Annotated in this window: 55 protein-coding genes (1 of these 55 only partly in view); 26 read left to right on the top strand and 29 right to left on the bottom strand. The window is 48.6% G+C overall.

Features of this window, described 5'->3' with window-relative positions; genetic code table 11:
• The first annotated feature begins 324 nt into the window (after positions 1 to 324).
• Genes ACN0UN_RS09495 through ACN0UN_RS09505 form a run of 3 tightly spaced genes read left to right on the top strand, consistent with a single transcriptional unit; the run spans position 325 to position 1,858 of the window.
• Positions 325 to 636: a hypothetical protein gene (locus tag ACN0UN_RS09495; RefSeq protein ID WP_417659762.1), complete on the top strand. Its 312-nt coding sequence runs from the start codon at positions 325 to 327 to the stop codon at positions 634 to 636.
• Between the two features lie 31 nt (positions 637 to 667).
• On the top strand, positions 668 to 1,093 hold the full coding sequence (locus tag ACN0UN_RS09500; RefSeq protein WP_417659763.1) for a copper chaperone PCu(A)C: 426 nt from the start codon (positions 668 to 670) through the stop codon (positions 1,091 to 1,093).
• A 15-nt stretch (positions 1,094 to 1,108) separates the two neighbouring features.
• A complete protein-coding gene (locus tag ACN0UN_RS09505; RefSeq protein WP_417659764.1) occupies positions 1,109 to 1,858 on the top strand; it encodes a TIGR04219 family outer membrane beta-barrel protein in 750 nt (249 codons plus the stop codon).
• A 15-nt stretch (positions 1,859 to 1,873) separates the two neighbouring features.
• Here the strand turns inward: ACN0UN_RS09505 and ACN0UN_RS09510 are convergent, their stop codons facing one another.
• The 5 genes from ACN0UN_RS09510 to ACN0UN_RS09530 are packed head-to-tail and all read right to left on the bottom strand — an operon-like array spanning position 1,874 to position 5,876.
• Positions 1,874 to 2,359, bottom strand: coding sequence for a DUF3299 domain-containing protein (locus ACN0UN_RS09510; protein WP_417659765.1), 486 nt, complete (start codon positions 2,357 to 2,359; stop codon positions 1,874 to 1,876).
• Positions 2,356 to 3,603, bottom strand: coding sequence for an ABC transporter permease (locus ACN0UN_RS09515; RefSeq protein WP_417659766.1), 1,248 nt, complete (start codon positions 3,601 to 3,603; stop codon positions 2,356 to 2,358). The genes ACN0UN_RS09510 and ACN0UN_RS09515 overlap by 4 nt, the downstream gene beginning before the upstream one ends.
• On the bottom strand, positions 3,600 to 4,307 hold the full coding sequence (locus tag ACN0UN_RS09520) for an ABC transporter ATP-binding protein (protein WP_417659767.1): 708 nt from the start codon (positions 4,305 to 4,307) through the stop codon (positions 3,600 to 3,602). The genes ACN0UN_RS09515 and ACN0UN_RS09520 overlap by 4 nt, the downstream gene beginning before the upstream one ends.
• 5 nt (positions 4,308 to 4,312) lie before the next feature.
• Positions 4,313 to 4,843 (bottom strand): inorganic diphosphatase, encoded by a 531-nt coding sequence (gene ppa, locus ACN0UN_RS09525; RefSeq protein ID WP_417659768.1) that lies wholly within the window; start codon positions 4,841 to 4,843, stop codon positions 4,313 to 4,315.
• 40 nt (positions 4,844 to 4,883) lie between these two features.
• A complete protein-coding gene (locus tag ACN0UN_RS09530) occupies positions 4,884 to 5,876 on the bottom strand; it encodes a class 1 fructose-bisphosphatase (protein ID WP_417659769.1) in 993 nt (330 codons plus the stop codon).
• A gap of 150 nt (positions 5,877 to 6,026) precedes the next feature.
• On the opposite strand from ACN0UN_RS09530, the gene mpl reads away from it, so the two are divergent.
• The 6 genes from mpl to panP are packed head-to-tail and all read left to right on the top strand — an operon-like array spanning position 6,027 to position 12,157.
• On the top strand, positions 6,027 to 7,376 hold the full coding sequence (mpl, locus tag ACN0UN_RS09535) for a UDP-N-acetylmuramate:L-alanyl-gamma-D-glutamyl-meso-diaminopimelate ligase (protein ID WP_417659770.1): 1,350 nt from the start codon (positions 6,027 to 6,029) through the stop codon (positions 7,374 to 7,376).
• A 32-nt stretch (positions 7,377 to 7,408) separates the two neighbouring features.
• The gene (locus tag ACN0UN_RS09540; protein ID WP_417659771.1) at positions 7,409 to 8,029 is read left to right on the top strand and encodes a flavin prenyltransferase UbiX; all 621 of its coding nucleotides are present in this window, start codon (positions 7,409 to 7,411) and stop codon (positions 8,027 to 8,029) included.
• A 3-nt stretch (positions 8,030 to 8,032) separates the two neighbouring features.
• Entirely contained in the window at positions 8,033 to 8,980 is a 948-nt protein-coding gene (locus tag ACN0UN_RS09545; RefSeq protein ID WP_417659772.1) for an ABC transporter ATP-binding protein, read from the top strand.
• A gap of 1 nt (position 8,981) precedes the next feature.
• Positions 8,982 to 9,758, top strand: coding sequence for an ABC transporter permease (locus tag ACN0UN_RS09550; RefSeq protein ID WP_417659773.1), 777 nt, complete (start codon positions 8,982 to 8,984; stop codon positions 9,756 to 9,758).
• Positions 9,755 to 10,459: a tRNA (guanine(46)-N(7))-methyltransferase TrmB gene (gene trmB, locus ACN0UN_RS09555; protein ID WP_417659774.1), complete on the top strand. Its 705-nt coding sequence runs from the start codon at positions 9,755 to 9,757 to the stop codon at positions 10,457 to 10,459. The genes ACN0UN_RS09550 and trmB overlap by 4 nt, the downstream gene beginning before the upstream one ends.
• A 36-nt stretch (positions 10,460 to 10,495) precedes the next feature.
• On the top strand, positions 10,496 to 12,157 hold the full coding sequence (gene panP, locus ACN0UN_RS09560) for a pyridoxal-dependent aspartate 1-decarboxylase PanP (protein WP_417659775.1): 1,662 nt from the start codon (positions 10,496 to 10,498) through the stop codon (positions 12,155 to 12,157).
• On the opposite strand, the gene panC is transcribed toward panP, so the two are convergent.
• The 7 genes from panC to sfsA form a co-directional block, all read right to left on the bottom strand.
• Entirely contained in the window at positions 12,154 to 12,990 is an 837-nt protein-coding gene (gene panC / locus ACN0UN_RS09565) for a pantoate--beta-alanine ligase (RefSeq protein ID WP_417659776.1), read from the bottom strand. The two genes, panP and panC, sit on opposite strands and share 4 nt — an antisense overlap.
• A 6-nt stretch (positions 12,991 to 12,996) precedes the next feature.
• A complete protein-coding gene (gene panB, locus ACN0UN_RS09570) occupies positions 12,997 to 13,791 on the bottom strand; it encodes a 3-methyl-2-oxobutanoate hydroxymethyltransferase (protein ID WP_417659777.1) in 795 nt (264 codons plus the stop codon).
• A 39-nt stretch (positions 13,792 to 13,830) separates the two neighbouring features.
• Positions 13,831 to 14,310: a 2-amino-4-hydroxy-6-hydroxymethyldihydropteridine diphosphokinase gene (gene folK / locus ACN0UN_RS09575; protein ID WP_417659778.1), complete on the bottom strand. Its 480-nt coding sequence runs from the start codon at positions 14,308 to 14,310 to the stop codon at positions 13,831 to 13,833.
• Positions 14,310 to 15,704 (bottom strand): polynucleotide adenylyltransferase PcnB, encoded by a 1,395-nt coding sequence (gene pcnB, locus ACN0UN_RS09580; protein ID WP_417659779.1) that lies wholly within the window; start codon positions 15,702 to 15,704, stop codon positions 14,310 to 14,312. Before pcnB ends, folK begins: the two co-directional genes overlap by 1 nt.
• Positions 15,705 to 15,770: 66 nt before the next feature.
• On the bottom strand, positions 15,771 to 16,628 hold the full coding sequence (gene gluQRS, locus ACN0UN_RS09585; RefSeq protein WP_417659780.1) for a tRNA glutamyl-Q(34) synthetase GluQRS: 858 nt from the start codon (positions 16,626 to 16,628) through the stop codon (positions 15,771 to 15,773).
• A gap of 1 nt (position 16,629) precedes the next feature.
• Positions 16,630 to 17,082 carry an RNA polymerase-binding protein DksA gene (gene dksA, locus ACN0UN_RS09590; RefSeq protein ID WP_339879542.1) on the bottom strand — a complete coding sequence of 151 codons (453 nt, stop codon included), beginning with the start codon at positions 17,080 to 17,082 and terminating at the stop codon, positions 16,630 to 16,632.
• Between the two features lie 112 nt (positions 17,083 to 17,194).
• Positions 17,195 to 17,899: a DNA/RNA nuclease SfsA gene (sfsA, locus tag ACN0UN_RS09595; RefSeq protein ID WP_417659781.1), complete on the bottom strand. Its 705-nt coding sequence runs from the start codon at positions 17,897 to 17,899 to the stop codon at positions 17,195 to 17,197.
• A gap of 69 nt (positions 17,900 to 17,968) precedes the next feature.
• On the opposite strand from sfsA, the gene pepB reads away from it, so the two are divergent.
• From pepB to mrcB, 3 genes are read left to right on the top strand one after another with little or no spacing between them, the layout of a single operon-like run.
• A complete protein-coding gene (gene pepB, locus ACN0UN_RS09600) occupies positions 17,969 to 19,255 on the top strand; it encodes an aminopeptidase PepB (RefSeq protein WP_417659782.1) in 1,287 nt (428 codons plus the stop codon).
• Between the two features lie 4 nt (positions 19,256 to 19,259).
• Positions 19,260 to 21,698, top strand: a complete 2,439-nt coding sequence (gene hrpB / locus ACN0UN_RS09605; RefSeq protein WP_417659783.1) for an ATP-dependent helicase HrpB — start codon at positions 19,260 to 19,262, stop codon at positions 21,696 to 21,698.
• A complete protein-coding gene (gene mrcB / locus ACN0UN_RS09610; protein WP_417659784.1) occupies positions 21,695 to 23,974 on the top strand; it encodes a penicillin-binding protein 1B in 2,280 nt (759 codons plus the stop codon). The genes hrpB and mrcB overlap by 4 nt, the downstream gene beginning before the upstream one ends.
• On the opposite strand, the gene hemL is transcribed toward mrcB, so the two are convergent.
• The 3 genes from hemL to hemJ all read right to left on the bottom strand — a co-directional run bounded on the left by hemL (position 23,966) and on the right by hemJ (position 26,799).
• On the bottom strand, positions 23,966 to 25,249 hold the full coding sequence (gene hemL, locus ACN0UN_RS09615) for a glutamate-1-semialdehyde 2,1-aminomutase (protein WP_417659785.1): 1,284 nt from the start codon (positions 25,247 to 25,249) through the stop codon (positions 23,966 to 23,968). The genes mrcB and hemL overlap by 9 nt on opposite strands.
• A gap of 28 nt (positions 25,250 to 25,277) precedes the next feature.
• The gene (locus ACN0UN_RS09620) at positions 25,278 to 26,294 is read right to left on the bottom strand and encodes an aspartate carbamoyltransferase (protein ID WP_417659786.1); all 1,017 of its coding nucleotides are present in this window, start codon (positions 26,292 to 26,294) and stop codon (positions 25,278 to 25,280) included.
• A gap of 79 nt (positions 26,295 to 26,373) precedes the next feature.
• Positions 26,374 to 26,799, bottom strand: coding sequence for a protoporphyrinogen oxidase HemJ (gene hemJ, locus ACN0UN_RS09625; RefSeq protein ID WP_417659787.1), 426 nt, complete (start codon positions 26,797 to 26,799; stop codon positions 26,374 to 26,376).
• 86 nt (positions 26,800 to 26,885) lie between these two features.
• Here hemJ and ACN0UN_RS09630 point away from each other — a divergent pair, with 86 nt between their 5' ends.
• The 3 genes from ACN0UN_RS09630 to pepQ all read left to right on the top strand — a co-directional run bounded on the left by ACN0UN_RS09630 (position 26,886) and on the right by pepQ (position 29,419).
• Positions 26,886 to 27,611, top strand: coding sequence for a DUF6776 family protein (locus ACN0UN_RS09630; RefSeq protein WP_417659788.1), 726 nt, complete (start codon positions 26,886 to 26,888; stop codon positions 27,609 to 27,611).
• A gap of 87 nt (positions 27,612 to 27,698) precedes the next feature.
• Positions 27,699 to 28,046: an iron-sulfur cluster insertion protein ErpA gene (erpA, locus tag ACN0UN_RS09635; RefSeq protein WP_128352869.1), complete on the top strand. Its 348-nt coding sequence runs from the start codon at positions 27,699 to 27,701 to the stop codon at positions 28,044 to 28,046.
• A gap of 59 nt (positions 28,047 to 28,105) precedes the next feature.
• A complete protein-coding gene (gene pepQ / locus ACN0UN_RS09640) occupies positions 28,106 to 29,419 on the top strand; it encodes a Xaa-Pro dipeptidase (RefSeq protein ID WP_417659789.1) in 1,314 nt (437 codons plus the stop codon).
• Between the two features lie 4 nt (positions 29,420 to 29,423).
• Here the strand turns inward: pepQ and ACN0UN_RS09645 are convergent, their stop codons facing one another.
• Positions 29,424 to 30,548, bottom strand: a complete 1,125-nt coding sequence (locus ACN0UN_RS09645; protein ID WP_417659790.1) for an anhydro-N-acetylmuramic acid kinase — start codon at positions 30,546 to 30,548, stop codon at positions 29,424 to 29,426.
• Positions 30,548 to 31,855: a peptidoglycan DD-metalloendopeptidase family protein gene (locus ACN0UN_RS09650; protein ID WP_417659825.1), complete on the bottom strand. Its 1,308-nt coding sequence runs from the start codon at positions 31,853 to 31,855 to the stop codon at positions 30,548 to 30,550. The genes ACN0UN_RS09645 and ACN0UN_RS09650 overlap by 1 nt, the downstream gene beginning before the upstream one ends.
• A gap of 202 nt (positions 31,856 to 32,057) precedes the next feature.
• Between ACN0UN_RS09650 and tyrS the strand changes: the two genes are divergently transcribed.
• Entirely contained in the window at positions 32,058 to 33,260 is a 1,203-nt protein-coding gene (tyrS, locus tag ACN0UN_RS09655) for a tyrosine--tRNA ligase (RefSeq protein ID WP_417659791.1), read from the top strand.
• Here the strand turns inward: tyrS and ACN0UN_RS09660 are convergent.
• The 6 genes from ACN0UN_RS09660 to ACN0UN_RS09685 are packed head-to-tail and all read right to left on the bottom strand — an operon-like array spanning position 33,257 to position 39,817.
• Positions 33,257 to 34,081 (bottom strand): symmetrical bis(5'-nucleosyl)-tetraphosphatase, encoded by an 825-nt coding sequence (locus ACN0UN_RS09660; RefSeq protein WP_417659792.1) that lies wholly within the window; start codon positions 34,079 to 34,081, stop codon positions 33,257 to 33,259. The genes tyrS and ACN0UN_RS09660 overlap by 4 nt on opposite strands.
• Positions 34,082 to 34,091: 10 nt before the next feature.
• Positions 34,092 to 34,460, bottom strand: a complete 369-nt coding sequence (gene apaG, locus ACN0UN_RS09665) for a Co2+/Mg2+ efflux protein ApaG (RefSeq protein WP_417659793.1) — start codon at positions 34,458 to 34,460, stop codon at positions 34,092 to 34,094.
• The gene (rsmA, locus tag ACN0UN_RS09670) at positions 34,453 to 35,262 is read right to left on the bottom strand and encodes a 16S rRNA (adenine(1518)-N(6)/adenine(1519)-N(6))-dimethyltransferase RsmA (RefSeq protein WP_417659794.1); all 810 of its coding nucleotides are present in this window, start codon (positions 35,260 to 35,262) and stop codon (positions 34,453 to 34,455) included. Before rsmA ends, apaG begins: the two co-directional genes overlap by 8 nt.
• Entirely contained in the window at positions 35,259 to 36,239 is a 981-nt protein-coding gene (gene pdxA, locus ACN0UN_RS09675) for a 4-hydroxythreonine-4-phosphate dehydrogenase PdxA (RefSeq protein WP_417659795.1), read from the bottom strand. Before pdxA ends, rsmA begins: the two co-directional genes overlap by 4 nt.
• 5 nt (positions 36,240 to 36,244) lie before the next feature.
• Positions 36,245 to 37,531 (bottom strand): peptidylprolyl isomerase SurA, encoded by a 1,287-nt coding sequence (gene surA / locus ACN0UN_RS09680; protein WP_417659796.1) that lies wholly within the window; start codon positions 37,529 to 37,531, stop codon positions 36,245 to 36,247.
• 9 nt (positions 37,532 to 37,540) lie between these two features.
• Entirely contained in the window at positions 37,541 to 39,817 is a 2,277-nt protein-coding gene (locus ACN0UN_RS09685; RefSeq protein ID WP_417659797.1) for an LPS-assembly protein LptD, read from the bottom strand.
• 145 nt (positions 39,818 to 39,962) lie between these two features.
• Here ACN0UN_RS09685 and ACN0UN_RS09690 point away from each other — a divergent pair, with 145 nt between their 5' ends.
• Genes ACN0UN_RS09690 through djlA form a run of 3 tightly spaced genes read left to right on the top strand, consistent with a single transcriptional unit; the run spans position 39,963 to position 42,429 of the window.
• Positions 39,963 to 40,967: an aminoglycoside phosphotransferase family protein gene (locus tag ACN0UN_RS09690; RefSeq protein ID WP_417659798.1), complete on the top strand. Its 1,005-nt coding sequence runs from the start codon at positions 39,963 to 39,965 to the stop codon at positions 40,965 to 40,967.
• The gene (gene murU, locus ACN0UN_RS09695) at positions 40,967 to 41,644 is read left to right on the top strand and encodes an N-acetylmuramate alpha-1-phosphate uridylyltransferase MurU (protein ID WP_417659799.1); all 678 of its coding nucleotides are present in this window, start codon (positions 40,967 to 40,969) and stop codon (positions 41,642 to 41,644) included. Before ACN0UN_RS09690 ends, murU begins: the two co-directional genes overlap by 1 nt.
• Positions 41,641 to 42,429, top strand: coding sequence for a co-chaperone DjlA (gene djlA / locus ACN0UN_RS09700; RefSeq protein WP_417659800.1), 789 nt, complete (start codon positions 41,641 to 41,643; stop codon positions 42,427 to 42,429). The genes murU and djlA overlap by 4 nt, the downstream gene beginning before the upstream one ends.
• Here djlA and ACN0UN_RS09705 read toward each other — a convergent pair.
• Both ACN0UN_RS09705 and ACN0UN_RS09710 read right to left on the bottom strand, forming a co-directional pair.
• A complete protein-coding gene (locus tag ACN0UN_RS09705) occupies positions 42,407 to 43,063 on the bottom strand; it encodes a pseudouridine synthase (RefSeq protein ID WP_417659801.1) in 657 nt (218 codons plus the stop codon). The genes djlA and ACN0UN_RS09705 overlap by 23 nt on opposite strands.
• The gene (locus tag ACN0UN_RS09710; protein WP_417659802.1) at positions 43,060 to 45,738 is read right to left on the bottom strand and encodes an SNF2-related protein; all 2,679 of its coding nucleotides are present in this window, start codon (positions 45,736 to 45,738) and stop codon (positions 43,060 to 43,062) included. The genes ACN0UN_RS09705 and ACN0UN_RS09710 overlap by 4 nt, the downstream gene beginning before the upstream one ends.
• Before the next feature lie 159 nt (positions 45,739 to 45,897).
• On the opposite strand from ACN0UN_RS09710, the gene ACN0UN_RS09715 reads away from it, so the two are divergent.
• Positions 45,898 to 47,283 (top strand): PhoH family protein, encoded by a 1,386-nt coding sequence (locus ACN0UN_RS09715; RefSeq protein WP_417659803.1) that lies wholly within the window; start codon positions 45,898 to 45,900, stop codon positions 47,281 to 47,283.
• On the opposite strand, the gene ruvX is transcribed toward ACN0UN_RS09715, so the two are convergent.
• From ruvX to ACN0UN_RS09735, 4 genes are read right to left on the bottom strand one after another with little or no spacing between them, the layout of a single operon-like run.
• A complete protein-coding gene (gene ruvX, locus ACN0UN_RS09720; protein ID WP_339879572.1) occupies positions 47,284 to 47,697 on the bottom strand; it encodes a Holliday junction resolvase RuvX in 414 nt (137 codons plus the stop codon).
• Entirely contained in the window at positions 47,694 to 48,260 is a 567-nt protein-coding gene (locus ACN0UN_RS09725) for a YqgE/AlgH family protein (RefSeq protein ID WP_339879575.1), read from the bottom strand. Before ACN0UN_RS09725 ends, ruvX begins: the two co-directional genes overlap by 4 nt.
• Before the next feature lie 42 nt (positions 48,261 to 48,302).
• Positions 48,303 to 49,250, bottom strand: coding sequence for a glutathione synthase (gene gshB / locus ACN0UN_RS09730; RefSeq protein WP_417659804.1), 948 nt, complete (start codon positions 49,248 to 49,250; stop codon positions 48,303 to 48,305).
• Positions 49,251 to 49,259: 9 nt separating this feature from the next.
• Entirely contained in the window at positions 49,260 to 49,997 is a 738-nt protein-coding gene (locus ACN0UN_RS09735; RefSeq protein WP_417659805.1) for a 16S rRNA (uracil(1498)-N(3))-methyltransferase, read from the bottom strand.
• 140 nt (positions 49,998 to 50,137) lie between these two features.
• Here ACN0UN_RS09735 and ACN0UN_RS09740 point away from each other — a divergent pair, with 140 nt between their 5' ends.
• From ACN0UN_RS09740 to ACN0UN_RS09765, 6 genes are all read left to right on the top strand, one after another.
• A complete protein-coding gene (locus ACN0UN_RS09740) occupies positions 50,138 to 51,979 on the top strand; it encodes a M1 family metallopeptidase (protein WP_417659806.1) in 1,842 nt (613 codons plus the stop codon).
• 10 nt (positions 51,980 to 51,989) lie between these two features.
• Positions 51,990 to 53,045 carry an NAD(P)-dependent alcohol dehydrogenase gene (locus ACN0UN_RS09745; RefSeq protein ID WP_417659807.1) on the top strand — a complete coding sequence of 352 codons (1,056 nt, stop codon included), beginning with the start codon at positions 51,990 to 51,992 and terminating at the stop codon, positions 53,043 to 53,045.
• Positions 53,046 to 53,139: 94 nt separating this feature from the next.
• A complete protein-coding gene (gene metK, locus ACN0UN_RS09750; RefSeq protein ID WP_417659808.1) occupies positions 53,140 to 54,288 on the top strand; it encodes a methionine adenosyltransferase in 1,149 nt (382 codons plus the stop codon).
• 79 nt (positions 54,289 to 54,367) lie between these two features.
• The gene (tkt, locus tag ACN0UN_RS09755; RefSeq protein ID WP_417659809.1) at positions 54,368 to 56,380 is read left to right on the top strand and encodes a transketolase; all 2,013 of its coding nucleotides are present in this window, start codon (positions 54,368 to 54,370) and stop codon (positions 56,378 to 56,380) included.
• Positions 56,377 to 57,399 carry an erythrose-4-phosphate dehydrogenase gene (gene epd / locus ACN0UN_RS09760; RefSeq protein WP_417659810.1) on the top strand — a complete coding sequence of 341 codons (1,023 nt, stop codon included), beginning with the start codon at positions 56,377 to 56,379 and terminating at the stop codon, positions 57,397 to 57,399. Before tkt ends, epd begins: the two co-directional genes overlap by 4 nt.
• Before the next feature lie 27 nt (positions 57,400 to 57,426).
• Positions 57,427 to 57,531, top strand: partial view of a phosphoglycerate kinase gene (locus ACN0UN_RS09765; RefSeq protein ID WP_417659811.1) — the 5' portion only. It continues 1,080 nt past the right edge of the window; 105 of the gene's 1,185 nt are visible here — the first part of the coding sequence; its start codon is at positions 57,427 to 57,429; the stop codon falls past the right edge of the window.

Here is a 57,531-nt window from a genome sequence, read left to right on the forward strand (position 1 = left end):
TTCCCCATGTGAGAGTAGGACACCGCCAGGCTTTAAATCGAGAACCCCGAGCAAACGCTCGGGGTTTTTTTATGCCTAAAAAACCAAAAGCGTTATTGGTTATTCGTTATTGGTTATTCGAAAAAAAGAAAAGACCTCTTCGAACAACGATTAACGAATAACGAATAACGAATAGCGATTAACGAATTTTTCGTGCTTTCGACCACTTTACACATCTGCTAAACCTTATCCCTTTAATAATAATCAATAAAAACAATAACATGCAAAATAGGCACGATCATTGCATTAACTATTCTAAGTATAATTTTATGACGAGGTTAGTGTATGAAAAGCGATCGCAATTGGTTATGGATACTTATCGGTGTCGTGGCCTTTTTATTGTTTGCAGATGAAATATTCGCTGTACTCGGTGCTGTGCTTGGACTGATCTTTAGCGTGGGCTTTACCGGATTAGTCATTGTTGCAATGGCCGCTGTTGCCTTTGCTGTGGCCATTTTCGTTGGCTGCAGTGTGGGATTCGCGATAGCTGTGGCTCTGTTAACCTTAGCATTCGTTCTGTTTAGTTGGTTGTGGCCTTATTTATTAGTTGGACTGGTCATCTATTTACTGGTGCGTAAACGCCCTAAACCTGTGTAAAATAATATCTTCATTAATTGAGGAGACGATTATGCATTGGGTCAAAACGTCTACGTTACTTTTGGCTTTTATACCATTGCTTGCAAGTGCAGCTGAGGTCGAAATCTCAAATGCTTGGTTAAAAGAGTCAATTCCTGGTTCAGAGAACGGCGCAGGCTACTTTACGATAAGTAATACAGGTACTAAAACGATTACCGTCGTAGGTGCCAATACGGATGCCTCGCGTGCAGTTGAAGTGCACCAGCATACCTTGCGTGACGGTATGATGCAGATGCGGCGTGTGCCGGAATTGAATATTGAGCCGGGTAAAACCGTCGTGTTTCAGCCAGGTGGGTACCATCTTATGCTGTTTGGTGTAAAAAAAGCGTTTAAGCCAGGTGATCAAGTTGAATTTGCTCTTCATTTCAGTGATGGTGATAGTGTAAGCTTCGACGCCGAAGTAAAAACAATACGTTAGTAAGGACATCCGGAAATGAAAAAGATCGCCATTGCATTGATTGCACCAACGCTACTGCTAACAGGGGCTGCACAAGCAGATACTTTGTTAGGTATTTATGCTGGTGGACAAGTTTGGGACACTGAAGCTACGGGTAACTTTGGCTCTGGCTCAGGTAACCAGTCATTCGCATTCGCTGACGAAAAGCAGAAGAGCTTTTATGTCGCACTTGAGCACCCAATTCCTCTGGTACCGAACATCAAGATTCGTGAAAATGAATTGATGGCACAAGGTTCCGTTACGCTGACACAAGACTTCACGTACAACGGTGAAGGCTACACAGCTGGAACTACGCTCGGTAGTACGATTGATTTAAGCCATACCGATATCACGTTGTACTATGAGTTATTCGACAACGATTTGCTGTCGTTTGACTTCGGTATTACTGGCAAAAAAGTCGACGGCTTACTGGCTGTACGCGATGCACAAAGTGAAAACCGGGTAGAAAGTGATGGATGGATACCAACAGGTTATGCGCAACTTCGAGTGGGTATTCCGACGACTCCGTTAACCGTGTACGGTATTGCTAACGCAGTTAGCATTGATGACAGCAGCATTCGCGATGTGGAAGCAGGTATTGAGTATCGTCTTGTGGAAAACTTAGCCATCGATTTGAATCTGCAACTGGGCTACCGGGATGTAACCATTGAGCTAGACGATTTGGATAACATCGATTCAGATTTACAGTTCAAAGGGCCTTATTTAGGCTTAGAAATCCATTTCTAAGCGAAATAATAACTGTTAATAGTATGGCGTAACCGTGGCGGCTGTCAGACGATAGCCGACCACGGCTACATCGCCTTCAACCCGCTCGACGTGAATGGTACCTTCAACCCATACGGCGTCAAAAGTATCTTCATATTTCACACCTTCGGCAAAATCAACTAACACAATTTGATTCGGCGGTGGTGGTGGCACGTGCACGCATGCTCCGAAATAGGGGACTAGCAAAAATTGCGTGACCTTATCGGCGTCACCTTCAAGTTGCACCACATACCCTGGTATTTTAATTTTTTTCCCGTCTAAAGCCTCAACCATAGGCGCATCAAGTTCTGGCTGATTCGCTAACTCTGGATTCGCATCATAAAACGCCTGACTGCGCACTGGAGGCGGCTTGTACCCTTCAGGAACCAGCTCTTTCCAATGTGTGGTCACGTAGTCTTCAGCATGAACTGGCGTGAAGAGGCTAATAGATACTACGAGCAATGCGGTTAAAAACTTCATCATAAGCGTATTGTTAATCCATCGGCTAATGCGTTGCGATAGGCTCGCCACGCAGGAATGAAACTCAAGAGAATTGCGGCGGCAAGTATGGCGCCCACGAGACTCCATTCGGTAATCGTTAGTGGTGTCGCGCGTAATAGCAAACCGGTATGCAGCAACAGCCAATCGGCGCCAAAGTGCAGAACCGCAAATAACATAAGCACACCTATGCTAACGCCAGCTAAGGCAAGCATAAAGGCTTCACTGACCAGCAGGCCAAATAGGGTAAAAGGTCCGGCGCCAATAGAACGTAAGACTGCCATTTCCCGCCGGCGTTCCCGCAAGCTGGCAAGTAAAGCGGTTAACATGCCTAAAAGACCCGTAGCGACGACTAATATGGAAACTGTGAACAGTGCCTTCTCAAACAAACTCAACGTACGCCATAAGTCGGTTAAGGCTAGGCCCGGCATAATGGCACTAAGTGGTTCTTCGCGATAAGTATTTATCTGTCGTTGCATGCGTAACGCTAACGCACGGTTGTCGAGGCCAAGTAGAACCGCGCTAAGGGTATATACCGGCTGTTGCTCGGTGTCCGCGTGTTCATGGTCATGTGAATCATCATTATCGTCATGTATGAGTTCACCATGCACCAGTCCCAAGCCAGCCAGAGGAACATAAATAGCTTGGTCTACCGGTGTTCCAGTTCGTTGCAGAATGCCAGTTACTTGAAACGGATGTGCATCATGGTCGGAAAAGCTTATACCGCCGCTGCCGTGGGCAATGGTGAGCGCATCACCGACATTAAGTTGCATACGCTGCGCAACCTCTGCGCCCAATACGGCTTGGTCGTCGGCATGAAATGCGCGGCCTGAACCAAACTCCAGAGCAACCTCTGAGGCATACTTGAAGTGCCGGAAAAAGTCCTCGTTGGTGCCTACTACGGGGTAACCGGAGAAGCTATCACCCAGAGCCATGGGGATGTTCCAGGCAACGCCCGGTAGCTCTTTAATATGGGTATAGCTTTGCCACGTCATACTATTATTCAAGGCACCGATATGGAAAACGCTACTCAATAGGAGTTGTGTTGACCCTGTACGTGCGCCAACAATCAGATCAGTACCTGATATTGTGTTGGCAAAGTTGTCTTGCGTCTGCGTACGAACGCGTTCCACGCCGATTAATAGTAATGCACTTACTGCAATAGCTAAAATAGTGAGCCAAGCACTTGATTTGCGATTGGCTAAACTGGCAAAGGCAAGGCGAATCATAACCGACCACCACTGCCGGTATTAATATCGGCAAGTTCAATAGCACGGTCAAAATGGGGCGCTAAGCTGGCATCGTGCGTTACAAACAATAGTGTCGTGTTGTTTGCGCGACAGGCTTCAAATAATATCTGAATGAAGTTGTCTCGTTGGTCCGCATCAAGGGCTGATGTTGGTTCATCAGCAATGATCAATGCGGGGCTGCCAAACAAAGCACGCGCTGCAGCGACGCGTTGTTGCTGCCCCACACTTAACTGATGCGCCGGTCGTTCGGTGTCGCTATCGGTTAGGCCAAGCTGGAGCAGTAGCTTTCGTGCTTGCTGCTTATGTGATGGCTGTTGAGCGTTCAAACGTTGGCGCCGTGCTGGTGAAAACTGCTGTGCAAGAAGCACGTTCTGACAGGCGCTAAGATAAGGTAATAAGTTAAATTGCTGAAATATATAGCCAATTTCATTGGCTCGAAGCTTATCGCGTTGGCGCTGTGACATGGCACCAAGGTCGTGGTCAAGTACGAACACTTGCTGTGCTTTAGCTTTATGAATACCGGCGATAAGACTTAGCAGTGTCGACTTTCCCGAACCACTGGCACCGCGCAGTAAAACGCGCTCACCGCTGGAAATCAGCAGTTCGGGAATGCGCAACAGAGGTTGCGTGGCGCCTGGCCACTGAAACTCAAGCTGTTTGAGTTCAATACAGGCGCCGGGCATCACGCTTACTTCTGCTTCGCACGGTCAAATGAAGAGACGAGCTCGGCTTTGGCTGCATCAATGTCGCCCCAGCCTTCAACTTTAACCCACTTACCTTTTTCAAGTTCTTTATAGCGCTCAAAAAAGTGTGTGATTTGGGCCTTAAGTAACTCTGGTAAGTCATTCACGTTTTGAATGTGATCATATTCTTTCGTTAACTTGCTTACTGGCACAGCGATAACTTTAGCGTCTTCGCCAGATTCGTCAGTCATTTTAAGCACGCCAACTGGGCGGCATTTGATAACTGAGCCAGCTTGCAATGGGTACGGTGTTGGTACCAACACATCAACTGGGTCGCCATCAAGTGATAACGTTTCGTTTACGAAGCCGTAGTTACATGGATAAAACATAGGGGTAGACATAAAACGGTCAACCCATAAGGTACCGGTGTCTTTATCCACTTCATATTTGATTGGATCTGCGTTGGCAGGTATCTCAATGATTACGTTGACTTCTTCTGGCAAGTTTTTACCTGCGCTAACGTGACTTAAGCTCATGTGTATTCCTGTATGACAAAATATAAAAGAGATGTTCGTATTATACGGGCTTGCTATCCGATTGCGAACCCTTGAGATAGCTTAAACATGTTTCAACTTCATGTTTAGCGCCAAGAATTATGCCGACTCGCTGATGAATATCAGTGGGCTGAATATCCAAAATACGTTCTTCGCCGCTATGCGCAGCACCACCAGCTTGCTCGATTAACCAAGCCATTGGATTGCCTTCGTACATCAGACGCAGTTTGTAGGGTTTGTTCTCTGAGCGGGCATCCCATGGGTAAGCAAATAATCCGCCACGACAGAGAATGCGGTGAACATCTGCGACCATTGCAGCGACCCAGCGCATATTAAAGTTTTTCGTGCGTGGCCCACTCGTGCCAGCCAGTAGGTCATCAACGTAGAGTTGCATGCCTTCTTGCCAATGGCGGAAGTTCGACATATTGATGGCAAACTCCGAAGTTTCCTCTTCAATGGTGATGTCTTTCTTCGTCAGTAAGAACTCACCAACAGTTTGATCCAACGTGAACATGCGCAGCCCTTTACCGGTGGTAAAAGCCATCATAATCGAAGGACCATACAAAATATAACCCGCCGCGACTTGGTTGCGGCCTGGCTGTAAAAACATGTCGACGTCACCCGTATTATCTTCTGGTACGGGAAGAATCGAAAATATGGTGCCAACCATGCTATTGATGTCGATATTTGAACTGCCATCGAGAGGGTCGAATGCAACGAGGTATTTGCCGTTGTCATTACCGAGTACAATCCCTTCTTCTTCTTCGGAGGCGACCGCTCTCACATGCTGGCACTCCAGCAAAATTTCTTTGAGTAGCTGATTCGACAAAATGTCTAATTTCTTTTGCGTTTCACCCTGAATATTCTCAGAAAGTGTTGACCCCAAAACGCCGGCAAGCTCGCCTTGACCAACGCGAAATGAAATTTCTTTGGCGCATATCTGCAATGTATTGATGACGGAAATTAGAGCTTCGTCGACCTGGTCGTTACGTAAGGTCGGAATTAGGCGTTGCATGGAACCCTCGTGAAGTTGCTGGTTGTTCGAGAACCGTGTTTTAAACGCGGCTAAGTTTACCGCAAATTTAAGCAAATTGCCTGCCCAGATTGTCGCTGTGCCAAAAGCCCGTGATACACTATCGAAAACCCTGATTCATCGAGTAAAATCATGCACATTCACATTTTGGGCATTTGCGGCACCTTTATGGGCGGTATTGCAGCGCTCGCAAAGGAGCTGGGGCACCACGTAACTGGCAGCGATGCGCAGGTATACCCACCGATGAGTGATCAATTACGCCAGCTGGGCATTGAACTTGTTGAGGGCTACCAGCCGGAGCAGCTGAGCCCGCGGCCTGATTTAGTTATCATAGGCAACGCGCTAAGTCGCGGCAATCCCGCGGTTGAGGCTGTACTCAACCAGCGCATCCCCTATATATCAGGGCCGCAATGGCTGCACGATGCTTTGTTACAGCATAAATGGGTACTTGCGGTAGCAGGTACTCACGGTAAAACAACAACCTCCAGTATGTTGGCATGGTTGCTTGAATTTGCAGGTCTCAAACCCGGCTTTTTAGTGGGCGGTGTGCTGGCTAATTTTCAACAGTCGGCGCGCTTAGGCGAGAGCGATTTTTTTGTCATTGAAGCCGATGAATATGACACAGCCTTCTTCGATAAACGTTCCAAGTTTGTTCACTATTGTCCGAGCACGTTAGTTCTCAATAACCTTGAGTTTGACCACGCTGATATCTTCACTGATTTGGCCGCGATTCAACGCCAGTTTCATCACCTGGTGCGCGTGGTTCCGTCGTATGGGCGTATTTTCTATCCGAGCCATGAGCACAATTTAGCGCAAGTGCTTGAACAAGGCTGCTGGAGTGAGCAGATTCAGGTTGGAGAAGGCCAGGAATGGTTTGCCAAGCTGCAACGAGCAGATGGCAGCGTATTTGATGTTTACCATCATAGCGAGCTTGCAGGAACGGTCGAATGGTCTTTAATTGGTAATCACAACGTATACAACGCACTGATGGCTATTGCAGCTGCGCATCATGTTGGTGTGCCAGTCAATGTTAGTTGCGAGGCCTTCACGCACTATCAAAATACCAAGCGCCGCCTCGAGTTGCTGGGGCACGTAGCAGGTATATCCGTATACGACGACTTTGCACATCACCCAACAGCGATTGCAACCACCTTGCAGGGCATACGCGCAAAGGTTGGCAATGCACGTATAATCGCGGTGTTGGAGCCGCGTTCGAACACCATGAAACTGGGCACGATGGCTGACGCATTGGCTGATGCACTAAGCGCCGCTGATGAGATTTTCATGCTGCAACCAGAAACGGTACAATGGTCGGTTTCCGATAAAGTGCCACGGGCGCATGTCGGCGATACCACCGATGACTTATTGTCGCAGTTGCAACAGCACACGCAGGCAGGTGATCACGTCGTCATTATGAGTAACGGTGGTTTTGGTAACATCCATCAACGTTTTCTCGAAACATTGCAGCAACGCGGGTCTTAATTATTTCAGCTTGCGTAATCAAGGAGCAAGGCATGGCGCAATCTAGCGTGACTTTAGCAATAACCGGCGCATCCGGCGCACCTTATGCGGTTCGTTTGTTAGAATGTTTGCTCGCACAAAATCAGCAAGTGCATCTATTGATGTCCAGTGCAGCGCGTGTGGTTTTCGCCACTGAAATTGATTGGCAACTGCCTGCAGCACCAAAAGCTATGGCGAAGGCCATGCAAGAACGTTTTGGTGTGAGTGCCGAGCAACTGCACGTATATGGGAAAGAAGAGTGGTTTTCACCCGTGGCGTCGGGCTCCGCAGCGCCGAAGAAAATGGTGGTTTGTCCATGTTCCACGGGAACGCTGTCAGCGATTGCGCACGGCGCAAGTGATAACTTAATTGAGCGCGCTGCAGATGTGGTGATGAAAGAACGCGGGCAGTTAATTTTGCTGCCGCGGGAAATGCCACTGTCAGCAATTCATCTTGAGAATATGTACAAACTTGCCCAGCTGGGCGTGACAATTATGCCCGCAGCGCCGGGGTTTTATCATCAGCCCAAAAGTATTAATGACTTAGTCGACTTTGTGGTGGCCCGAATACTCGACCACTTAGGGCTAGAGCAAACACTTCAACCACGCTGGGGTTATGGCGAGGAGAACAAATAACACATGAAAGCACTGTCTATTCGTGGATTAAAGAAAACATACAAAGGCGGTCATGTTGCCTTAAAAGGGATTGATTTGGACGTTGAGGAAGGCGACTTCTTTGCGTTACTGGGGCCAAACGGCGCGGGCAAATCAACCACCATCGGTATTATTTCGTCGCTGGTGAACAAAACCGAAGGCAAAGTCAGCGTGTTTGGTTACGATCTCGACACGCAACTGGTCGACTTAAAGCGACAGATTGGCCTGGTGCCGCAAGAGTTTAATTTTAATCAGTTTGAAACCGTTCAACAAATTGTGATTAATCAAGCTGGTTACTACGGCGTGCCGCGTGAAGTTGCCAAAGAACGTTCAGAAAAATACTTAAAGCAATTAAGTTTGTGGGATAAACGTAATAACCCTGCGCGGATGCTGTCGGGTGGTATGAAACGTCGCTTAATGATTGCCCGGGCATTGTTACATGAGCCGAAACTATTGATTTTGGATGAGCCGACGGCTGGCGTTGATATTGAGTTACGTCGCAGTATGTGGGATTACCTTGAAGACATTAACAAGCAAGGCATCACCATTATTTTAACGACGCATTACTTAGAAGAAGCTGAGTCATTGTGCCGGAATATCGCGATTATCGACCAAGGTACAATCATCGAAAACACATCGATCAAGCGTTTACTCACCACCTTAAACATGGAAACGTTCGTGCTTGATTTGTCAGCAAAACATGACGCGTCGGTCACTGACACAATGACACTAGAAGGCTTTAAATGGCGTGCAGTCGATGACCATACAATAGAAGTTGATGTTGATAAAAACCAAGGTTTGAATCGGGTTTTTGAACAACTTAGTGCGCAACAAATAACGGTGTTATCGATGCGGAACAAAGCGAATCGTTTAGAAGAACTTTTTGTCAATCTGGTTGAGAAAGGTCGTAAACCAGCTGCGGCGGGGGCTTAATATGCAGTCATCAATAAGCTTTATTGCACTACAGACAATTTGGATAAAAGAGTGCACGCGTTTTTTGCGCATTTGGGTGCAAACGCTTGTGCCACCAGCTATTACTATGACCCTCTACTTTGTCATTTTCGGCAGCATAGTAGGTGAGCGTATCGGTGATATGGGCGGTAGACCCTACATGGAGTTCATTGTTCCCGGCTTGATTATGATGTCGGTTATTACCAATTCGTATTCCAACGTAGCGTCCTCATTTTTTAGCGCCAAGTTCCAGCGTAACATCGAAGAAATGCTAGTAGCACCCGTGTCACCAGCGGGAATTATAGGTGGCTATGTTGGTGGCGGTCTCGCGCGAGCGCTGATTGTTGCGGTTATCGTAACTTGCGTGTCGTTCTTGTTCGTACAAAACGTGACGATTCACAACGTTGCCATTTTGGTCGCAACAGTAATTCTCACCTCAACGCTGTTTTCGTTGGGTGGTTTGATCAACGCCGTTCACGCCAAAACTTTTGACGATATATCCATCGTACCAACCTTTGTGTTGACCCCTCTAACGTACTTGGGTGGCGTGTTTTTTAGTATTCAGTTATTGCCAGGAATTTGGCAGCACATTGCACAGGCGAATCCGGTTCTATACATGGTTAACGCATTCCGTTACGGGTTCCTGGGTGTGTCTGATGTGAACATTGCGGTGGCACTTGCGGTTATTATTGGTTTTAACGTGGTGCTGTTTATTACGGCCTATACGTTATTGAATCGTGGTGTAGGTATTCGTTCGTGAATCATGAATCAAAACCTGTAACAACGAATCAGCACGGCAACCATGACGATCTTGTATCGGTTGTGATGCGCCATTTACGTTCACCGTTTCGCAAGCCAATTCAAGCACATAATCGTGAAGCCTTTGAGCAAGTACAAAAACTGGTCGCCGATTGGCAAGGGCCAGTAATCTTAGACTCATGTTGTGGCGTTGGCGAAAGCACTGCGTGGATAGCTGAACAAAATCCATCCGCGCTCGTTATCGGCGTGGATAAGTCAGCACACCGACTTGGGCGGCATGTGCACTATCAAAATGCAGCAGCGGGACAGCGCTATATTTTGGTGCGTGCAGACCTCCATGATTTTTGGCGTCTTGCAGTGGAGGCGCACTGGCAATTGCATGAGCATTATATTTTGTATCCAAACCCTTGGCCAAAAGCCGCGCACCTTGGGCGCCGTTGGCACGGCAGCCCCGTGTGGCCTTATGTGTTAGGCTTAGGCGGTCAGTTGGTCATGCGGTCGAATTGGGTGACATACCTGACCGAAGTTGCCAGCAGTTTGGCACTGGTGAATTGCAGCGCTAACATTGCGCCGTTGCTGGCGCGTCACGAAGCCATCACGCCGTTTGAACGAAAATACCAGCGCAGTGCGCAGCAATTGTGGGAATTGCGCGTAGATCTGCCTGAAGATGGTCGATATTTTTCGGCAATCGAGGCAGAATAAGCAGATTCGCCGTTCAACCGTAATAAGGAACCTTGCTTGAGCGACAAAATATTTGCGGAAGTCAGTCAAGAAGCGCTGTTGAAGATATTTACTATCCCAGAAGCGCCTGACTCGACGCTTGGGAAAATCGAAAAGCATTTGTCAGAAAACCTTATGGGCTTTCTTGGCGAGCATATTGTTGCGCGCGAAAAACCGCTGCATGAAATTGAGCAAAATTTCAGTGTTAGCGAAATCCCTGAAGACCCGCAGTATGTTTCTGATCATACCGAATTCTTGCTCAATAACCTGGTTGCACACTCGGTTCATACGTCCTCACCACGCTTTATTGGTCACATGACTTCGGCATTGCCGTATTTCTTGCTGCCACTCGCGAAATTGATGGTAGGTTTAAACCAGAACCTGGTAAAAATAGAAACATCCAAGGCGTTTACGCCACTAGAGCGTAATGTTTTAGGTATGCTGCATCATTTGGTTTACCACCAAGATGCTGGTTTTTATCGGCGCTGGATGCACAGTGCACAGCATTCGCTCGGGGCTATGTGTTCTGGTGGCACAATCGCCAATATCACAGCGTTGTGGGTAGCCCGCAATTTAGCCTTGAAGCCAGACGGTAACTTTGCCGGTATCGCCGCAGAGGGGCTGGCAGCAGGCTTGGCGCACTATAACTACCAGCGTTTAACCATTATGGTTTCTGAGCGCGGCCATTATTCGCTCAGCAAAGCGGCCGATGTACTGGGCATTGGCCGGCGCAACTTAATTGCTGTACCAACCGATGATAACAATCGTATTCGTATTGATAAGCTACGCGAAGCTTGTAGCCAAGTGGCTCAGGACGGCGGTAAGGTTCTTGCAATTGTGGGTGTGGCTGGTACCACGGAAACTGGACATATCGACCCACTTAACGAACTTGCCGATGTGGCTGAAGAAGTGGGCGCACACTTTCATGTTGACGCGGCATGGGGCGGCGCTACCTTGCTATCAAACCGGCATCGCAGCCTGTTAAACGGGGTCGAGCGTGCAGATAGTGTCACCATTGATGCGCACAAACAGATGTATGTGCCAATGGGGGCCGGTATGGTGCTGTTTCGTGATCCAAGCATGGTGCGTGCCATCGAGCATCATGCGGAATATGTTATCCGTCACGGCTCAAAAGATTTAGGTGCGCACACCATGGAAGGCTCACGCCCAGGCATGGCGATGATGGTGTATTCAGCGCTGCATGTTATGGGGCGTCGAGGCTATGAACTTTTAATCGATCAAAGTATCGATAAGGCTCATAAGTTCGCCGACTTAATTGCCAAGCAAGATGACTTTGAACTGATTACTGAGCCGCAATTGTGTTTACTTACCTATCGCTTTGTTCCTGCGAAAGTGAAACCTTTGTTAAAGCAAGCTAATGCAGAGCAGATTCGTCGCATTATGCCGCATCTCAATGCATTGACACGCTTCATTCAAAAACGGCAGCGCGAGACTGGAAGGTCATTTGTCTCGCGGACAAAACTAACCCCAGCACAGTACCATCGGGAGCCAACCGTTGTTTTTCGTGTGGTGTTAGCGAATCCGCTGACCACGCTGGACATGCTCGAGGAAGTATTGCAAGAGCAGCGCGAGATTGCTGCACAGGCAATGAGCTTACGCGGAGCTTTGTATACAGAACTTAGAGAATTAGGTTTAGTACGCGACTTGAACGGGAATTAACGGTCGAACTGTAAATTGTCGATCAACCGTGTTTTCCCTAAAAACGCGGCGACCAGAATAACCAGTTCGTTGTCGTGCGCGGTGGCATCAGCGAGGTCACTGCGCCGGCGCAATTCTAAATAATCAAGCTTCAATCCGGCTGCTTCAATAGTATTCTTAGCGTGGTTCAATGCAGCGCTATCCGTACTACCCGACTTTATTTCACGCGAAAGCTGCTGCAGTGCCTGATAAATAACCGGAGCCACCTGCCGCTGTTGTGCACTCAGGTAGCCATTTCGTGAACTTAACGCTAAGCCATCGGATGCACGTTCCGTTGCCATACCAATAACTTCCACAGGCAAGCTAAGATCGCGCGTCATCAGTCGAATCACTTGTAACTGCTGATAATCCTTTTCGCCAAAAACAGCGCAGTCGGGTTGAACCATGTTAAACAGCTTTGCGACGATTGTAGCGACGCCACGGAAGTGGCCTGGTCGGCTGGCGCCACACAGGATGTCTGACACTCCCGGTACTTCGATAAAGGTTTGCTGTTGTAGCCCACGCGGGTAAACATCATCAACTGTAGGTGCAAATACAGCGGCTGTTCCGCGCTCAGCTAAGGCTAAACAGTCCGCTTCAAATGTACGCGGGTAGCTATCTAAATCCTCGTTAGCCCCGAATTGCATGGGGTTAACAAAAATACTAACCACCACGTGTTGTGCATGCTGCTTAGCAACATCAACGAGCTTAAGGTGCCCTTCATGCAAGTTACCCATGGTTGGAACCAACGCAACGGTACCCTTAACTTGGTTGCGCCAGGCACGCAATTCTTCCAGACTTTTTAATTGCTGCATGGGCGACTACTCGAAAGAATGCTCAGGCCCCGGAAACGAGCCTTCTTTTACTTGATCAATGTAGAGTTTGACGGCGCTTTCAAGATCGCCAGCTTCGGCCAGAAAGTTCTTCACAAACTTGGGTAGGTAGTCGCTATTAAGGCCGAACATGTCGTGCATAACCAAAATCTGACCGTCAGTGTGTCCGCCAGCGCCAATACCAATAACCGGAATGCTTAACTTTTCGCTGATCAGCTTACCAAGTTCAGTTGGAACACATTCCAGCACTAACATTTGTGCACCGGCTTGCTCTAATGCCATGGCTTGGCGCACAGTGTTTTCGGCCGCACTTTGTTCACGCCCTTGTACTTTATAACCGCCAAGCACATGAACTGACTGGGGCAACAATCCCAAATGCGCACACACTGGAACACTGCGTTCAACTAAACAGCGGATGGTTTCAAGTAACCAGTCACCGCCCTCAAGTTTCACCATGTTGGCGCCAGCACGCATTAATTTGGCCGCTTCAAGGCACGCGTCGTGTGGCGTTGCGTAGGACATAAAGGGCATGTCAGCTATCACAAAGGCGTCGGGAGCGCCGCGACGTACCGCTTCGGTATGATACGCAATGTGCTCAACCGTAACCGGTAAAGTCGTTGTCTGGCCCTGGATAACGTTACCAAGGGAGTCGCCAACCAGCATAAAGTCTATGCCTGCTTGTGCGAACAGCTTCGCAAATGAAGCATCATAGGCTGTTATCGAAACGATCTTGTCGCCCGCCGCCTTCATCTTGGTTAATTTAGAAATAGTCATGCCCGCCATGGCGAACTCCTTGTGGCAATCAGATAGCTCTGGATTGTATCAGGTAATTTTTTGCAGGTCATGATGTGCCATAGTGGCCTGCACCGACAACAGACTGCGACCATCCGGCAAAACAAGGTCAGAATTCAGCTCGGCCAGCGGCACCACGACGAAATCACGCTCGGTGAGACCCGGGTGCGGTATTGTCAGGCGCGGTAGACTAATGGTTTCATTGCCGTACAGCAGCAGATCAAGATCAAGTGTACGAGGCCCCCAGCGAAGACTTCTTTGGCGACCGAACTGCTGTTCAATCGCCTGAAGTAAATCGAGTACAGCTAAGGGTTCCAAGTCAGTTTCAGCACACACCACGGCATTTACATAATCGGGTTGTTCAGCTGGCCCCATGGGTTTACTGGCATATAATGAGCTGGCGCGAAGTCGTGCAAATTGACTCAAACCACTAAGTTCAAAAATAGCGGCTTTGAGTGTTTGCTCGGGGTTACCTAAGTTGGCACCAAGACCAATATAGACCGTAGCCATTAATCCGCCTGTTTTGGCGGTTTGGTGCGGCGTCTACGACCACCACGCCGACCCCGTCGTTTGGCGGCGGGTTTTCCATCTGGGCTATGCACAGGAGCCGGGGTAACGTCGCTATTTTCTTGCAGCTTGGTCCAGAACTGCGCACGCTGCTCCAACACCTTTTGTTCGATTGGCGCAGCGGTTTTTGCTCTGAGCAACAAAAAGTCATACGCAGCCCGAAACTTAGGGTGCGACAACAAGCTATGCACGCGTTTACCTTTGGCGCGTTCCATACGCTGTTGCAATTGCCAGATTTCACGGGCCGGCAAGCTGAAACGCTTCGGGATAGCAATAGTTTGTACTTGACGGCCAATCACATCAGCGGCAGCAATATTAAGCGCATCCACTGGCGGTAAACCACTCTCGACGCTTAACTGCTCCATGCGAGCCTGCAGTGGCCACCACAGTAACGCAGCAAAAAGATAAGCCGGGGTAATGTGCTGGTCGTTACGAATGCGGATGTCAGTGTCCAAAAACGTTTGTCGAATCAACTGGTACGGTGCCTCGTTTGGCGCCTTTAGGTAATTCTTTAACAACGGGAACAGTTGCTGAAATAAATGATACTCAACCATCATTTCAAAGTTCGCTAAGGCCTTGCCAGCAGTGAATAACTTCAGCACTTCTTCGAATAGCCGCGCGGCCGGAATGTTTTGCAGCAGCGGAGCGTGTTCAACAATCGGAGTTGCCACACTGCTATCAAGTCGCATGTTGAGCTTGGTGGCGAAACGCACCGCGCGAAGCATCCGCACGGGGTCTTCACGATAGCGTGTTGCTGGGTCGCCAATCATGCGCAGCAAACCCGCTTCAATATCTTTCACGCCGTCGGCAAAATCAATAATGCTGAAGTCAGCAATATTGTAGTAAAGCGCGTTGACCGTGAAGTCGCGGCGTTGTGCGTCCTCTTCAATGCTGCCATAAACATTATCGCGCACCAGCATGCCTTCAGCGTCTTGCTTACCTACTTTATCAGTGGACTCATCGTCGCTGGCGTCGTGATGCCCACGGAAAGTTGCCACTTCAATAATTTCTCGGCCAAACACCACATGCGCTAAACGGAATCGGCGACCTACAAGGCGACAGTTGCGAAATAGCTTTCGTACCTGCTCCGGAGTAGCATTGGTCGATACATCAAAGTCTTTCGGGTGCAGACCCAACAAGAGATCACGTACGCAACCACCAACTAGGTAGGCTTGATAACCCGAGTTATGGAGTCGATAAAGCACCTTCAGTGCTGCTTCTGAAATGTCCTTACGCGATATAGGATGTTGATCACGTGGAATAATTCGTGGTTTGGCAAGAATATTCTGCGGTAAGTTTGACGTGTCCGCAGTGCGCTTTAGTGCGCGTTCGGCCAAGGCTTTGATGCGTTTAATAATAAGGGGTTCTCCGGCTAATTTCGCAAACGGTTATATTGTATCCTGCTAGGCCCTTTCAGGGAAGTATCTCGCTCGCCATTGAGTCACCGCTGAAGCAACCAAATCTGCTGGTGTTAAGTCTTTATCGGGCCGCAACCCGAGAAATTGCATGGCTGCACACAATTGTGCGATCACCGAATCTTTCTCGAGCGCTGGCGCGTGGTTTTGTTTACTCAGTTTGTTGCCATGCTCATCAAGAGCGAGCGGTACATGCTTAAACTGTGGGGATCGCTCAGTAAAGTAGCGCCAGAGGTTGAGTTGCCAACTACTGGCGGTAAGTAAATCTTCGCCGCGAACAATATCGGTGATGCCTTGTTCAATGTCATCAATCACGACCGCGAGTTGATAGGTAAACAGGCCATCGCGGCGAAATAAAACAAAGTCCTCGGCCGCAAAGTCACGCTCAATGTCAACGTGGCCCCGTAAACCATCGTTAAAGGAAAGTACTGGGTAATCGTTTCGAAAACGGACTGCAGTATTGCCAGCGGTCAAATTTTTATCGCGGCAAATTCCCGTGTAAAACGGGCCAAGCGCTTTAATCTGTTTGCGCGAACATTCGCAGCGGTAAGTTAACTGTTGGTCAGTAAGGTGCTGTAGTGCGGCTTGATAAACGTCGGTGCGCCTACTTTGGTACCAAACGTCACCGTCCCAGTGCAGTTCATGCTGTTTAAGCTGTTCAAGAATGATTGCATCAGCCCCAGACACAGCGCGAGGTTCGTCAATATCTTCAATGCGAACGAACCAGCGGCCACCGCAGGCGCGGGCATCGAGGTAGCTTGCGAGTGCTGCAAGTAAAGAGCCAAAATGAAGTGGCCCCGACGGAGTCGGGGCAAAACGACCACAATAACCAGAGGTGGCTACCATGTTAGGCGCCAGTCATTTGTTTCTCTTTGATTTCCGCCAGTGTTTTACAATCAACACATAAGTCAGCGGTTGGGCGCGCTTCCAGTCGGCGGATGCCAATTTCAATGCCACACTGATCACAGAAACCGAAATCGTCAGCTTCAATTTTTTGCAGTGTTTTCTCAATTTTCTTGATGAGCTTACGTTCCCGATCGCGGGTGCGCAATTCAAGACTGAACTCTTCTTCTTGAGCGGCACGATCTACTGGATCTGGAAAGTTTGCTGCTTCGTCTTTCATGTGGTGCACGGTGCGGTCAACTTCTTCACGCAACTGCGCACGCCAAACTTCGAGAATTTTACGAAAATGCGCACGCTGCGCCTCATTCATGTATTCTTCGCTAGAGCCTTGCTCGTAAGGCTCCAAGCCAGCTTGCGCCAGAATGCCATGGGCTTTTTTCGGCGTTCCTTGAGGCATTATGGATCTCCTGTATGAGACGTTGTTATTAAAAAGGTCGGTACATATACCAGAAAGCGATGGGGTGCGCAATTTTATTTGTCAAATAACATTGCGTGTTGACCCACCCAAATTATTCATTCATTGGAAGCAACCCCGTCGGTGTAATTCCGTGCTCTGAAATGTCGCAGCTTAGCGCATAAAACTCAACTCCAAATGCTTTGGCCTGTGCAGCCATGGCGGCATATTTTTCATCCAAATGACCTGCCGCTTGCACATCGTTGATACCGTCATGCATGACAATATAAAGAACAACGGCGCGGTGCCCGTCAACTTTCATATCTTGCAGGCTACGTAAATGCTCAACCGCACGTTTGCTTACCGTATCAGGAAAAAAACCGTGCGTACCTTCGGCCAGAGTGACACTTTTAACTTCTATAAATACAGTTTGTCCAGCCGCATCTTCGGCACACCAATCTATGCGGCGGTTATCGTAGCCATACTTGCGTTCTGCCACCAAATTAGCAAGATCGCTCAGGGCAGGAACGATGTTATGTTCAAGCGCCTCGCCAGCCAGCTGGTTGGCTCGATGGGTATTCACGCAGATCATATGGCCGTTATTGGTTTGCGCTAATTCCCATGTGTAACGGTATTTACGCTTGGGATTATTTGAGTCGCTCATCCATATTTTCATACCTGGCTCAGCACACCCCGTCATGGCGCCTGTATTTGGGCAATGAATGGTGATGACCTCGCCGTTAACTAATTGAACATCAGCTAAAAACCGTTTGTACCGTTTTAATAACACTGCTTGTCGCAAAGGGTTGAGAAACTTCATTGTAAGCCCCACCTAGCTCGGATACGATAGAGAAATATAAAGCTGAAAACATACTGGGAGCATATTCGCATGTCTAGCACTGTATCTGTATTTGTCTCGACGAATAAAACCGAGCAACCCGCTTGGAAAGCAAGCGCGGCGGCGGTTATGGGTGACCAAGGCGCGACAATTTTCATTGGTGACAATGAAGCTGATAATCTCCGCAAAATCCAAAAAGCTGGCCGGCAACTCGATAATTTAGGCATCAACGCCGCAAAATTAATGGGTGACAACTGGGATGTCGAGCGTCAATGGGCGTTTTCGAACGGTTTTACAGATACTTTAACTAAGAACCAAATTGAGTGGGCGGGCGATGCCGAAACCCTCCAGCAGATGCGCGATACAGCTGCCTGGGTGCGTAAATTAATTAACTTACCGCCGAATGAAATCTACCCAGAATCGCTGGCGCAAATGGTTAGCGAGAAATTAACGGCCGTTGCCCCGAATGCCATATCAGTCCGATCAATCGTAGGTGACGATTTGATTCAAGACGGGCGCATGGGAATTCATACGGTGGGCCGTGCAAGTGAGCGTCCGCCGCTCATGTTAGTGGTTGACTACAACCCAAGCAATAATAAGGACGCCGAGGTCGAGGCCGTTCTGATCGGTAAGGGCATTACCTTTGATAGTGGTGGTTACAGCATCAAATCCAGTGAAGGAATGCTGGCCATGAAATGTGATATGGGGGGTGCTGCCACCGTGGCAGGAGCTCTGGTTCATGCCATTCATCAAGGGCTCAACAAACGCGTACAGTTGGTGTTGTGTTGTGCTGAAAATTTGATTGACGGCAGTGCGTATAAGCTTGGCGATATCATTACCTATAAAGACCAGCAAACCGTTGAAATCGTCAATACTGATGCTGAAGGGCGATTGGTTCTTGCCGATGGGCTGCTCTATGCGGGTGAAGTAAATGCGAAGCTTATCATCGATGCAGCAACCTTAACTGGCGCTGCTCAAGTGGCAGTTGGTACCGATTACAACGCACTCTTTAGTGTTGACGATAAACTGGCGCAGGAAACGTTAACAATAGCTGAACAGCAACGCGAATTGTTGTGGCGTCTGCCATTGAACCCGTGGCATAAAGATAACTGCCCGTCAGCGTTCGCGGACACCGCAAATAGCCGACCACAAAAAGGTGGCGGGTCAGGTGGTGCGAGCAATGCAGCTGGATTTTTATTGCGGTTTGCGCCAAACAATGGCGCTGGTTGGCTGCACTTTGACATTGCTGGCGCTTATCACGGCAGTGCCAATGGCTTGTGGCCAACAGGTGCAACAGCCTTAGGTTTCCGTACTATCGCGGCTACCTTGTTGAAGTAACGCCATGACGCGACCACAGGTGCTGCCGGTAACAGCGCTCATTGATGATGTTATTGCCTTGTTACCCGGCGCACGTGTGGTGCTTGAAGCGCCGCCCGGCGCTGGCAAATCAACGGTTCTACCTTTAGCTCTGCTTGATGCAGAGGTGCTTGCCAACCAACGTATTTTGCTTCTGCAACCACGGCGTTTAGCCGCAATATCCATCGCGACTTTTTTGGCTGAACAACGCGGTGAAGCCGTTGGTCAGTCGATTGGCTACCATATTCGCGGCGAAGCTAAATTCAATAAAGATACACGGTTATTGATTGTGACCGAGGGTATGTTTACCCAGTACATTCAAAACGACCCAGAGCTGACTGGCGTTGGTTTGGTGATATTTGATGAATTTCATGAACGTAACTTAACGAGTGACCTTGGCCTTGCCATGGCCTTAGAAAGTGCCAATCTACGTAACGACTTAAGTTTACTTGTCATGTCTGCGACCCTCCCCGCGCAGGCAATTGCAGATTGGTTGGGTGATGCACAAGTACTGAAGAGCGAAGGGCGTCAATACCCTGTCGACATTAGCTATCATCCGGTAGCCGCTGGTCAGTATTGGTTGCAACAATTACCCAAGGTGATTGAAAAAGCGATGCAGACGGCGCAACTGGGCGTGTTAGTTTTCGTGCCGGGCCAGCGCGAAATCAAGGCGTTGTGTGCGCAGTTTGAACAGATGCCGAATTGGGATGTGTTGCCGTTGCACCGACAAATACCTTTGACGGATCAAAAGCGAATTTTTTCTCCAAACCCATCGCGCCGTCGGCTGGTTATTGCGACCAATATTGCCGAAACCAGCCTTACTATTCCAAGCATTGATGTTGTGGTTGATAGTGGTCGTGAGCGGCAGGCTCAATTCTATCCACAGCACGGCATTACGCGTTTGCTTACCCGACGTATTAGTAAAGCTTCAGCCACGCAACGTGCTGGTCGAGCTGGGCGTTTAGGGCCTGGATTCTGCATGCGTTTGTGGGCAAAGAATGAAGAGCATGGTATGCGCGAGTTTCAGGCACCCGATTTGGAAACGGCCGATTTAACGTCGCTGCTATTAGAGTGCCGTCGTTGGGGAGCAGCGCCTGCGCAGCTGAAATTTTTCAGTCAGCCGAATAACGCGAATTTAGCAGCAGCAGACAAGTTATTGGCTCAGCTCGGTATTAGCCATGATCACGGTGGGTTGACTGCGATGGGGGCTAAAATTGCTGAATTCGGTGCCGAACCCCGAGTTGCGCGTATTCTGGCATATGCGTCTGAACAGTCGCCACAGGTGCGCGTGACTGCAGCTTGGCTGGTGGCTCAAATTGAGCAGCCGGGTCCTGCTGAGTCGTTCCCGGCTGACGTAAGCCGTCTAGTGCCGGCGTCCCGTCAACGCTTTCAATATTGGTGCAAACGCCTTAAGGTCGAGCCGGCACAGCCTGATGCAACATGGGTGGCTGAGTTGTTGCTGTGGGGCTATAGCGACCGCATTGCACAGCAACGACGGGGTGGTGAAGGGTATCTTTTAAGTTATGGCGGCGGTGCAACTTTCCACCGTGAAGACACGCGACCACGATCAGCGTGGCTGCTGGTGGTTGATATGATGCTTAGCGAGCAGCAGGCCGATGCCATAATAGGCTCTGCTATTGCTTTAAATGAAAGTGACTTGAACCACCCAGCAGTTCAAAAAGATCGTCGAACTGAGGTGCGCTGGCAGGGGCCACAACAACGCCTACGAGCGGTTCAGGTTGAAGCTATCGGTGCCATTGTTCTATCGGAAAAGTTAGCGCCAAATGCTATCTCGGCAGCTGACCGTTTAGCCGCTTTGACACGTTTTGTGAGCAATCAGGTTGCTGTGCACGGGCTCGAGTACTTTACACTGAACGACGAAACCCGGCAGTGGTTGGCGCGTGTTAACCTGTACCAAGAAAAGCTTAAACCAGAGCATTGGCCCAAGTTTGATGCAGCCACTTTAGTTGATGAGCTTGAACACTGGGCCACACCATATTGGCAGCACATCGACAGCCTGCAGAAAATAAAGGCGTGGAATCCCAGCGCTGCATTGCAAGCCCGTTTAACCTATGCACAACATAACGAGCTGAATCAGGCCTGCCCTGAAAAGCTTGAAGTTCCCAGTGGGCGGCAGGTGAAAATTGATTACTGCGCCGAGCAGCCATTGGTTGCTGTGAAGCTACAAGAAATGTTTGGTGAGCCAATTTCTCCCACGCTGTGTCACGGTCAAACGACTATTACCATAGATTTACTTTCGCCAGCCGGAAGATTATTGCAACGCACCGGCGATTTAGCTAGCTTTTGGAGTAATGCCTATCAACACGTTAAAAAAGAAATGAAAGGTCGTTATCCAAAGCATCCGTGGCCAGATGACCCACGCCAAGCGCAAGCAACACATCAAACCAAGAGACAGTTGAAATGACAAAAAACAAGAAGGCCAAGCCGTCTGTATTGCGCCGACTAGTTGTGCTTGGGCTTAAGCTGGCGCTAATTGGCGTCGTGGTACTCGTTGGGTATTTAATTTACCTTGACGCGAGCCTGACTGAACGCTTTAGCAGCAATCGTTATCAAGCGCCTGCGCTTATTTATGGGCGTAGCTTAACCTTGGAACCTGCTGCGCCAATTACACGTGAGATGGTGGTTGCAGAGCTTGACCGATTAAACTATCAACGTGTCGCGAAGGTTGCGGATACGGGCCAGTACAATGTCACCCAGTATGGCGTTGAAATCTACCGTCGCCCGTTCGACTTTGCGCAGGGCCCGCAAATGGCTCAGCGCGTTCAAGTGAATTTTGCCGGTAATAGGGTGCAAGCAGTCATGAGTCTTCCTGACGGTCGAAGACTGAATCAGGTTGAACTTGAACCGCCTTACTTGGGACGTTTATCGGGCGGTAATAAGGAAGATCGTTTATTAGTGGGGCTGGAACGTGTACCAAGCTTGCTAATCGAAACCCTGTTGCTCATTGAAGATCGTGACTTCTACCACCATTCAGGCATTTCATTAACCTCAATTGGGCGTGCGGCGCTAGCCAATCTTGCTGCAATGAAAACCGTGCAGGGCGGTAGCACACTGACTCAGCAATTGGTGAAAAACTTGTATTTAACGCGTGACCGCACCTTATGGCGTAAAGCCAATGAAGCGCTCATGGCGATTGTTCTCGACTACCGATTTAGTAAAAATGAAATTCTAGAAACGTACTTGAACGAAGTTTATTTTGGGCAGGATAGAGGTTCAGCTATTCATGGTGTAGGGCTTGCCAGTCGACTCTATTTTGGCAAGCAAGTTGAAGAGCTCGACCCTGCCGATGTTGCACTACTAGTGGGGGTTATCAAAGGCCCGTCCTATTATGATCCGCGTCGCTACCCAGAGCGCGCGCAAGAACGGCGCGACCTTATTTTGCAATTGATGTTCGCAGAAAACTTGATCAGTCAGTCGCAATACGTGGCAAGCGTTAATCAACCCGTTATTCCGCACGGCAGCGGGCGTTTGGTGAGCGAAAATATTCCCCATTACATGGAGTTAGTCCAGTTTGAATTACGGCGAATGCGCTTGCCGGAAAACTGGCAGCAAGACGGTTTGCGCGTGTTCACCTATCTTGACCCTCTGGCGCAAGACGCAGCAGAGCAAGCCCTGACACGTGAGCTGCCGAAAGTGAGTGAAGATTCAGAGTTACAAGGCGCGGTGGTAATAGCGAATCACGAGCAAGCGGGCATTACCGCAGTTGTTGGTGACCGCAATCCGCGTCGTGTTGGTTTCAATCGCGCGGTAGCCGCGATGCGACCTGTCGGCTCGCTGATAAAACCTTTAATTTATGCTGAAGCATTCTCCAGTTTATCTGACTTTGAACTTGGCTCTTTGTTGTTTGATGAACCGTTGCTTTATGAGCAGCAGGGGCAACCTTCCTGGTCACCGCAAAACTTTGACAAAGAGCATGTAGGCGCGATGCTTGCTTATGACGCATTGGCGCAGTCGCGCAACGTACCAGCGGTGCGCTTGGGCTTAAGTATCGGCATCGATAGAATTGTTGATTTGTTGCAAGCTAGCGGGGTGGACACTCCGATACCGAGTGTACCATCGCTGACATTAGGTGCCGTGCCGTTGTCGCCGCTTGCGGTGACGGAAATCTATAGCATGCTCGCGCAGCAGGGAACCCATCGACCGCTGCAAAGTATTCGCGCAGTAACCAACCACCAAGGATTAACGCTCTTTGAACGGCAACAAACAGACGCTAAGCAAGTGTTTTCTGCCACGGCGGGATACCTCGTGAATTATGGTTTACGGGGCGTGATTAATGAGGGCACCGGAAGTAAATTAGCGGACGCATTTGGGGTGAATAAACTTGCCGGTAAAAGCGGGACTACCAATGACTATCGGGATAGTTGGTTTGTTGCCTACGATAATAAGCACGTGATTGCGGCTTGGTTAGGGCGTGATGACAACCAGCCGGTGCAATTAACGGGCAGCAGTGGCGCGTTGCGCGTGGTGCAGGGTGTGTTGAGCCAGTTGCTAATAACCCCGCTGGAATTGCAAACGCCAACAGACGTGCAGGCCGCTGCATTTCATCCAACACTGGGTGTTCGTATTCCGGTTGAATGTAATAATGCGCGCCTGTTACCGGCGCGCAAAAAACTGTTACCTGACGACCTTGGATGCTCCGGTGAGATTGAGGAAAAATCGTGGTGGCAGCGCTTATTTTAGCGCTGCGAATGCCACTTTTGCGGCCGCCAATGTTGCCTCAATATCCGCATCAGAATGCGCAGCAGACATAAAACCAGCTTCAAAAGCTGATGGGGCTAAATAAACGCCCTGCTTTAGCATACTGTGATAAAACGAGCGGAAATGCGCCATGTTGCACTCGGTTGCTTGTTTGAAACTAGTAATTGGGGCATCACCACTAAAGAAGAAACCAAACATAGAACCTGCCCGGTTTGTTGTAAATGGTATACCTGCTTCATCAGCTAAAGCTTGCAAGCCATCCAAAAGACGATCGACTTTGGCATAAAGATTTGGATACAAGGCTTCGTCTTCAAGCTGGGTTAATGCAGCTAAACCAGCAGCCATAGCGACGGGGTTACCAGACAATGTGCCAGCTTGGTAAACCGGCCCGACAGGTGCAATGTAATCCATGATTTCGCGCTTACCACCAAAAGCACCGACTGGCATACCGCCACCGATTACTTTGCCAAGGGTGGTTAAGTCTGGAAGTACTTTATAGCGCTCTTGCGCGCCGCCACGGGCAACACGAAACCCTGACATAACTTCGTCAAAAATAAGTACGCTGCCATACTCGTCACAAATTTCACGCAAGCCTTCTAAGAATCCTGGGGCAGGCGGAATACAATTCATATTACCTGCAACGGGTTCAACGATGATGGTTGCAATGTCATCGCCGCATTCGGCGAATATTTGGCGTACCGAATCCAGATCATTAAAGGTTACGGTAAGTGTATGTTTGGCAAAGTCTTCAGGAATGCCCGGCGAGCTGGGTACACCCAGCGTCAGGGCGCCTGAGCCAGCTTTTACCAGCAGAGCATCCGCATGCCCGTGATAGCAGCCTTCAAACTTTAGAATTTTGTCACGTCCAGTAAAGCCACGTGCTAAACGAATGGCTGTCATGGTTGCTTCAGTACCTGAATTTACCATCCGTACTTTCTCAATGGACGGCACTAAGAACTTTATTTTTTCAGCCATTGTGATTTCGTTGGCTGTCGGCGTGCCGAAGCTTAGTCCGCGGTCAACTGCTTGATGCGTTGCTTCACGAATAGCGGCGTTGTTGTGTCCCAAAATCATTGGGCCCCAGGAACCTACATAATCAATGTAACGTTGGCCGTCGGCATCAAACATGTAAGCGCCATCGGCGCGTTCGATGAATATTGGCGACCCGCCAACCCCATTAAATGCGCGAACCGGAGAGTTTACGCCGCCAGGAATGCTATGTTGTGCTTGGGCAAATAATTCGTCAGAACGTGACATTCGTTTCCTCATATTCATTGTAGATGGACTAATAACCGGTACGTTTCTCACTGTACCAGTTCACATCGCATTCATATTTATCAACCTGGTCCGCCACACCTAATGTTAAAGCGAAAAGGGCCATTCGAATTAAAACGCCGTTATCGGCTTGACGAAATATGGCCAAATTAGGATTTTGGTTCAGATCATTATCTAATTCATTGGCTTCTGCGCGCGAATCACGTGGTAACGGGTGCATAATCACTGTGTTCGGCTTGTAGTGTTTGGTATAAATTTCGCTGTTAAGCCTAAATTTACCCCGGTATAAATCTGCTTCTTGCGGTGTTGTAAAGCGTTCTTGCTGAATACGTGTCTGGTAGACAATATCAGCATCAGAAATACCGCTTACCTGGTCGGTAATTACCACTTGGTGACCAACTTTCGCTAAAACCTCCAGCACGCTGTCGGGCATGGCTAATTCGCGTGGTGAAATTAAGGTGAAGCGAATATTTTTATACATGGCCAGTAGTCGCGACAAGGAATGCACGGTACGGCCGAATTTTAAGTCGCCCATCATGCATATATGCATGCCATCTACCGTGTGACCATGGTAGGCCAACTCTTGCTTAATGGTGTACAAGTCGAGTAATGCTTGGGTTGGGTGTTCATTGGCGCCATCGCCGCCATTGATAACTGGAACACGACTCCCTTCGGCAAACTCAGCTACGGAACCCGACTTTGGATGACGCATTGCAATAACGTCGCTGTAGCTACTCAGTACACGTGCGGTATCGTAGAGGGATTCACCTTTTGCCAGCGCAGAACTTTCCATTCCCGTGGTTTCGCGCACTTCGCCGCCGAGCAAATTGAATGCAGTACCAAAACTTACCCGCGTTCGCGTTGACGACTCAAAAAACAAGTTGCCAAGAATTGCACCATCAAGAACTTTTGTGCGTTTTTGACGCCGCGCGTAGGGCTGCATACGGTCCGCAGTCGCAAAAATAGTTTGAATGCTATCAATATCGAATTGGTCAACAGAAAGGATGTTGGCACCGGTAAAATTCATGATTAGAGGCCCTGCAGTGATGGAAAACACTGGACGGATACTTTAGCAGAAAGTGTGCCTAAAAAGAATGGTCAAGCCATTAAAACGGCTTGACCACAGCTAAGATGATGATCGCAAATAAAGCGAATACCGGTACTTCATTAAACACCCGGTAGAATTTATGGCTGCGGGTATTACGATTGTGTTTAAAATCCGACAAAAGCTTAAAGCAATAGCCATGATAGATATAAAGCACAGCAACCAGCACTAATTTAACGTGCAACCAAGCGCTTGCTTTCAGCCAAGCAGCCCCATATATCCACATTAGAGCTAAACCAAAAACCAAGGTGAGAATCGCAAAAGGCGTGACAAAGTAGAGTAATCGTCGTTCCATTACTTTGAGTTGTTCGCTAACGTTTTCGTTATCGTTCTGGGCGTGGTAGACAAATAGCCGTGGTAAATAAAAAATACCGGCAAACCAAGCTACCATAAATATTACATGAAACGCTTTAAGCCAAAGAATCATACGACCGCCTGTGCTCGACTATTTTTAGTTGCGTGATGATAAGCGCCTGCGTAGCATGACGCTAACTCATGATAAGAAGTGAATCGATGAAAGAGAAGAAAAATATCATAATCAGCGCTTTAGTTCACCGTTTTGGTGGGTGGGGTGTGCTTGCTCTGGCAATAGCCTGTGGCGCTTTGGCCGGATACTGGGGCGGAAACTGGCATGTGCTTGCACTCCATGATGAGATTCAGCGCAAAAACTTGCTAATCGAGCAGCTCTACGAGCGCTCAGAAACCTTCGACTACCAACAACATATTGCCACCGTCGAACTCGGTATCGAACGTGCTGCAAGTAAAAGCCTGCAACAAGAGTTGCTCATGGCACAAGACGAAAACTTTGCTCTGCGACGTGAATTAACTTTTTATCAAAAAATTATGGCACCAGAACTTGAGGCCAGCGGGGTGGTTATCGACTCGCTGGAGCTGCAACAGAATATCGCGGCGAACCACTTTCATTTCCGGCTGGCAATTGTGCAAATGGAACGACTACGCAGCCTCACCAAGGGGTCGTTAAATATTCGTTTGCATGGCCGCAAAGAGGGTAAGTCAGCCAGCTTTGATTTACTGGCTTTAGCGAATATCGAGGCGAAAGATCGGCAATTTAGTATGCGCTACTTTACTGTTCAGGCAGGCGACTTTGTATTACCGGAAGACTTCCTGCCCGAGCGCATTGATGTTGAGGTAAACATCAATGGCGCGAAGCAACCCCTGACCCGTAGCTTTTTCTGGAGTCAATTGTTGCAGGAACGAGCAAGTCAGGGCGTGGAATAATTACGTGTTATACTAGGGTCAATACTTGACCCTTTTAGTCAGGTAAGCGAAAATAGCAGCTGAATTTTCAAGAGGTACCAAAACATCATGACCGACGCAGCACAAGCGATGCCTATTCAGTTTACTGAATCTGCGGCAAACAAAGTAAAAAAACTTATCGCCGAAGAAGAAAACCCGGCGTTAAAACTGCGTGTGTACGTAACAGGTGGTGGGTGTTCTGGCTTCCAGTATGGTTTTACTTTTGATGAGAAAGCCAATCCTGGCGATATGGAAATAGAAAAAAATGGTGTCACCTTGGTGGTTGACCCAATGAGCCTGCAATATCTAGTCGGCGGAACTGTAAACTATGAAGAAGGTTTGCAAGGTGCCCGATTCTTCGTTGATAACCCAAATGCGACCACTACCTGTGGTTGTGGGTCTAGCTTCGCGATCTGAGGATGAGTTAACTCGCGCTTTCGGTTAGAATATTCCCACACATTCTAAGCGAGGTTTTTATGAGCGCATACGCAGATCATATCGCCACGGTTCGTGCCCGTTTTGACGCGGCACTTACCGCGACCGGTTACGACTCAGTTCTTATTTACGCGGGCCAACCGCGTGTTGCATTTCTAGATGACAATCCAGCCCCTTATAAAGTAAACCCGTTATTCAAATATTGGGTTCCAGTCATTGAAAGCCCTAAAAGTGCAATCTTTTATGAACCGGGGAATAAGCCGGTAGTTTTTCTGTTTAAGCCGCGCGATTTTTGGCATGCCGAAGTTCAGATTCCCGTTGAAGAATGGCAGGAACACGTTGAGCTGGTTGTAATTGACGAGCAAGACAAAATGACAGCTTGGCTTGGTGATAAGTTAAAGTCAGCCGCATTTATTGGCGAGGACTTCGCTGAACCTGTTGCAAGCTGGCCGGTTAAGGCACGTAATCCAGCAAATTTGATTGACCACCTGCACTTTCATCGTGCTATCAAAACTGAGTGGGAAGTCGGGAATCTGCGTGAAGCGAATAAATTAGCAGCTAAAGCACATATTGCTGCACGTGACGCTTTCATGAGCGGCGCCAGTGAATTAGAAATTCACCATGCTTACCTTGCTGCAATAAATTTTCGTGAATGTCAGGTTCCTTACAACAGTATTGTTGCCTTGAATGAACACGGGGCTGTACTGCATTACGACGTATACGAAACCCAAGCGCCAGCTGAATCACGCTCTTTTTTAATTGATGCAGGTGCTTTATACCGCGGTTACTGTGCCGATATTACCCGCACTTATGCGCGCCAAACTGGCTTTTTTGCAGATTTGATTGCAGCGATGGATGCAGCACAGCAAGAACTACTTACCGAGATTAAACCTGGCATTAACTACTATGAACTGCATGTTAGCCAACACTTGAAAATTGCGAAGATTCTTAGTGAATTTGGGTTTGTAAAAGGTTCGGCCGAAAGCATTTACGAGCAAGGCTATAGCAGCGCATTTTTCCCGCACGGGCTGGGTCATTTTATCGGGCTTCAAGTTCATGACGTGGGCGGCTTCTTAGCAAGTGACCGCGGTGACACGATAGCCCGTGACTCGCGCCATCCATTCTTGCGGCTGCTGCGTGACGTTGAGGTTGGACAGGCGTTCACCATTGAACCTGGGCTCTATGTTGTCGATCAGTTGCTGGAAGCGCACCAAGGTAATAATGACTTCAATTGGCAACGCATTGACGCGTTGCGCCCATATGGTGGGGTTCGAATTGAAGATAGCATTGTGGTTGGTGAAAACGGTCGTAATGAAAATCTAACGCGCGACGCCTTTGCCGCTCTGGGAGTTTAACAACTCACGGTAAATATAGACCACCAAGTACCGTAGACCGGCTGGCGCCGGTCACTGCGGGCAAATTGCCAGGGGTACGCTGCATATAGCAGCGCGCCAGCCACGCAAACGCCATAGCCTCAACATGTTGAGGCGACACCCCAAGAACGGATGTGGCATGCCAGCCGCGATGTGGGAGTGCAGACTTCAGTGCGCTCATCAGAATTGGATTGTAGGCGCCGCCGCCAGCGACGAAAATAGTTTCGGGCGATTCTGGCAACCATTGCGATATCGCATCCGCAACGGTGCGCGCGGTTAAAGCCACTAAGGTTGCTTGAATATCTTCAGGTTGATAGCTGTTCAGATTCTTCACGTGGCTTCGCAACCAGTCTAAATTGAAGTCATCACGGCCAGTGCTTTTGGGGGGCGGTCGGCTGAAATAACTATCCGCAACTAACTTTTCAAGCACATCATCAAGTACCGTACCCTTGGCTGCGAATGCGCCGTGTCGATCAAATTCATCAGAATGTTCAGGGTGACATTCTTTAAACCAGCGGTCCATAAGGGTATTCGCCGGGCCCGTATCAAAACCAGTCACCCCAGCTGGGGTTCCAGGTAACCAAGTAATATTAGCGATGCCGCCTAAATTCAAAATAACCCGGGATTCATCAAAACTGCTGAAAATGGCTTGATGGAACGCTGGTACCAACGGCGCTCCCTGTCCGCCTAAGGCAATATCTTTACGCCGAAAGTCGGCGACAACAGGGATACCCGTTAACGCTGCAATGGTGTTCGGGTCACCAAGTTGAAGGGTGTAATGGGGCGTTGCATCGGGTTGATGGCGCACGGTCTGCCCGTGACTGCCAATCGCTTTAATCGCATTGGGGGACACGTTGATATGCTGCAGAAATTGCGTAACGCATTGCGCACTAAACATTCCAAATAGCCGATCGGCGGTACCCCAAAGATCAAGTTCCTCGGCCTCAGGCTGACACAGTTGGTGCAGTTGCTGTTGTAAGTTATCCGGCAACGGATAGTGCTGATGACTCAGTAATTCGGGCTGCTCACCGTCAAACTCAACTAGCACCACATCCAGCCCATCCATACTGGTGCCTGACATGAGACCTAGATAGAGTTCACGCTGAGACATTAGCGCATCGCCAAGTATAACCGTTTGCTGTCGTTCAGAACTGCGAGCCGCTGTTGAGCGGTATCTTTGAACAATGGTAATTCTGCGGCAATCAATGATTCGGCTTGTGGGAACTTGACCGTGCGAGGATTGCGATGCACACCATCAACAAGGAATTCATAGTGTAAATGAGCACCCGTTACGCGACCGGTGGCGCCAACGCGACCGATGAGTTCGCCTTGCTTAACGCGTTGTCCTTTTTTGACCAGGCGTTTGCTTAGGTGAAGGTACTTAGTGACGTAACGTTCGCCGTGTTGGATGAAAACATAATGGCCATTCAAATTGTTGTAAGCACTTGCGATAACGCGGCCTGCGCCTGACGACATAATCGGTGTTCCAGTTTTCGCTGCGTAATCAATACCGTTGTGCGGGCGCACTTGCCCCGTCACCGGATGCAGTCGGCGAGGATTGAAGCTTGAACTGATATAAGTAAACTTAACCGGTGAGCGCAAAAACGATTTACGCATCGCACGCCCTTCAGCATTGTAGAAGTCACCATTGTCGTGCAGGAAAGCCTGATAATGCTCGCCACGATTCACAAACTCGGCGGCTAACACGCGACCGTACCCGACAAACTCTCCGTCGGCATATTCCTTTTCAAACATCACGCTGAATTCATCACCTTCGCGCAAATCCAGCGCGAAATCGATATCCCAGCCAAAGATGTCAGCAATGCTCATAATCTGACCTTCTGTCAGACCCGCATCAATACCTGCGTTCCAAAAACTTGATTGAATGCGTGCGTGTGCAGTTTCTGTTCGAACTTCAACACTCTTGGCTTCGATTTCACTGACAAAACCCTGTTCTGTTTTGGTAATAATCAAGGTGTCAGTTGGGTTTAGCTGATAAGCAATCTGGATAAGTTGGTCATTTTCGTCGCGCGCAATACGCAAGGTGTCGCCAGGGTGAATCTTGCGCAGATATTTGTCGGCTTGGCTATCTTGAGTGACGCGATAAAGTTGCTGAGGAGAAAGCCCCATTTTATCGAATATACGGGCTAACGAATCACCAGAGCGCACTTCATAGCCACTCCAGCGTACGCTTGTTTCAGCATTATTGTTCGCAGCACCTTGCTGCGCTTCAACACTAATTTCTAATTGGTAGCGTTGGCCCATAATAAGTTCAGATTGCCCTAATTGTGGCTCACTGACATGACGAGAAGCTGTTGCTGACTCAGATGGAAGCAACACAACGAGCAGCGTTGCCGCACAGACAGAGCTGAGCAGCACTTGGTGACGCCGCGGCAACGCGGCGATAAATCTTGCCATATATTTTGGAATCGACTTCATAACCTTCCGACGTGTTAGCGCTCTTTAGTTGTTAGAGTATCGTTAGATCTGATTGCAGAATAATACGAAGCATGGCGATTTTCCAGTCAATTTACGTTTAATTACGCTTAAACCGGCTGGAGAAATAGCATACAATGCGGGGTTCGTGGCCAAATTGAACGATATCAGGAGAAAGTCGACTATGAAATTATCAGCTGCGGATGCGTTTGCAGAGATTGCGCGTGGTACCGAAGAAATTCTTTTAGCAGAAGAGCTTAAAGAAAAGCTTGCTAGTGGCAAGCCGCTGGTAATTAAAGCTGGTTTTGACCCTACCGCCCCTGATTTGCACCTTGGGCATACGGTGTTGATTAATAAAATGCGAGCTTTTCAGGATTTAGGCCACGAAATTGTGTTTTTGATTGGTGATTTCACCGGCATGATCGGTGACCCAACCGGTAAAAATGTAACGCGTAAACCGCTTTCCCGTGACGATGTATTGGCGAATGCTCAAACTTACAAAGAGCAGGTTTTTAAGATACTCGACCCAGCTAAGACTAAAATCCGGTTCAACTCGGAGTGGATGAACGACCTTGGTGCGGCGGGCATGATAAAGCTTGCAGCACGGCAAACAGTGGCGCGGATGCTTGAGCGCGACGACTTTAAAAAGCGTTACAGTACTGGGCAACCGATAGCAATTCACGAGTTTCTTTATCCACTCGTACAAGGGTGGGACTCCGTCGCATTGAAGGCGGACGTTGAACTGGGCGGAACCGATCAGCGTTTTAATCTGCTAATGGGCCGAGAACTGCAAAAAGATGAAGGCCAGAAGCCACAAACTGTGGTGATGATGCCGTTGCTTGAAGGCCTTGATGGCGTTCAAAAAATGTCGAAGTCGCTAGGCAACTACATTGGGATTACTGAACCGGCCAACGAGATGTTCGGCAAAGTCATGTCGGTTTCTGACGATTTAATGTGGCGTTACTATGAGCTATTAAGCTTCCGCCCACTGGATGAAGTAAAAACATTCAAGCAAGCCGTGAAAGATGGTGCCAATCCACGTGATTACAAAGTTCTGTTGGCTAAGGAAATTATTGCACGCTTTCATGATGCAGCGGCTGCCGATGCAGCTGAGCAAGACTTTATTCAACGGTTCAGTAAGAATGCTATACCCGACGATATGCCGGAACTAACGGTTGCCAGTGAAAACGGTGAGTTGGCGATTGGGAACCTACTGCGCGAAGCTGAGCTCGTAGCATCCACTTCAGAAGCCATGCGCATGATTAAGCAGGGCGCGGTAAAAATAGATGGCGATAAAGTAACTGATACGAAAATGGTTGTTTTATCGGGGTCAACAGCGGTTTATCAGGTGGGCAAACGCAAGTTTGCGCGAATTACTTTAAGCTAAATACCTGGCGCTCTGATGCATTGGCCATTAGGCCACTGCATCAGCGTGAGGTGCTCACCCCAAACACAACCAGTATCAAGCGCAATCACATCATCACGTTGAGTCTTTCCCATCAAGGCCGCCCAGTGACCAAACACAAGGGTTGTATCACTGACATCCCATAACTCGAACCATGGCACAAGATGCTCTGGCACGCTCGGGTCATTCGGTGCAGTTTTAACGGAAAAATTTAAGTGTCCGTTAGTGTCGCAAAAGCGCATACGCGTGAAGGCGTTGATTATAAATCGAATACGCTCATCACCTTGCAAATCATCAGACCATTGGCTTGGCTCATTGCCATACATACTTTGCAAGAATTCCGACAACTGGTCATTTTTCCATGCAGTTTGCAGCGCTGCCGATACTTCATTGGCGCATTTTTCTGCTTGATCGATGGTCCACCAAGGATAAATTCCGGCATGGGTCATGACCAAGTTATCACTGCTGCGCAACAGCAGTGGTTGTTGCACTAACCAGCCTATCCAGTCACGCTTTTCTGCATCGGTTAAAGCGAGAATCGCACCTAACTTATCTTTTGGATCAGCCTCGCGTACGCCGCACAGAACAGCCAGTAAGTTTAAGTCGTGATTGCCAAGTACGATGCGGGCTGAGGCGTCAAGCTCACGAACTATTTCTAAACTTCGCAATGAAGCAGGTCCGCGGCCAACTAAATCACCAACGCACCAGAGTTCGTCAAATTTCGGATTGAAATTGGCCTGTTCAAGAACGAGTGAGAGTTGCTCTGCGCACCCTTGAATATCACCAACCAGATAACGCGACATAGTCTGTTGTTTAGTGAATTATGTTTGGAATGGCGAGGCGAAAAGACGGTATCTCCACATCAAATCGGTCACCCGCAGCATCGACCATGGTATAGAAGCCTTCCATTGTTCCTATCGGCGTAGCGATTACTGTGCCACTGGTGTAACTATAGCTTTCGCCCGGTGCGATATGCGGCTGTTCGCCAACCACACCATCGCCAGCGACCCGCGTTATTTTATGGTCGGCATCGGTTATTTTCCAAGCTCTCTTGAGCAGCTGCACCGAAACATCCGACTGATTTGTAATGGTAATTGAATAGGCAAAAGCATACTCGCCGGCGGTTTCATCGGAATGGGATGCAATGAAATGAGTTTTAACCTCAATATCGATTTTACGCATGGTCACCTTGCTGTTCGCTGTACCAGTCTGCTAAGCGGCAATAATCCGCTACTGACAAAGTTTCTGGACGGGCATTGGGGTCAATGCCAAGAGCCTCGAGCTGATCGTCATTCATTATTTGCTTAAGGTTGTTACGTATGGTTTTACGACGTTGATTAAATGCAATCAAGCAAATTTTATGCAGTGCCACCCGATCTTTTACCGGGTACGGCGACTCTTTGTACGGTATCAAGCGTACCACGGCAGATTCAACCTTTGGCGGCGGTGTGAAAGCGCCTGGCGGAACCATGAGCACCAATTCCACCTGACACGCTTGCTGTATAGAGACACTAATGCGCCCGTAAGTTTTACTGTTGGGCTCAGCAGCTAAGCGTTCGACAACTTCTTTTTGCAGCATAAAGTGCATGTCTTGAATGACTTCAAGATGCTCAAGCAGATGAAAAATTAACGGGGTTGAGATGTTGTAGGGCAAATTACCAAACACCCGTATAGGCTTATCTGCTGCAAATTGGCGGAAGTCGGTTTTTAATGCGTCACCACGAAACACTGTTAACTTGCTTTGTAGAAATGGGTGCCGTTCTAACCGTTCAGCAAGATCGCGGTCAAGCTCAACCACCGTTAGTTTTCCGGCACGTTCAACAACTGGCTCAGTTAGAGCGGCCAAGCCGGGACCTATCTCGACCAGATTCTCTTCGGGTTGTGGATTTATAGCATCGACAATATCGTTGATTACGAACTGATCATGAAGAAAGTTTTGTCCAAAACGTTTGCGAGCGCGATGGCCCAAATGTGTTTTTGTCATCGATTTACCATGTCGATTGCAGTGCGTAAAGCGAGCAACGCACTGCTGTCATCTATGTTATGAGTGCCGGCGCGATCGAGAGCGGTGCCATGATCGACCGAAGTACGAATAAAGGGCAGACCCAAGGTGATATTAATTGCGTTGCCGAATCCTTTGTATTTTAACACAGGCAGGCCTTGGTCGTGATACATCGCTACAATAACATCGGCATTGGCTAAATAATGAGGTTGAAATATGGTGTCTGCCGGATAGGGCCCGGAAACTTGCAGGCCCTTATTTCTTAAATTCTCAAGTGCTGGGCTAATGTGTTCAATTTCTTCTCGTCCAAGATGTCCCTGTTCGCCCGCATGTGGGTTAAGCCCGCAGACGAAAATGCGTGGCTGTTCAATACCCCACTTGGTGTTCATATCGCGCGCAATAATTTCGAGGGTTTCCTCCACACGCTCACGCGTAATTGCCGCAGGTACTTGGCTTAACGGTAGGTGAGTAGTCACTAAGGCGACGCGCAAACCTTCTGTGGCAAGCATCATAACAACGCGCGGTGTATTGCTTAGCTCGGCAAAAAACTCTGTATGCCCGCTAAATGAAATACCGGCCTGATTAATAACGCCTTTATGCACCGGGCCTGTAACCAATGCATCAAACTCACCATGCATGCAGCCTTCGCCCGCACGTTTGAGCGTGGCAATGACGTAGCTGGAATTTGCATCATCAAGGTGTTGCGGAATGGCGGGCTTTGCTAAGGGTACTGAACAGACCGTCAACGAACCCGCAGTTTGCCTGCGGGCTGGGTTCTGTTGAATGTAGGGCACAATGTGCAACGGTAAACCAAGTAGTGCTGCGCGCTGTTGAAGCAACTCAGGATCAGCAACAACAACTAATTCAACTGGCCAATCCTGTTGCGCGAGATGCACCGCAAGGTCAGGGCCAATACCAGCTGGCTCACCCGGTGTAAATGCAATTCGCGCTGCAGTCATAGTTATTACTCAATCAGCGTTTCGATATAGGCTTGGTCGCGCATTTCTTGCTGCCAGTTTTCTAGTTCTTCCTGATACTTACGGCTAAACAGAAGTTGGTATGCACGGTTTTCTTTACTGCGCTTGGTTGCATCAAGCTTGCGTCGGTCGAGTACTTCAAGAATGTGCCAGCCGAACTGAGTTTGGAAAGGCTCGGTAATTTCACCAATGGGTGAACGCTCGACTTTACGCTTAAACTCTTCTGCATATACGCTCGGTTCAGACCAACCTAAGTCGCCGCCATTGGCTGCTGAACCCGGGTCGGCGGAATGCTCGCGCGCGGCATCTTCAAAGCTCAATTCACCGGCGATAATTTCTGCACGTAGCTCAGCGAGCTTTTCCTGCGCGCGTCGTTCCGACAATATAATCGAGGGCTTAATAAGTATGTGACGTGCTTTTACTTCGTCAATTTCTACTTGCTCTATACCACGAACATCAGTGACTTGCAGAATATGAAAGCCAACGCCGCTGCGTAGTGGACCAACCAATTCACCTTTCGACTTGTTGCGTACCGCATCAGCAAATAGGGTTGGCATTGCATTAATGTTCATCCACCCCAAATCACCGCCTTCTAAAGCGCGTGGGCCCGAAGATGAGGTGATAGCGGCTTGCGAAAAATCGGCACCTCCAGCTAAGCGCTCGATAAGTTGCTCAGCGCGAGAACGGGTCGCTTGCACTTCATCGGCAGAAGCACCGTCACGAAAGCCAAGAAGAATGTGGCCTAAGCGATATTCAACTTCTTGCTCATTAGCCTGATTCATGGCATTTACCAGGTTTTGAATTTCTTGTGGTGAAACAGCAACGCGGCGACGCACAGCGGCGCGTTGAACTTCACCAATGATCATTTCTTTACGAACTGATTCGCGAAAGTTTTCCCAGTTGACACCGGAGGCTTCGTTTTGAGCACGCAGTTCGTCAACAGTGATACCTTGGTCTTGTGCAATTGACACTAATGTCTGTTGCAGCTGGGCATCAGAAATGGTTATCCCCATGCGTTCAGCCATCTGCATCTGTAATTCCGACAGTACCAGCCGATCCATTGCTTGAATGCGTAATACTTTGTCAGAAGGCAAGGCAGTATCGCTTTGTGCTGAATTACGTTTCACTTGTTGAACAAGTTGTTCAACTTCACTTTCTAAAACAACACCTTCGTTAACAACCACTGCGATGCGGTCAAGCACCTGTTGGCTCCATGCTGTAACACTTAGCGAGAGCAATGCGGTTGCGGCGAGAACTTTTACAATTTTACCCATGAATACTACCTAGTTGCTTAAATGGAATGGGTGACGGTAACCAAACAAGCTTTGCTCAAGTAGATCAAGCAAGCTACGGTTATCGCTTCCCAAGCCTTTTATTATAAATTGAATGCTTACACCGTTGTCGAACTCTGGAGCGCCGACTTGTGGCAGTCCATTATTAAATTCTAAATTGCGATTAATGCGTCGATAACCACTAATTCGCATTGCCCAACAACAATCACTGTACTGTAACGCAATGAGCGCGTCGTTGGTACGACTGTTTGCAAGGTCGTAATACCAATTTGACGCCATTTGCCAGCGCGGGCTGAGTTCTACGACACCGATCATGCCAACTTGTTCCACATCTTCTTCAAGTAAGTTGGTAACTGTGCGGTGACTGAATTGAATCAAATTAAATTCGTCTTTTCGATATTCAATCGTGGTTTGGCTCTTACGGGTACGATGTAACTCCAGGTTGTATTGAATGGAACTATTGAAGTACATGTTGTTGTTAATGCGAAAACGCGTTTCCAGAGCTAAATCAGAGCGACTGGCGAGGTTTTCGTCTGCCGACTCAAGCAATTGTGTTTGGCTATTCTCGAAATAATAAATCTGGCCAAAGCTGACGCGGGCAAGTTCCCGCGCTTGATGATCAAACAAGCTTGTTGATACCCCAACCGTTGCTTGATTGGCGTCGGCAATTCGGTCTAAACCTGAAAAACGCCGGGCACGAAACAAGCCTTGGTAGTCGTCCTGCATCAAGGTTGAGTCGTAGATACCAATTCCTGACTGATCACGGTACGGGGTATACAAGTATTGAATCTGCGGTTGCAGGGTATGCATGTAGGACTCGTCACCAATTTCCACCGAGCGCTCTAAATTAACGCGACCACGCCAACGGAATGTTGGCAGGCTTCGCGTTGGATTCGCCGACAAACCAGTGGTTAAATTTTGCTCTTGATCGTAATACGTGTAGGCATAGCTTAACTCTGCCAACCAATCAAAGCCCGGGTGCTCAAGGTGGTAGCGTAATTGTGGTTCTAAATGCACACGCGTGGCCGTGTCGGTGCTGTCATCTTGATTACGAAAATGAGAAAGCTCACTAAATAACGTGAAATCTAAATCGAACGCTGAGCTATGGTTATAGTGACTGGTTATTTGCGGCATGGTTCGATAAGGCGAACGGTAATTGCCGAGCAACTCAAAGTCTTCAGCCCGCAACGTGACTTGCCAGTCGTCGGTTAAATAATCGAGTTGCGCATGACGATACAACTGCGCATCAGCGCGCCCAGCAAAATCACTGCCTAAATCATTCAGATAGTCATCGTCACTGATAAAGGTGCCGTTAATGTAACCGCGCCAGTGGTCGCCCCAAATGTGTGATTGTTCAATACGCCATAAGTAACGGGCACTATTATCAACGGTGCTGTTATCGTCTTCTAAATAAGCGAGATTGTATTGGCCTTGGCTGGTTTCACTTAAAAAACGAAACTCGCCTTGCATCTGCAGGCCGCGTTCGGCCATATATCGTGGTGCAATAGTTGCGTCCATATTGGGCGCAATATTTATGTAATAAGGCAATTCAACTTCGAAACCGTTTTTTTGTGATGAGCGAAACGTTGGAAACAAAAAGCCAGATTTTCGCGCGTCAGTCACAGGAAAATTGATATATGGAATATAAAGAACCGGCAGCCCAAACAATTCAAACTTGGCATGCCAAGCTTCACCCCATTCTTCGTCTTCACTTAAAGAAATCTCTTGCGCGCTCATTTGCCATGCAGGGTTGTCACCGGGGCATGTGGTAAATGTTGAACCTTCTAAAACGACGCGTTGGGGTGATAATGACAGCACATCGGCTTTGCCATGCGCGCCAGTTGCTGTGAGTTGATACCGTGCACCACTCAAAAAGGCCCGATTTTCACCTGAATTTAAGCGGAAGTTTTCAGACGCGACCTGCACATACCCATTGGTAAATCGTGTTGCGCCACTGGCGTTAATATTACCGGTTTGCTGGTTTATTTGTGCTTGTTGGGTACGCAGTTGCTGCGCATCAAGTTGTACTTCAACATCGCCATAAAATGATGCAACCTGCGTGGTTGAGTCGATATCGGCGCGGTTAGCCCGCACGCCAATAGCACCAGTTGGCAGGCCAGTAATTGGGTGCTTTGGTGCATCAAATAGTGGCGCAGGAATTGGGCATACTTCGGACAGTTTCGTATTCGCTGGTTGCTGCGCATGAACAGAGCAACTGCTAATCGCAAGTGCTATCGTCCATAACGAGGTCCGAAAATTTTTATGCATGTAGCCAAATACCCAAGTTTTCCTTCACAATGTGCAGGGTATGATAAAGCAATTTTTATTCTGCTGCCATTTGCTACACTGGGTTTTTCACTTATCTGTCAGCGACAGCATGATTTGATGAATAAATAATCGCCACGAGGGCCATGTGAACGAACAACGAGAAATACAATTACAAGCCTGGTGCGAAGCTGTCACCGGTTACCGTCAACAGCGATTACAGCCAGTATCAGGCGACGCGAGTTTTCGTCGCTATTTTCGCACCTCTGACGGCCACCGCAGTTTGATTGCTGTCGATGCACCACCACCGCAGGAATCGTTACAACCATTTATTGCGATTGCACAAGCCTATGCAGAGCAGGGCGTAAACGTGCCCGAAGTTATTGCGGCCGACGAAAAGCAAGGCTTCATGTTGTTGTCTGATTTAGGGTCAACCTTGTTACTCAGCGAGCTAACCGAAGTGTCAATGAGCGGTTGGTATGCGCAAGCATTAGCCGATTTAACCGCGATAATGCGTGTGCAGAATACTGAGCTCGGCCCATTACCCAATTATGATGAGCCCTTGCTACGGCGTGAATTGGATTTATTTCACGACTGGTTGGTTGGTTCCCATCTTGGGTTGAGTCTTTCTTCTGATGAAAAAAAGATGTGGGCGAACTTTTGCGACACGCTCACCAAAAATGCGCTTGAGCAACCGCAAGTTGGCGTTCATCGCGATTACCATGCCCGCAATATTATGGTGCAAGCACACCAGAAATTAGCTTATATCGACTTTCAGGACGCGGTGCGTGGGCCGATAACCTATGACGCGGTGAGCTTACTGCGCGACTGTTACGTGCGTTGGCCCCATGATTTGGTACAACAGCTTAGCCATGATTTGTATAATCAATTGCAGCATCAACAATTACTTCCCGTTGCGGTTTCCGCTGAGCAATGGCAACGCTGGTTTGACTTGATGGGTCTGCAGCGTCACACCAAAGCGGCTGGAATTTTTGCGCGGCTTTATCATCGCGATGGCAAAACAGGCTACTTACAAGACATACCGCGCACAGTGGACTATCTGTACGACATCGCTGGGTTTTATCCGGAGTTTAACGACTACCGCCATTGGTTGGCCGAGCGGGTGCAACCCGCGCTGCAGGAACTAATCTGATGCGCGCCATGATATTGGCAGCGGGCCGAGGCGAACGCATGCGCCCGTTGACCGACACCACACCAAAACCTTTGCTGGAAGTAAACGGCAAGGCGCTGATTGAATACCATCTTGAGCAACTCGCCAAGCAAGGTGTCGAGTGTGTTGTAATTAATCATGCGTGGCTGGGCAAGAAAATCGAAGCACAACTCGGGAACGGAAGTCGCTTTGGCTTGAAGATTGTGTATTCCGTGGAACCGTCTGGTGGCCTGGAAACAGCCGGGGGTATCATCCGCGCGTTACCTCATCTGGGTACCGAACCCTTTTGGGTCATCAACGGCGATATATTCACTGATTTTGACTTTGCTGAGTTGCCGCAACAGTTATCAAGCGGGCACGTAGCTCACCTTCTGTTGACGAAAAACCCGCCCCACAACCCGCAGGGCGATTTTACGGTGAACAATGGTTTATTGCAGCGTGCGGCAGAAGGTGGCGCCAGTTACACATACACGGGTATGGGCTTGTATTCACCGGAAATGTTCTCCATGTATAATCCAGGCAGTGAGCAGTTTGTTCGGTTACGCCCATTCTTAGATAAAGGCGCACAGCAACAACAGATAGCAGCAACAATTATCGACGCCGCATGGACAGATGTTGGCACGCCCGAACGTTTAGCAGAATTACAGGAGTACCCATGATTTGGGGTAAGATTCTTGGCGGTTTTTTTGGTTTTTTATTTGCACGATTTATTGGGTTATTGCTTGGTGTTTTAATTGGGCATTGGTTTGATAAGTCGTTGACGCGCGCCATGCAACAGGGCACAGCGCAACAACCTCAGCAATTCGTGAGCACGTTATTTGGTGTACTCGGGCACTTGGCGAAATCCAAAGGGCGCGTTACCACTCAAGACATTGATTACGTCACACAGCTCATGACGCATTTGCAACTTTCTGAAGACGCTCGCGCGCAAGCGCAAGAAAGTTTTCGTGAGGGTAAAGAAGCTGATTTCCCACTTACCCAGCGGGTACAGCAACTGCGTGCGCAACTTGCGTGGCGGCGTGACTTACTGCAGTTTTTCCTCGAACAATTGCTCACCGTTGCGTTGCATGACGGCCAGCTTGATCAAGCGGAATACGATGTTTTGGTGAAAGTTACCCAAGCGCTTGGTTTTCGTCGTGCACAACTGGATATTTTGCTGCAAATGGCGCAAGCCGGGCAACGTTTTGGCGGCGGCGGTCGCTCAAGTCAGCAAAATGCGCAGGCCTCAGCGAGTCAAATTGATGATGCATACGCAGTACTTGGGGTTGCCCGTTCAGCAAGTTTCTCCGACGTGAAAAAGGCGTATCGAAAGCTCATGAATAAGCACCATCCAGACAAGCTCGCAGCACAGGGGTTACCGCCTGAAATGCGCGAGTCTGCTCAGGCAAAAGCCCAGCAAATTCAGGCCGCGTACGAGCTTATTAAAAGTCGGCAGGACAATTAAAGGTAAGCTCAACGCCAGTTTTGGGGTGCGTAAAAGCGAGTTTTTCAGCGTGCAGTAACAGCCGGTTTGCAGCAGCATAGGCTTCGGTTCCGGCGTAAAACTTATCGCCAAGAATCGGAGTTCCGAGGGCTTGCATATGCACCCGCAGTTGATGTGAGCGGCCGGTGTATGGCGTCAACTCAACCACATCACCGGCAGCATGTTCGGCAATAACTCGGTAAAGCGTTACTGCAGGTTTGCCCAGACGTAAATCGACCATTTGCCGTGGACGATTTGGCCAGTCGCAGCGCACCGCCAATTCAATGAAGCCGCGATTTGCTGGTAAATGGCCCCATACATGAGCACGATAGCGCTTGGTTACCGTGCGCCGCTCAAATTGACGCTGCAATCCAGCTTGCGTTACCTTGTCGCGGGCGAACACCATCAAGCCCGACGTGGCCATGTCCAGGCGGTGCACCACCCGTAAATTAGGCATCACGCGTTCTAAACGCGCCCACACCGAGTCACGGTGCTCTGGTGCTTTACCGGGCACACTTAATAGTCCGCTTTGTTTATTCACCACCACCAAATCCGCATCGCTGTGCACAATCGTCACAAACGGATGCGTAGGTGGCGCGTAGTGAAGTAGCGTCATGCAGGCATGTTCACTATCACGCGCACTGAATCAAGCTGCAGCACAGGTTGTTCAAGCGCTTCAAGTAGCCCTTGCTGGCGCGACGCGACCGCTTCTATTTCGCTGTCACGTACCATTGGGTTGCGTTCCCGTAACTTGATCAGGCGTTGTTGCTGTGACGACATCGCTTCTCTAACATGGTGTCGCGCCTGCTCAAGCTGATGTTGCTGACATAGCTCCGCCGGTTTCCAAGCGGTTTGAATGGCTTTTTGACAAGCACTACGAAGTTGTTTGAGTAACTGCCGAGCTTGCTTTTTATCAATGAATTGCAGTTGCTTATCCAGCACACCAGCTGCAACTTTATCGGTTAAGTCGCGGCCGTTGCTATCAAGTAACACGCGAAAGCTGTGGCGTGGATAAAACTCGCTCATCACCAGTTGTTTGGGTGCCATGGCAAAACTACTGAAGTGCAGCTCAATAAACCAAGCTCCGGCAGGCAGGGCGCGATTCTGCATGAGCCCAACAGCAGTGCTGCCATAGGTGTCATTGGTCAGTAACTCCAACGCCTGCTGCACTAGCGGGTGATCCCAGCTCAAATAAGCAACGTCTTCGTGAGTCAGTGCATACTGCCGTGAAAAAGTGACGGTAATGCCTTCGTCGGGCAAGCCTTCCATGGGCACGCGCATTTGTTCTGACGGGCGCAGCCAACCACTGTGGTCGTTGAGGCGGTCAAACTCAATCCCGAAACGCGCCCAAAACGACACCATAAAGGATTCAAGTTCACTCGCTTGTTCAATCTCGGTAATGGTTTCCAGCAGTTGTGCAATCTGATGTGGACGAAAAGCATTCAGCTCCTGCAGGCGGTCACGGCCCGCATCAACCTCAGCCCGTAACCTTTGGCTGGCTTCCTGCGTGTCTTCGACAAGATCTTCAAGCTGGTCCAAATCAAAGTCACCGGTATCGAGTTCATCGATAAGCAGGTCAACCTGCTCGGCAAATTGTTGATGCAAATTGGCGCCGATGCCGTTGGTTTGGGTAAATGCGTTCATCGCGTTGTACCAAGCAAATAAAACTTGCTCAGGTGTGCCTTCAACAACCGGCACATGAATCGTAATTTCACCTTGCTGACCAATCCGGTCGAGACGGCCAATACGCTGCTCAAGTAAATCTGGGTGGCGCGGCAAATCAAATAAAATCAAATGTTGGGCGAACTGAAAATTGCGCCCCTCACTGCCAATTTCCGAGCACAGTAACAATGGGCAACCGTCTTCTGGGCTGGCGAAAAATGCCGCGGCACGGTCCCGCTCAATCAGACTTAAACCTTCATGGAAAACGGCTGCGTGAATACCGTGTTGTATGCGTAACATTTCATGCAATGCGAGTACCATTTCAGCGCTACGACAAATTAAAACAAACTTGTTTTGTTTGTTTTCTTTCAGCAGATTCACCAACCAAGCAAAACGGCGCGTTAATGCATCACCAGCCTCAAGCTCCGTCATTTGCACGCGGCGTTCAGGGAAACCGCCGATGTGAGCGCGGCTATTGCGGAACATAACCCGACCGGTGCCATAACTGTCTAATAACTTATCCAATGCAGCACTGTCACCGGAGTTTGCAAGTGCTTCAGCCTGCGGGGCTAAGGCTTTGTAATTGGCCTGATCCGATTTGAATTTTTCAAAGCTATCAAAGCGATCGGGGTCAAGCAATTGCAGCCGGGCAAAGTGAGCTTCCAAGCCTGCTTGTTCAGGCGTTGCAGTAAGCAGTAAAACGCTCGCTACCTGCTCGCATAATTGTTGCACCAGAGCAAAACGTTGATCCTGAGGCGCAATTTGATGAGCTTCATCAATGATGAATAAGTCCCAGTCCACTTCAAGTAATTCAGCGGACCACATTGGGTGTGATAATAACGACTGAGGAATAACCACAAGTTGCTCGCTGGCAAATACTGCACCACCGTCAAGTGCAGCTTGTTCGCAGCGTTCAGTATCAAACAAACTAAAACGAAGATTGAACCGACGCAGTAACTCAACCAACCATTGATGCGCCAAACTGTCAGGAACCACAATAAGAACGCGCTCGCTGCGTCCAGTCAGTAGCCTGCGCTGCATAATTAAGCCCGCTTCGATGGTTTTACCCAAGCCCACTTCATCTGCTAATAACACCCGTGGGTGGTGGCGATCGGCTACAGTCGCAGCAATATAGAGTTGATGTGGCAGTAATTCTGCGCGTGCGCCAATCAAGCCGGCAGCGGGGCTTGTTTGCCATGCACTTAAATGATGGTGAGCCTGCAAGCGTAGTTGATACATGTCTAAGCGATCAACTTTGCCGGCCTGAATACGTGTTAACGGATGGTTGGTAGCAACTTGCGCGGCTAGTTGCGCCTCGGGAACTGTAACCGGTTCATCGGAGTCGTCACGAACACCGTGATAAGTCAGTACGCCGTTGTGCTCATCGACTTGATTGACGCGGAAGTGCCAACCATCACCATGTTGACCTTTTTCGTCAACTAACAATTGGTAACGCGCTAGCGGAGCATCAGCTATCGCATACTGTCGAAATTCACCAGTAACTGGGAATAATACAGTAACCATTCGTCCTTGCAGTTGGCTAACTATACCAAGTCCCTGTTCCATCTCAGTTTCACTGAGCCATCGTTGACCCGGAATAAATTGCATTGACGTTGTGTTCGCTACCATTCAAATAAGACCTTTAACAGCATAGTCGATAATAAGGGCGCACATGGTAGCGAAATTTATTTGAATATTCACACCATTTTCACGAAAGTTAGGCTAGTCTTAGAAATGAATGGCACGTTATCAAAATCATTAAAATACCAACGTAGCTTGAGGTACAACATGTCCGAAACCGTTCCAAAGTTTTATCTACTTGATACTAATATCCTGCTGCATGAACCCCTCGCTTTTTTAAACTTCGATGAACACAATGTTGTGATACCCATGGTTGTCCTAGAGGAGCTGGACAATATTAAAGATCGCCATAAAGACGTAAGCCGTGAGGCGCGGGTAGCGATTCGATCACTCGAAAATGCGTTGAAGGACGCAACACCAGAGCAAATTCTTGAAGGCGTGCCGCTGAGTAATATGGAAGGTGCGCATCACGCCGAAGGTGCTTTAGCGATTTACCCTGATTATCAACTGAAACAACAGGATGCAGCGCTAAACTTGTCTGAAAATGATCATCGGATAATTCAAACAGCACTGGAGCTGCAGCGCAAACACAAGTCCACGAAAGTGGTGTTAGTGACCAAAGACATCAACATGCGTTTGAAGGCAAAAGGGGCTGGGGTTAAGTGCGTTGAAGATTATCGAACCGACCAACTTATCGATGATATTCGCTTTTTATCCAAAGGTTTTGTTGAAGTTGAAGGGGATTTTTGGGCGCACGTTGGTGACGTTACCAGCGTTCAAGAGGGCCGGGAAACTTTTCACGAGGTCGCGCGCGATGTGCTGCCAACAGTGTTCCGTAACCAATACATTATTGATGGTACCGAGCACTTTGCCGCAAAGGTTGTCGGCTACGACAATAAAAATATTCGGCTGCATGATATTGGTTTCGAACGCATGATGAGTTACCGAGCTTGGGGCATTCACCCTAAAAATATCTATCAGGCTATGGCAATGAATGCCTTGTTGGATCCGAGCATCGATCTGGTCATTCTCACTGGGCCAGCAGGCAGCGGCAAAACGTTGCTGGCGCTTGCCTCAGCGCTGGAGCTCGTTATTGAGCAGGGCATTTATGAAAAGATTATTGTCACGCGTAATACGCCGGAAATTGCCGAGTCTATTGGTTATTTACCGGGTACCGAAGAAGAAAAAATGGCGCCTTGGTTAGCGGCCATTACCGATTCGTTAGAAGTACTGCACAAACAAGATGAGAGTATGGAATCAAGCCTGAACTACATTATGAATAAGGCAAATATCCAATTTAAGTCACTCAACTTCATGCGCGGGCGTAGTATCCAAAATGCGATTGTAATTTTGGACGAATCGCAAAACTTAACCGCATCGCAATTGAAAACAATCATTACCCGCTGTGGTACCGGAACCAAAATTATTTGTTCGGGTAACTTGGCGCAAATCGACAGCTACTACCTTACCGCGGTGACTTCGGGGTTAACCTATATTGTGGAGCGCTTTAAAGATTATCCCGGCAGTGCAACGGTTAACTTAAATGGGGTGGTGCGCAGTTCATTGGCGCAGTACGCAGAAGAGAACCTTTAACTAAGAGTTTTGACTCAAAAAGTCTTCGAGTATTAATTGAGCCGCGGCACTATCAACTTTGCCTTTTTGCAATTGTTTATAGCCGCCGCGGCCAAACAAATCTTCTTTTGCCGCAACGGTTGTTAAACGCTCATCTTGTAATGCCACTTTAATCCCAAATCGGCCATGCAGCCGATTTGCGAATTTGCGGGCGAGATCAGTCAGCGGTTGCTCCGTGCCATCCATATTCAGTGGCAAACCAACCACCAGCAGTTCCGGCTGCCAATCGGCGAGTAACTTCGCAACTGCATCCCAATTGGGTTGACCGTCTTTTGCTTTAAGTGCGGTTAGCGGCGAAGCGGTACCAGTAACTGTTTGTCCGACCGCGACGCCAATGCTATGTGTACCAAAATCAAATCCAATAACCTGGCTCATGCGTGTCCCACGTCTGGGCCAAGCTGCCAAGTTTGAATGCCGAGCTTTTTGACAGCGCGCTGCCAACGCTCTTTGCTTGGGGTATGAAATAAAATGTCACTATCCGCTGGAATGGTTAACCAACTATTTTCTGCCAGTTCGCGTTCAAGTTGGCCCGCTTCCCAGCCAGCGTAGCCTAATGTCAGCAGGTAGTCATCTGGCAAGTTTCCTTTGCCCATGGCTTCCAAAATATCTTTTGACGTGGTGATGACAATGTCATCGCTGAGCTGCACCGAGCTGCGCCAAGTATGGTCGGTTGAATGCAAAACAAAGCCACGATCACGCGCCAAAGGACCGCCCGAGTAGACTGGGCCATCAAGGCCAACTGAATTATCGGGTACGATAATTTCCAGCTTCTCAAGTAAATCTTCAACGCTCAATTCCACCGGTTGATTGATAATTAACCCCATAGCCCCTTCCGCATTGTGCTCACAAATATACGTGACCGTGCGTGCAAAATACGGATCGTCCATGCTGGGCATGGCAATCAAGAAATGATTCTGTAGGCTATTTAATGTTTCCATAACTCTTACAACTCCAATGAGAAAACGCCGGTTTTTACCCCGTTAGCACAAACCCAACTGCCGCTCGATAGCTTCAAATACTTTCGCGGCTATATTGATATCATATGCGGATTCAATTTCGCGCATGCAAGTGGGGCTGGTGACATTTATTTCAGTCACGCGGTCACCAATTACATCCAGGCCGACAATAGTAAGCCCGCGGCGTTTTAATTCAGGGCCAACTTTTCGTGCTAATTCCCAATCGCTATCGCTCAATGGTTGGGGGCGTCCACTACCGCCTGCCGCTAAATTACCACGTGTTTCGCCAGCCGAAGGAACCCGCGCTAGCGCATAAGGCATAGGCTCACCATCAATGATCAAGATGCGTTTGTCACCGTCGCTAATTTCAGGCAAATAGCGCTGAACCATTGCAAATCGGTGCCCGTGATTGGTGAGCGTTTCGATGATGACACCTAAGTTTGTGCCATCTTCACGAACGCGGAAAATTGACGCGCCACCCATGCCATCCAAGGGTTTTAGAATAATGTCACGGTGTTCCTGATGAAATGCACGGATTTGCTCCGCACGACGAGTCACGATAGTGGGTGGCGTTAGTTCGGGGAACCAAGCAGTAAAGAGCTTTTCGTTGCAATCACGAAGGCTTTGCGGGCGGTTTACCACAAGCGCTCCGCGGCGCTCAGCCAATTCCAATATATATGTGGCGTAAACGAACTCGGTATCAAAGGGTGGGTCTTTACGCATTAAAATGACGTCAAAACTGCCCAGGTTCATTTCGGTTGGCTCGCCCAGCGTATAAAAGTCAGTTGGCTGATCGACCACTTTAACGCTACGTGCTCGACCCATTGGTTCACTCGCCGCAATAGAGAGGTCATCCATGGTCAAATAATAGAGTTCGTAATTTCGTGCTTGAGCCTCAAGCAATAGACGAAAACTGGTGTCTTTGTATGTTTTGACCGACTCAATTGGGTCCATGATCATCGCAAGTTTCATTAAATGTCCTTAGGCAAGATCGCCAAATTGATATTGTATTACGCTAAGCGCCGTTAACGCGGCGGTTTCAGTGCGCAAAATTCGAGGGCCGAGGCGGACCGGTAAAAAGTCATGGTCGCTGGCGCTTTGCACCTCAAGGTCGGTTAGGCCGCCTTCAGGGCCAATTAATAACGTAAGCTGTTTAGGTTCGACCGCAAGTTCTCGCAATGGTTTTGCGGCATAGGGGTCTAGGGTTAGTCGCATGCCTTCGGGCAATTGTGTTAACCACTGCTGAAACGTTATTGGCGCATGCACTTTAGGTACGTAACTGCGGCCACTTTGTTCACACGCGGCAATAACTATTTTTTGCCATTGTTGTTGTTTCTTTGCTAAGCGCTCGCCAGTTAACTTAACGCCGCAACGCTCGGTGAACAAAGGTGTAATTTCGGTTACTCCAAGTTCAACGGACTTTTGTAGCACAAAGTCCATTCTATCGCCGCGCGATATGCCCTGCGCGAGATGCACATGCACAAATGATTCTGAGGTATTGGGTGCTGCTGACGCCAAAGAGACTGTCACAGAGCGCTTGTGAACCTCAGTAATCGTTGCCTGATAATTGTTGCCATCACCATTAAACAGCTCTAGGGATTGCCCAACTGACATCCTTAATACTCGACCAACGTGGTTGGCTGCATCTTCAGAGAGTGTCACCGTGCTGCCCACAGCCCAAGTGCTTGAGCTTGGCTCATAAATGCGAGGAATGCGCATGCCGTGTTAAACCTTTCGTCAATAAAGCATATGCGGACATCTTAACACCGCGTTGAAATCTTTGGCAGCTTGAAAAGATTTGATTTTGTCAGATATCCGACCGATCATGGCTGCAGCGTGATCATTAAGGAGAAAAATAAATGCATCTCTCGCGAGCTTTAGTTGTTTGGTGTTTTAGTATGGCTGCGTTACTTTTCGGCAGCGCGGTGCAGGCTGAGGATGTGCATAGTTATGCGCGTTTGGACCAAGTGTCGACGCCGCATCTGAATCTAGTTTTAACCGTTGACTTCGAAGCACGCAAGTTAAAGGGACATGCCACATATACCTTGCAACGGCATGATGACACCAATCAAATTTATTTAGACAGCAGTGAACTCGTGATTAAGCGCACCGAAATACGTGTGAATGATCAATGGCTGCCAACCAAATTTACGTTAGGTGACATTCATCCAAGTTTAGGCCAAGAGCTGATAGTTGATATTGGTAGTATTGCCGACAAGGTTCGTATTCATTATGAAACCATTCCTACCGCAAGTGGCTTGCAATGGCTGACGCCCGCACAAACTGCCGGTAAAAAGCACCCATTTATGTTTAGTCAGTCGCAGCCAATCCATGCGCGCAGCTGGATACCGATTCAGGACTCACCAGCACTTCGGTTAACTTACGACGCGACGGTAACGACACCAAAGGGACTGCTTGCAGTCATGAGTGCCAACAATAGCCTGAGTGAAGAGCGCGGCGGTGAATATCACTTCGCCATGCCACAGCCCATACCGCCCTATCTGATAGCCATTGCTGCTGGCGATTTAGCCGTGAAGTCTATCAGCGACAATGTTGCAGTATTCGCTGAGCAGTACATTCTTGATGACGCTGCGTGGGAGTTTGCAGATACGCCAGCAATGATTGAAGCGACCGAGGCAATGTACGGTCCATACCGTTGGGACCGCTATGATTTGTTGATTCTACCGCCGAGCTTTCCGTTTGGTGGCATGGAAAACCCACGCTTGTCGTTTATAACGCCCACGGTGGTGTCAGGCGATCGCAGCTTAATAAATTTAATTGCCCATGAATTGGCTCATTCTTGGTCAGGTAATTTGGTGACGAACGCAAGCTGGCGCGATCTATGGATTAATGAAGGCTTCACCAGTTACGTTGAAAACCGCATCATGGAATCACTGTTTGGCAAACGACGCGCACAAATGGAGCTTGCGCTCGGTTATCAGGATCTCTTGGCTAATATGGAGCGCCTTGAGCCCAAGGACACGGTGTTGAATATCGACTTGGGAACACGCCATCCAGACGATGTTTTCTCGCAAGTCCCTTACGTAAAAGGTCAGCTATTTCTAGTGTACCTGGAAGAAAAGTTCGGGCGCGAAACGTTTGACAAATTCTTGCGTAAATATTTTGATGATTTCGCTTTCCAAAGTATTTCAACCGCGCAATTTAAAACCTATTTGCAGCGTGAGCTCTTGGCTAAAAATCCGGACGCGGTAAGCACCAGCAAAGTGAATGAATGGCTGCACGAGCCTGGCCTGCCTGCGGATGCTCCGCAACCGAAATCGGATGCTTTTGCAAATGTAGAAAAACAGATGCAACGCTGGCTGAAAGGCGGTCAGTTACAAACCGAGCAGTGGACAACGCACGAATGGTTGCACTTCATTAATAACCTACCACTCGATATATCTTCAGAAAATATGGCGCGGTTGGATCGCGAGTTTAATCTTACCGAGATTCAAAATAGTGAAATTGCGCACGCCTGGCTGAAGTTATCTATTGTGAAAAAATATGAACCAGCGCGAGAGCGTTTACGTAGTTACTTGCTAACTATTGGTCGCAATAAGTTGGTAAGCCCGCTGTACCGAGAGTTAGCGAAAACACCGGATAACCTGAAATGGGCTCGAGAAGTTTACGAGCAGGCTAAACCGGGGTATCACCCGCTTACTCAAACGGTCAATGAGGCTTTGTTGTACGACAAAAACTAAGGAGTAAGACATGCCAAAAGCAATCGGATTTGCTGCCCAAGCAGCCGACCAAGCACTCGAGTATTTTGAATTCGAGCGCCGCGATCCAACCGCTGACGATGTCGAAATTGAAATCGCCTACTGTGGTGTGTGTCACTCAGACCTGCACCAAGCCCGAAATGAATGGGGCGGTACCGTTTTCCCGTGCGTACCTGGCCACGAAATTGTCGGTAAAGTGACCCGCGTCGGTAACAAAGTCAGTAAATATAAAGTTGGTGATACCGTCGGCGTGGGTTGCATGGTGGACTCATGCCGTACCTGTGCAAATTGTGAAGACGGTTACGAACAGTATTGTGATAACGGGTTTGTCGGTACCTACAATGGCGAAGACAAGCACATGGGTGGCGTTACCTTTGGTGGCTACTCAAACCGCATCACGGTTGCGCAAGACTTCGTATTGAAAGTTTCTGACAAATTGGACTTGGCCGGTGTTGCACCATTGCTGTGTGCTGGCATCACCACTTATTCGCCACTGCGCCATTGGGGCGTTACCAAAGGGCATAAAGTTGGGGTGGTTGGTCTCGGTGGTTTAGGCCATATGGCGGTTAAAATCGCAAAAGCGATGGGCGCCGAAGTGGTTCTATTTACTACCTCTCCGAACAAAGTCGACGATGCGAAGCGCTTAGGTGCTGATCACGTGGTGATCTCCAAAGACGAAGAGCAAATGAAAGCATGGCGCAATAGCCTTGATTTCATTTTAAACACGGTTGCTGCACCGCATGACTTGGATGCTTACTTAACCTTGCTGCGTCTTGACGGCACCATGACCTTAGTTGGCGTTCCGGCTGAGTCGCACCCGTCACCAGCAGTGTTTAATTTAATCGCCAAACGCCGCAGCTTGGCAGGCTCGTTAATTGGCGGTATTGCTGAAACACAAGAAATGCTCGACTTCTGTGCCGAGCACGGTATCACCTCAGATATCGAGATGATTGCCATGGACGAAATCAATGAAGCCTATGAACGTATGTTGAAAAGCGACGTGAAATATCGCTTTGTGATTGATATGGCAACACTAAAACAGAAATAAAGACTTTTAGACGTCTAAATGTAGAAAAGTGGGCATGGTTCAGTTAAACTACGCCCACTTTTTTATTCCTAACTTTGACTAGAGATTGCAAAGCATGGCACAGCATTTATTTACTTCTGAGTCAGTATCAGAAGGGCATCCAGATAAAATCGCCGATCAAATTTCAGACGCGGTACTCGACGCAATTCTCAAGCAGGATCCGCGTGCTCGGGTTGCCTGTGAAACCTATGTAAAAACGGGCATGGTGCTCGTTGGTGGTGAAATAAACACCAATGCATGGGTCGATATCGAAGAAATCACGCGCAATACCGTACGTAACATTGGTTACGTTCATTCCGATATGGGTTTTGATGCTGATTCATGTGCTGTACTCAATGCCATTGGTAAGCAATCACCTGATATTAATCAGGGTGTTGATCGTGCCAGCCCAGAAGAGCAGGGCGCTGGTGATCAAGGCCTTATGTTTGGTTACGCATCAAACGAAACAGATGTGTTAATGCCTGCGCCAATTACTTATGCGCATCGTTTGGTGCAACGTCAGGCTGAAGTACGTAAAAATGGTACCCTGCCATGGTTACGCCCTGACGCTAAATCACAATTAACCTTTATTTATGAAGATGGCCGGCCGGTAGGTATTGATGCGGTAGTTTTGTCAACGCAGCATCATCAGGATATTAGCCAAAAAGATCTCCGTGAAGCCGTGATTGAAACCATCATTAAGCCGGTTCTGCCGGAAGCTTGGTTCCCGAAACATCAAGAACGCATTTTTATTAACCCAACCGGGAAGTTCGTTATTGGTGGGCCAATGGGTGACTGTGGTTTAACTGGTCGCAAAATTATTGTCGATACATACGGTGGTATGGCGCGTCACGGTGGTGGTGCGTTCTCAGGTAAAGACCCTTCCAAAGTTGACCGCAGTGCAGCGTATGCAGCGCGCTATGTAGCGAAAAACTTGGTTGCAGCAGGTTTAGCCGACCGCGTTGAACTGCAAATTTCTTATGCGATTGGTGTTGCCGAACCAACCTCGATTAGCATCGAAACGTTCGGTACGAGCCCGCACAGCGAAGAAAAACTGATTGCGCTGGTACGTAAGCATTTCGACTTGCGACCTTATGGCTTAATTCAAATGCTTGACCTTGAGCACCCTATTTATCAAGCGACAGCAGCTTATGGCCACTTCGGCCGTATTGAGTTCCCATGGGAAAAAACAGACAAGGTAGAAGCACTTCGCGCTGATATCTAATTTGCGTCAAAGCCCCGAAATGTGGAGAATACGCGCACCATTTGTGCATTTTTCCACACGCTAAAATTCGGGGTTTGTTATGACAGCAGCAGTATCGGAGCGAAAATATCTCGCCAATGCCATTCGTGCACTCAGCATGGATGCGGTTCAAAAGGCTAACTCTGGCCATCCAGGAGCGCCAATGGGCATGGCTGATATTGCCGAAGTTCTGTGGCGTGACTATCTGAATCACAACCCTGCAAATCCTGACTGGGCTAACCGTGATCGTTTTGTTTTATCAAACGGACACGGTTCAATGCTGATTTATTCGCTGTTGCACCTCACCGGTTATAACCTCGATATTAATGAAATAAAGAATTTCCGTCAGCTGCATTCCAAAACTCCTGGACACCCAGAACATGGGTATGCGCCGGGTATCGAAACAACGACTGGTCCACTCGGGCAAGGCGTAACCAATGCGGTAGGAATGGCGCTTGCTGAGAAAGTACTCGCAGCACAATTTAATAAACCCGCACATGACATTATTGATCATTACACCTACACGTTTTTAGGCGATGGGTGTTTAATGGAAGGTATTTCGCATGAAGCCTGCTCACTAGCTGGCACGCTAGGGCTGGGTAAGCTCATCGCATTTTATGACGACAACGGCATTTCAATTGATGGCGAAGTTGAAGGCTGGTTCACCGATGATACGCAGAAGCGTTTTGAAGCCTATAACTGGCATGTAATTGCTGATGTCGACGGGCATGATGCTGATGCGATTAAAGCGGCTGTTGAAGCTGCGCGTGCGCAGTCAGACAAACCGACCCTGATTATTTGTAAAACCATTATCGGTTTTGGCGCACCGAATAAACAAGGCTCTGAAAGTTGCCATGGCTCACCATTAGGTGCTGATGAAGTTGTTGCAGCACGTGCACAGTTAGGCTGGGAGCACGGACCGTTTGAGATTCCAGCGGACGTTTATGAAGCATGGTCAGCCAAGCAGCAAGGTGCGCAAGCCGAAGCAGCCTGGAATAAACGCTTTCATGACTACGCGCAAGCTTACCCAGAACTTGCGGCAGAGCTTAAACGTCGGTTAGAGGGCGATTTGCCAGCAGATTTTGCCACACAAGCCGATGCGTATATTGCCAAATTGCAATCTGAACCAGCCGATATTGCTAGCCGTAAAGCGTCACAAAATGCTTTAAATACCTATGGCCCGTTATTACCGGAGTTGTTGGGTGGCTCTGCCGATTTGGCAGGCTCCAATTTAACCATCTGGAGCGGCTCTAAAGGCATTACTAAAACTGACGCCAGCGGTAATTATGTTTTTTATGGTGTACGTGAGTTTGCGATGTCAGCAATCATGAACGGCATTGCGTTGCATGGTGGTTTTACACCTTACGGCGCAACCTTTTTAATGTTCATGGAGTATGCACGCAATGCGGTTCGTATGGCCGCACTTATGAAGCAGCCAAGTATTTTTGTATATACCCATGACTCGATTGGTTTGGGCGAAGATGGTCCAACGCATCAACCGGTAGAGCAAATTGCGAGTTTGCGGATGACACCAAATATGAGCACATGGCGCCCATGTGATCAGGTTGAGTCAGCGGTGGCATGGAAGTACGCATTGTTGCGCAAAGACGGGCCAACCTCGTTGGTTTTTAGCCGTCAAAATCTAGCACAACAAGAACGTAGTCATGATCAGGTTGCCAATATTGAGCGTGGTGGCTACGTGTTGCTTGATAGCAATGGCACCCCCGATTTAATCCTGATTGCGACAGGCTCTGAAGTTGCTTTGGCAGTAAGCGCAGCAAAAACTTTACAGGCTGAAGGCCATCAGGTTCGTGTTGTGTCTATGCCAGCAACAGATGTATTTGATCAGCAAGATAAGGCCTATCGTGAGCAGGTATTACCAAGCACTCAAACGAATCGCATCGCTATTGAAGCCGGTATTGCAGATTACTGGTTTAAATATGTCGGTTTACAAGGCCGTATTATTGGTATGACAAGCTTTGGCGAGTCAGCGCCTGCCGGTGAATTGTTTAAGCACTTTGGATTTACCCTGGAAAATGTTGTGGCAACCGCAAAGGAATTATTAAACGCATGAGCACCAAGCCCGCACGCATCGCTATAAATGGATTCGGCCGTATCGGTCGCAGTGTTTTGCGGGCGCTCTACGAACGCGGCTACCGACATCATTTGGAAGTGGTTGCAATTAATGAACTTGCACCGGTTGAATCAATGGCGCACTTGCTCAAATACGACACCAGCCACGGGCGCTTTCAAAGTCCCGTAGTGGTGTTGAATGAACGGCAGTTACAGGTAGCTGGTGATTCTATCGTGGTGTCAGCAAATAGCGAAATTGAAAACCTGGAATGGCGCGAACTCGGCGTTGATTTAGTCCTGGACTGTACGGGTGTTCATGGAACTCGTGAGCATGGCGCGGCGTACGACAAAATTGGCATTAAACAGGTTTTATTTTCGCAACCAGGCAGCGCCGATTTAGATTTTACCGCCATTTATGGTGTGAACAGTGACGATATCACGCGGGATCACCGCTGGGTATCGAATGGTTCGTGCACAACGAATTGTATTATCCCAGTCATTAAAGTTTTAGACGAAGCATTCGGTATTGATAGTGGGGCGATAACAACGATTCATGCAGCGATGCATGATCAGCAAGTTATTGATGCATACCATACTGATTTGCGCTTGGCACGCGCAGCGGGGCGCTCAATTATTCCGGTGGATACGCGTTTAGCGCGCGGCATAGAGCGAATTCTACCTAAATTTGCGGGGCGTTTTGAAGCCATTCAAGTGCGTGTTCCGACCACCAATGTGACGGCAATGGACTTAAGCGTGACGGTCAATACCGCTGTTACCGTCAGCCGCGTCAATGAAGTTCTTTCTGATGCCGCTCGCGGGCCTTTGGCAAAAATCCTCGGCTTTGTCGATGAGCCGCTGGTGTCGATTGATTTTAATCATGATCCGCGTTCAAGCATTGTCGATGGCACGCAAACCCGTGTTGCTGATAAGCGCTTAATTAAAGTGCTGTGTTGGTGCGATAACGAATGGGGCTTTGCAAACCGAATGTTAGACACTGCCCAGGTGATGTTGGCGCAGTAAAATGAAATTTATTAATGAGGCACAGTTATGTCATCAGTAATTACCATGTCCGATTTAGATCTCAAGGGATTACGAGTTCTGATTCGCGAAGATTTAAATGTACCGATTAAAGACGGCAAAGTGACATCAGAT

The sequence above is a fragment of the Pseudidiomarina sp. genome (genome assembly GCF_048267825.1).
In the GTDB taxonomy this organism is placed as follows: domain Bacteria; phylum Pseudomonadota; class Gammaproteobacteria; order Enterobacterales; family Alteromonadaceae; genus Pseudidiomarina.

Coding starts and splice junctions, on each gene's coding strand:
- ACN0UN_RS09495 (WP_417659762.1), top strand. CDS start 325: ATGAAAAGCGATCGCAATTGGTTATGGATACTTATCGGTGTCGTGGCC.
- ACN0UN_RS09500 (WP_417659763.1), top strand. CDS start 668: ATGCATTGGGTCAAAACGTCTACGTTACTTTTGGCTTTTATACCATTG.
- ACN0UN_RS09505 (WP_417659764.1), top strand. CDS start 1,109: ATGAAAAAGATCGCCATTGCATTGATTGCACCAACGCTACTGCTAACA.
- ACN0UN_RS09510 (WP_417659765.1), bottom strand. CDS start 2,359: ATGATGAAGTTTTTAACCGCATTGCTCGTAGTATCTATTAGCCTCTTC.
- ACN0UN_RS09515 (WP_417659766.1), bottom strand. CDS start 3,603: ATGATTCGCCTTGCCTTTGCCAGTTTAGCCAATCGCAAATCAAGTGCT.
- ACN0UN_RS09520 (WP_417659767.1), bottom strand. CDS start 4,307: ATGCCCGGCGCCTGTATTGAACTCAAACAGCTTGAGTTTCAGTGGCCA.
- ppa (WP_417659768.1), bottom strand. CDS start 4,843: ATGAGCTTAAGTCACGTTAGCGCAGGTAAAAACTTGCCAGAAGAAGTC.
- ACN0UN_RS09530 (WP_417659769.1), bottom strand. CDS start 5,876: ATGCAACGCCTAATTCCGACCTTACGTAACGACCAGGTCGACGAAGCT.
- mpl (WP_417659770.1), top strand. CDS start 6,027: ATGCACATTCACATTTTGGGCATTTGCGGCACCTTTATGGGCGGTATT.
- ACN0UN_RS09540 (WP_417659771.1), top strand. CDS start 7,409: ATGGCGCAATCTAGCGTGACTTTAGCAATAACCGGCGCATCCGGCGCA.
- ACN0UN_RS09545 (WP_417659772.1), top strand. CDS start 8,033: ATGAAAGCACTGTCTATTCGTGGATTAAAGAAAACATACAAAGGCGGT.
- ACN0UN_RS09550 (WP_417659773.1), top strand. CDS start 8,982: ATGCAGTCATCAATAAGCTTTATTGCACTACAGACAATTTGGATAAAA.
- panC (WP_417659776.1), bottom strand. CDS start 12,990: ATGCAGCAATTAAAAAGTCTGGAAGAATTGCGTGCCTGGCGCAACCAA.
- panB (WP_417659777.1), bottom strand. CDS start 13,791: ATGGCGGGCATGACTATTTCTAAATTAACCAAGATGAAGGCGGCGGGC.
- folK (WP_417659778.1), bottom strand. CDS start 14,310: ATGGCTACGGTCTATATTGGTCTTGGTGCCAACTTAGGTAACCCCGAG.
- gluQRS (WP_417659780.1), bottom strand. CDS start 16,628: ATGGTAGCCACCTCTGGTTATTGTGGTCGTTTTGCCCCGACTCCGTCG.
- dksA (WP_339879542.1), bottom strand. CDS start 17,082: ATGCCTCAAGGAACGCCGAAAAAAGCCCATGGCATTCTGGCGCAAGCT.
- sfsA (WP_417659781.1), bottom strand. CDS start 17,899: ATGAAGTTTCTCAACCCTTTGCGACAAGCAGTGTTATTAAAACGGTAC.
- pepB (WP_417659782.1), top strand. CDS start 17,969: ATGTCTAGCACTGTATCTGTATTTGTCTCGACGAATAAAACCGAGCAA.
- hrpB (WP_417659783.1), top strand. CDS start 19,260: ATGACGCGACCACAGGTGCTGCCGGTAACAGCGCTCATTGATGATGTT.
- mrcB (WP_417659784.1), top strand. CDS start 21,695: ATGACAAAAAACAAGAAGGCCAAGCCGTCTGTATTGCGCCGACTAGTT.
- hemL (WP_417659785.1), bottom strand. CDS start 25,249: ATGTCACGTTCTGACGAATTATTTGCCCAAGCACAACATAGCATTCCT.
- ACN0UN_RS09620 (WP_417659786.1), bottom strand. CDS start 26,294: ATGAATTTTACCGGTGCCAACATCCTTTCTGTTGACCAATTCGATATT.
- hemJ (WP_417659787.1), bottom strand. CDS start 26,799: ATGATTCTTTGGCTTAAAGCGTTTCATGTAATATTTATGGTAGCTTGG.
- ACN0UN_RS09630 (WP_417659788.1), top strand. CDS start 26,886: ATGAAAGAGAAGAAAAATATCATAATCAGCGCTTTAGTTCACCGTTTT.
- erpA (WP_128352869.1), top strand. CDS start 27,699: ATGACCGACGCAGCACAAGCGATGCCTATTCAGTTTACTGAATCTGCG.
- pepQ (WP_417659789.1), top strand. CDS start 28,106: ATGAGCGCATACGCAGATCATATCGCCACGGTTCGTGCCCGTTTTGAC.
- ACN0UN_RS09645 (WP_417659790.1), bottom strand. CDS start 30,548: ATGTCTCAGCGTGAACTCTATCTAGGTCTCATGTCAGGCACCAGTATG.
- ACN0UN_RS09650 (WP_417659825.1), bottom strand. CDS start 31,855: ATGGCAAGATTTATCGCCGCGTTGCCGCGGCGTCACCAAGTGCTGCTC.
- tyrS (WP_417659791.1), top strand. CDS start 32,058: ATGAAATTATCAGCTGCGGATGCGTTTGCAGAGATTGCGCGTGGTACC.
- ACN0UN_RS09660 (WP_417659792.1), bottom strand. CDS start 34,081: ATGTCGCGTTATCTGGTTGGTGATATTCAAGGGTGCGCAGAGCAACTC.
- apaG (WP_417659793.1), bottom strand. CDS start 34,460: ATGCGTAAAATCGATATTGAGGTTAAAACTCATTTCATTGCATCCCAT.
- rsmA (WP_417659794.1), bottom strand. CDS start 35,262: ATGACAAAAACACATTTGGGCCATCGCGCTCGCAAACGTTTTGGACAA.
- pdxA (WP_417659795.1), bottom strand. CDS start 36,239: ATGACTGCAGCGCGAATTGCATTTACACCGGGTGAGCCAGCTGGTATT.
- surA (WP_417659796.1), bottom strand. CDS start 37,531: ATGGGTAAAATTGTAAAAGTTCTCGCCGCAACCGCATTGCTCTCGCTA.
- ACN0UN_RS09685 (WP_417659797.1), bottom strand. CDS start 39,817: ATGCATAAAAATTTTCGGACCTCGTTATGGACGATAGCACTTGCGATT.
- murU (WP_417659799.1), top strand. CDS start 40,967: ATGCGCGCCATGATATTGGCAGCGGGCCGAGGCGAACGCATGCGCCCG.
- djlA (WP_417659800.1), top strand. CDS start 41,641: ATGATTTGGGGTAAGATTCTTGGCGGTTTTTTTGGTTTTTTATTTGCA.
- ACN0UN_RS09705 (WP_417659801.1), bottom strand. CDS start 43,063: ATGACGCTACTTCACTACGCGCCACCTACGCATCCGTTTGTGACGATT.
- ACN0UN_RS09710 (WP_417659802.1), bottom strand. CDS start 45,738: ATGGTAGCGAACACAACGTCAATGCAATTTATTCCGGGTCAACGATGG.
- ACN0UN_RS09715 (WP_417659803.1), top strand. CDS start 45,898: ATGTCCGAAACCGTTCCAAAGTTTTATCTACTTGATACTAATATCCTG.
- ruvX (WP_339879572.1), bottom strand. CDS start 47,697: ATGAGCCAGGTTATTGGATTTGATTTTGGTACACATAGCATTGGCGTC.
- ACN0UN_RS09725 (WP_339879575.1), bottom strand. CDS start 48,260: ATGGAAACATTAAATAGCCTACAGAATCATTTCTTGATTGCCATGCCC.
- gshB (WP_417659804.1), bottom strand. CDS start 49,250: ATGAAACTTGCGATGATCATGGACCCAATTGAGTCGGTCAAAACATAC.
- ACN0UN_RS09735 (WP_417659805.1), bottom strand. CDS start 49,997: ATGCGCATTCCTCGCATTTATGAGCCAAGCTCAAGCACTTGGGCTGTG.
- ACN0UN_RS09740 (WP_417659806.1), top strand. CDS start 50,138: ATGCATCTCTCGCGAGCTTTAGTTGTTTGGTGTTTTAGTATGGCTGCG.
- ACN0UN_RS09745 (WP_417659807.1), top strand. CDS start 51,990: ATGCCAAAAGCAATCGGATTTGCTGCCCAAGCAGCCGACCAAGCACTC.
- metK (WP_417659808.1), top strand. CDS start 53,140: ATGGCACAGCATTTATTTACTTCTGAGTCAGTATCAGAAGGGCATCCA.
- tkt (WP_417659809.1), top strand. CDS start 54,368: ATGACAGCAGCAGTATCGGAGCGAAAATATCTCGCCAATGCCATTCGT.
- epd (WP_417659810.1), top strand. CDS start 56,377: ATGAGCACCAAGCCCGCACGCATCGCTATAAATGGATTCGGCCGTATC.